This window comes from Fibrobacter sp. UWT3 (genome assembly GCF_900230125.1).
Taxonomy (GTDB): Bacteria; Fibrobacterota; Fibrobacteria; order Fibrobacterales; family Fibrobacteraceae; genus Fibrobacter.
The window spans coordinates 115,343-173,013 of record NZ_OCSS01000003.1; the positions used below are offsets into that span (position 1 = coordinate 115,343).

Here is a 57,671-nt window from a genome sequence, read left to right on the forward strand (position 1 = left end):
AGCGTGTTAGTGCATGGGCACCTGCGGTGCGATAAGACTAGGGAGGGGCGCTATGGGCGGCCCCTCCCTAAGACCCTCCCGACACGCACAAACACGCCAAGCACATATTAAACAGCAAGCCAGCGTGTTAGTGCATGGGCACCTGCGGTGCGACTCCGCGCAGTTTATTGCCAGCTATAAACGAAAAGCAGGCCGGCGAATGAGACTAGGGCGGGGCGCCACGGGCGTCCCTCCCTAAAACCCTCCCGACACGCACAAACACGCCAAGCACATATTAAACAGCAAGCCAGCGTGTTAGTGCATGGGCACCTGCGGTGCTATAACCCGCTATAAACGAAAAACAGGTCGGCGTTCCGACCTGTTTTTTTATTCCCTAAAATTTAAGGCTTAGCCGTGCAGTTGGACTGTCGGCTTTTCCATATCGAACAGGCGGCGCAGGAGTTCGGTCTTGGCCGGGTCGCGCTCGTCGGGGAGCGTGAGCGGCGCCATGTTGATGGCCACGAGAATCGAACCCGGGTAGTTGTTCGCGCACTTGATAAAGTCGCTCGAAGAAACCCCTTCGGTATAGAAATCCACAACAAACGTATCCCAGTCGTCGTTCTCGATCTGCTCCATGGCCTCGGCCTCGGTCTTCACCGCCTTGAAGAAAGCCCCGACAAGCACGTCGGAAAGCACTTCCAGGCACGCGTTGCGGCGGGCATCGTCTTCTTCCCAAATCAAGATGCGGCGTTCACTGTAGTCGCGGACAACGGGGGCAAGGCCTTCTTCCTCGGGGAAGAACTCCTTCGCTTCCTCGCTCATCTCGTCATCATTTTCAAATTCGTCTTGTTCTTTTGCCATAGTAGCCCAAATATAGTAAACCTGCATGCCAAACGTTGCCATTTCGAGCCATAATTTCTAAATTTGCGCGCAAAAATTACAAACACAGGCAGATTTTATGGATCAATCAAAAATCAGAAACGTTGCCATCATCGCCCACGTTGACCACGGCAAGACCACTCTGGTGGACCAGCTCCTCAAGCAGTGCGGAACCTTCCACGAAGGCGAAGAAGTCAACGAACGCGTGATGGACTCCGACAACCTGGAACGCGAACGCGGCATCACCATCCTCAGCAAGAACACGAGCGTCATGTACAAGGGCTACCGCGTGAACATCGTCGATACCCCGGGGCACGCCGACTTCGGTGGCCAGGTGGAGCGCGTTCTCGGTACGGTGGACGGCGTTCTTCTGGTGGTGGACGCATTTGAAGGCCCGATGGCCCAGACCCGCTTCGTGACGCAGAAGGCTCTCGAACTCGGGCTCATCCCCATCGTGGTGGTGAACAAGATTGACCGCGACGGCTGCAACCCGCACGGCGCCCTCGACAAGGTGTTCGACCTCTTCTGCGAGCTCGACGCCAACGAAGAACAGCTCGACTTCGACAAGGTGTTCGGCTCCGGCCGCAAGGGCATCTGCAAGGCCGAGATGGAAGACCCGGACGGCGACTTCAGCATCCTCATGGACAAGATTATCGAGCGCATTCCGGCCCCGAAGGGCGACCCCTCCGCCGAACCGCTCCTGCAGATTGCATCGCTCGAATACTCGACCTTCCTTGGCCGCTTGGCCGTGGGCCGCGTGCAGCAGGGCGTGCTCAAGCCGAACCAGACCTACGCGCAGTCCTTTACCGACGGCACCACGAAGACCATCCGCCCGCAGAAGATTCTGCGCTACGAAGGCCTCACCCCGAAGCCGGTCGACGAAGCCGGTCCGGGCGAAATCGTTCTTATCGCAGGCCTTGACACGTTCGATATCGGCGATACCATCAGCGCCGCGAACAACCCGAAGCACCTGCCGCGCATCCACATCGACCCGCCGACCATCTCCATGGTTTTCACCGTAAACACCTCGCCCCTCGCCGGCAAGTACGGTGGCAAGTTCATGACGGGTAACCAGCTCCAGGAACGTCTGGAACGCGCCCACATGGCAGACCCCGCCCTCCTCGTCGAGAAGGTCGACGGTGCCTCCACGTTCAAGGTATCGGGCCGTGGCATTCTGCACCTCACGATTCTCGTCGAGAACATGCGCCGCGAGCTCTACGAATTCACCATCGGCTCTCCGCAGGTGATTTTCCACAACGACGAGAACGGCAAGCTCCTCGAACCGGTCGAAGACTTCAAGGTCGAAGTCCCGAACGAGTTCAGCGGCGCCTGCATCCAGGAAATCCAGCAGCGCAAGGGCGAAATGGTGAACATGGTTACCGACGACAACGACCGCGTGACGCTCGAGTTCATCGTGCCGAGCCGTGGCCTCATCGGTATCCGTCCGCGCCTTCTCTCGCTCTCCAAGGGTTACGCCGTCACGCAGTCCTTCTTCAAGGAATACCAGCCGTACAAGGGCGAAATCCCGACACGCATCAACGGCGTGCTTATCGCGAAGGAACCGGGCGAAGCCGCCAGCTACGCGCTTTCGAACCTGGAAGACCGCGGCTACCTCATCATCGGACCGGGTGCGGAAGTTTATCCGGGCATGATCGTGGGCGAACACAACCGCGACGTCGATATCATCGTGAACGTCACGAAGGGCAAGCACCTCACCAACATGCGCTCCAAGTCCGCTGACGACATGATCCAGCTGACCCCGTACCGCCGCATGACCCTGGAAGAATGCGTCACCTTCATCAACGAAGACGAATGCATCGAAGTCACGCCGGAAATCCTCCGCCTTCGCAAGACCGAGCTCGACCCGATCAAGCGCAAGCAGATGTCCAAGAAGCCCGCTGAGGATGATGATTAATTGATGTCATCCCCGCGCAGGCGGGGATCTTCCATTCAAAAGCCCCGCACTGCGGGGCTTTTCTTGTAACTGCAAGTCCTACACCAAGAACCCGAGGCGGCCTTCCCCGCTCTGGAGAAATTCGTCCATGTAGTTCTTTGCTATCTGGCAGGCTTCCGGCAAGTCGTGCCCGAGCGCTACGTTCGCAAGGATTGCAGAACTGAGCACGCAGCCCGTGCCGTGCTTGCCCTTGCCGGGGAGCCGCGGGCTCCTGAACTTACACAGTTCATCCTTGTACCACAAAGTGTCAACGGATTCCTTGCCACGCGCGTGCCCGCCCTTCAGGAGCACCGCAAAGTCCTGCCCCATGTGGATTTCGCCGCGGGATTCCGCAAGTCCCAAACCCAAGTACGCAAACTCGTCCTGGTTCGGGGTCACAAGGTCAATCGACTTCATTACAGGAATAAACTTGTCAGTTTCGCGCATGAAGTGGAAACCCGCACTCGCCGAGGCAATCGGGTCCCAAATTATAAACGCGTCCGGGCTTTTCTCGCGCACGAATTCCACAATGCGCTTCAGGGTACGCGCCTTCTCCACAAGGCCTATCTTCACGTACTTGAAAGTATGCTTGCGGAAAAGCGTTTCAAGCTGCGCCTCGATGCGGTCCCAAATGACCCAGCCCGGGGCAACAAACTCATCTTCGTTCTGCTGCGTGAGCGCCGTACATACCGCCTGGCCGTACACGCCGAAATGCGCCATCGTCTTGATGTCGGCAAGCAGGCCTGCACCCGCACTTCCGTCGAAGCCGGCCACTGTAAGCGCATATGTCATTTTTTTACACGACATACTAACAAAATAAAAAAATTAAGTATCTTATGCTAATTCTTTTTTTAGAAAAACAACCTCGCTTATACGCCCCTCTCCCCAAACTCCCCTCATTACTGCACAAATTGTCACTCTTTGACAAAAAATTTTGCTATATTGGGGGCAAAGGGCGGACCGGAGCCGCGAGTCCGGGCAATTACCGCCAGAATTCTCGCGAAATTTCTTAAAATTGGCGAAAAAAGGCACTTTTTTAGTTTTGCAAAGGTAAGCAGACAGGTAGATAATGGCTGTAAAGTACGACAAGGACAGCATCAAGACTCTAGATTGGTACGAACACATTAGGCTCCGCCCCGGTATGTATATCGGCAAGCTGGGCGACGGACAGAGCCCCGACGACGGCATCTACGTGCTCGCGAAGGAAGTTATCGACAACTCCATCGACGAGTTCGCCATGGGCGCGGGCAAGAAGATTGAAATCGACATGGAAGACCACAGTTGCCGCGTGCGCGACTACGGCCGCGGCATCCCGCTCGAGAAGGTCATCGACTGCGTGTCGAAGATGAATACGGGCGGCAAGTACGATTCCGAAGCCTTCCAGAAGTCGGTAGGCATGAACGGCGTGGGTACCAAGGCGGTGAACGCGCTCTCTACAAAATTTATCGTACAAAGTTTCCGCGACGGCAAGGTCAAGCGCGCCGAGTTCAGCAAGGGCATCTTGGTGAAGGACTTCAAGATTACCTCCACCACCGAGAAAAACGGCACCGAAATCTACTTCGAGCCCGATAACGACCTGTTCAAGAACTTCCGGTTCCTCCCCGCCTACATGGAAGAGAAAATCTGGAACTACGCCTACCTGAACAACGGGCTCACGCTGGTGATGAACGGCAAGGATTACAACAGCCCGAACGGACTCTTGGACCTGCTCCACAGCCGCACCGACGACACCATCCGCTACCCGGTCATCCACTGCAAGGGCAAGGACATCGAGTTCGCCATCACCCACTCGAACCAGGAAGGCGAACACTACTTCAGCTTTGTGAACGGCCAGCACACCACCCAGGGCGGTACCCATCAGGCGGCATTCCGCGAGGGTCTCGTGAAGGGCGTGCGCGACCACTTCAAGAAGGAATACGACGCTTCCGACGTGCGCAACTGCATCGTGGGAGCCGTTTCCGTGCGCATCCAGGAACCGGTTTTCGAATCCCAGACCAAGACCAAGCTGGGTTCTACCACCACGGCCCCGAACGGCCCCGCGCTCCGTACCTGGATTGTGGACTTTGTGGCCCGCGAGCTGGACAATTACCTCCACAAGAACGAGGATACGGCCAAGAAGCTCCTGGAACGCATCAACCAGAACGAAAAGCTGCGCAAGGAACTGGCCGGTGTCAAGAAGCTCGCCAACGAGCGCGCCAAGAAGGCTAACCTCAACAACAAGAAGCTCCGCGACTGCAGCGTGCACCTCACCGATGCCAAAAACCCGCTCAAGAGCGAGACCATGATTTTCATTACCGAGGGTAATTCTGCTTCCGGTACCATCACCACGGCCAGGAACCCGAAAACCCAGGCGGTATTCAGCCTGCGCGGTAAGCCGAAGAACAGCTACGGACTCTCCAAGAAGATCGTGTACGAGAACGAGGAATGGAACCTGCTCCAGGCCGCCCTCAACATCGAAAACGGGCTCGAGGACCTGCGCTACGACAAGGTGATTATCGCGACCGATGCTGACGTGGACGGCATGCACATCCGCCTCCTGGTGATGACGTTCTTCTTGCAGTACTTCCCGGAACTCGTGCAGGAAAAACACCTCTACATATTGCAGGCGCCGCTCTTCCGCGTACGCAACCGCAAGGACAAGAAGAAAACCTTCTACTGCTACGACGAAGAGGAACGCGACAAGGCCGCGAAGGAAATCAACAAGAAGGATTTGGAAATCACTCGCTTCAAAGGTCTCGGTGAAATGGATTCCGAGGACTTCAAGCTGCTTATCGGCGAAAACATGCACCTGGAGACCGTCACCATGCCAAGCGACGCTTCGCTCGGCAAGCTGCTGGAATACTACATGGGCAAGAACACCCAGGCCCGCCAGGACTACATCGTCGAAAACCTGCGCACCGAGGCGGTAGAGGAATTGTAACTGGACGAGGATGTCATCCTGAGCGGAGCAACAACGTTGCGAAGTCGAAGGATCTAAACAAGAATAATTAGGATTAGATTCTTCGACTACGTGCTACGCACTTCGCTCAGAATGACAAAAGAAATTTGACTAAAGACTAAAAGCTAAGATTTATTATGGACGAAGAACAGAAAACTTTAGGACTTTCGAACGTAAACCACCTGGAAAAGCTCTACAACGGCTGGTTCCTGGACTACGCGAGCTACACGATTCTCGACCGCGCCGTGCCCTACTTCGAGGACGGCTTAAAGCCGGTGCAGCGCCGCATTCTGCATACCATGTACGAGATGAACGACGGGAGTTTCCACAAGGTGGCGGGCATCGTGGGCGATACCATGCACTACCACCCCCACGGGGACGCTTCCATCTACACGGCCCTCGTGAACATGGGCCAAAAGAACCTGCTTATCGAGCCGCAGGGTAACTGGGGTAACCCGCTTACGGGCGACGAGGCGGCCGCCCCGCGTTACATCGAAGGCAAGCTCAGCGACTTTGCGCTCGACGTGATGTTCAACCCCGAGACGACGGACTGGATCCCGAACTACGACGGGCGTTCCAAGGAACCGGTGACGCTCCCCGCGAAGTTCCCGATTCTATTGGCCCAGGGCGTAGACGGCATCGCGGTGGGCCTTTCCACCACCATCCTCCCCCACAACTTCAAGGAACTGTGCCAGGCGAGTATCGACTACCTGCGCGGCCGCAAGTTCACGCTGTACCCGGACTTCTACACGGGCGGCATCATCGACGTGAGCGAATACAATGACGGCCAGCGCGGCGGACGCCTCAAGGTCCGTGCAAAAATCGAGAAACTCGACAACAAGACGCTGGTCATCCGCGAAATTCCCTTCGGCACCACCACCGATAGCCTCATCGACTCCATCGTGGCGGCCAACGACAAGGGCAAAATCAAGATCAAGCAGATTGTGGACCACACCACCGAAAACGTGGAAATCCAGATCCACCTGCAGGCAGGTTCCGACCCGCAGGTCGTCATCGACGCACTCTACGCGTTTACCGACTGCCAGACGACTTTGGCCGCCAACAGCTGCGTAATTATCGACAAGAAGCCGAAATTCAGCAGCACCACCGAACTTTTGAAGCTCAGCACCGACCACACGGTGCACCTGCTGGACTGGGAGCTGGACAACGAGCTCAAGCACCTGCAGGACCAGTGGCACATGACGAGCCTCGAGAAAATCTTCATCGAGAAGGAAGTCTTCGAGGTCATCAAGAAGGCAAAGACCCACGACGAGATGGTCCAGCTGATTGACGAAGGCTTGAAGCCCTACGTGCGCAAACTCCGCCGGGAAGTGACCCGCGAAGAAATCCTCAAGCTCGCCGAAATTCCGGTCCGCCGCATCAGCCGTTTCGACCGCAAGAAAGCCGACGAATTCCTCGAAGAACTCGACAAGAAGATCGAGGAAGTGAACTACAACAAGGAACACCTCACCGACTACGCCGTGAACTACTTCAAGAACATTCTGAAGAAGTACGGCGAAGGTCGCGACCGCCGCACAGAAATCGCGGAATTCGGCCAGGTGAGCGCCGTGCACGTGGCTCTCGCGAACCAGAAACTCTACGTGAACCGCAAGGAAGGCTTCCTCGGCACGGGCATGAAGAAGGAAGAATACCTCTTCGACGTTTCCGAGTACGACGACCTCATCGTGTTCAAGGCCGACGGCAGCTTCAAGGTCGTGAAGGTCTCCGACAAGGACTTCGTGGGCAAGAATATCGTGCTCGTCGAGAAGTTCAACAAGGACGACGAACGCCATATCTACAACGTCATCCACCAGGACGGCAAGGAAGGCACGGCCTACATCAAGCGCTTCAACGTGGGCGGCGTGACCCGCGACAAGGACTACTTCATGGGCAAGAACAAGCCCGGTAGCCGCCTGCTTTACCTCTCCAGCAACATGAACGGCGAAGCCGAAGTCGTGGAAGTGACGCTCAAGCCGCGCCCGCGCACCAAGCTCAACTTCGAGGTGGATTTCAGCACCATCGAGGTGAAGGGCCGCGGCGCGATGGGCAACATCGTCACCAAGTACCCGGTCAAGAGCGTGAAGCGCATCCGCAAGGGCGTAAGCACCCTCGGGGCGCGCGTGCTCTACTTCGATGCCCCCAGCGGCCTCATCAGCACGCAGAAGAAGGGCGACCGCATCGGCGAATTCGGCGAAAAGGACAAGATCCTTATCGTGAAGGAGAACGGTACGGCCCGCGTGCACGACATGGCCGACCCGATTCTCGTGGGAACCGGCGTGAAATACGTCCACAAGTTCGACCCCGCGCAGGTATTTACCGTGCTCTACTTCGAGGGCGGGAACTTCAACTACATGGTGAAGCGCTTCAACCTGGAAGGCTGCCCCATGACGACGGAATTCAGCCTCATCAGCGACCACAAGGATTCGCAGATGATTGAATTCTTCGCCACCGAGGACGCTCGCCAGCTCATGGAATACCAGGTGGGCCGCGAAGTCCAGAAGGAAGAACTCGACCTCACGGAAGTCGCCGACATCAAGAGCTACAAGGCGCTCGGCAGCAAGTTCACCGCCAAGAAGGTCAAGCGCACGAGCCGCATCACTCCGCCGGATACTTTCGACGACGGCACGAGCGACGACGCAAGCGGCGAGCCCGAAGACCCGACGCTGTTCTAGGCCGGCGATAAACAGCGCTGACATTAAACAGCGCCGTCCCTGACGCAAATAGCAAAAGCCCGCGGTTCAAACCGCGGGCTTTTGTCAATGACTGTGCCGCCCCATGGCCTCGCAACAGCTATTACAGGCCGTAACGAGCGAAGGCATCTTCCTCGCCCACAATCTTGAAATCGACAATGTACTGCTTCTTCGAGACGGGATTGTTGTATTCAAAGACCTCGATAACCCAAGCGTTCTTTTCGCACTGGATGAGGAAGCCGGTGCGTTCAAGCGTTCCAACCGTCTTCGTACCGAGAATTTCGAAGCCCACAGGCTTGCCGTATTGCGCAGAGATATTCTGGAATACCGTTGCGTATTGCATCTTGAGGTTCGAAACGTTCACGTTGCCCTTGAGGAAGGGGCTATCGTCGAGCACGGCATCGAAGGCCTTGTCGTACTTATCTGCTTTCAGGTGATCGACCATCGCCTTGACGCATTCACTGGAATGCGGGCCCGCAAATGCAAAAGAGCAGAGCAACAGGGAAAAAAATATAGCCTTGATTTTCATTGTTTCTCCTTTATTTTTTATCATAATACTTGAATACGTCTTCCTCGGTCAACACGCGCAATTCGCTGAACTCGCTTTTTCCGTTTGGCGATACGTATTCCTTTATCACAATCAGCCACGCAGATTTTTCACAGTTGATCTGGTAAACAGTCTCGTCATAGGCCTTGGACAGGCGGCGCGTACGCAGTTTCGTATGGTTCAGCACCTTGCCATGCTGCTTGACAAATTTCTCGAAATACCCGGCGTACTGCGTAACTCCCACTACCTTTTGTTCGTCAGCCATGTTCAAGCCATAGTCCAACAGAGCCGTTGCGGCTTCCTTGTACTTGGACTTCTTAAGGAATTTTTCGACCTTATCCATCTGCTTGTCGGCAACCTCACCGGCATGGCACATGACTGCCATCAACAAGACATATAGCAACGCACGCAGGGTTTTCATATAACTGAATATAGTATTTTTTTTGCCGTTTAATATTAATCCCGATTTTCATGAAGCCCGTAGGGACTAACAGTCACAAGGGCTTCATAGCGCCATCTTCTAGCACGTCTCGCGATAAACCTTCCAATCCAGGACAATTTTCATGTTTTTTTGCGTAGAGGGGCACTTCGCAAAGTGAACACTGGAACGAAGTGTGAGTGTGAGCGTGCGGAGTGCACCTCGGAGCAAACATTCTCTATGAATATTCAGGATTATGCGAGGCGGGGCTTTCCCGTCCAGCCTAACTTTTCGCGGAGTGCGCCCACAAAACCGGTATGGCGCATGCGGATGAACGTCGTCACGGCCTTGCACTCGCTCAGCACGACCTTCTCGCCCACCTTCATTTCGTAGGCGGTACGGCCATCGAACACGAGGTCGAGCGGGCGCTCCACCGCAGAAACGATTTCAAGCTTCTTGTCGGTAAGCGAAAGCACGAGCGGGCGCACGGAGAGACTGCTAGGAGCGACGGGCGTGAGCACGACGGCAGGAGTGCTCGGGTGGATGATAGGGCCACCCGCCGCGAGGTTATAGGCGGTAGAACCCGTCGGCGTAGAAACCAGCAAGGAATCAGCCCAGTATTCGGTAAGGCACGTCCCGTTGTAGGCCACGTTCACGTTCACCATGCGGTCGGGCATGTGCGCGCGGACATGGACCTCGTTCAAGACCGTCTGTTTTGCGACCACCTTGCGACCGCGATAAACGACTGCGTCAATCATCATGCGTTCGCGGGTAGAAAAGTCACCCGCGAGCAAGTCATCGAGCGTCTTTGCAAGGCCTTCCACACGACTTTCGGCAAGGAACCCCACGCGACCCGCATTCACTCCGAGTATGGGAATATTGTGCCCGAGCGCGATATGCGCGGCAGAAAGCACGGTGCCGTCCCCGCCGATAGCAAGAAGCAGGTCCATGCGCGAAAGCCCGGATTCCTTGATCACGTGAATCGGCTTCTTGGCAAGCCCCTTCAGGGAATCAAGCGCAAAGAATTCCACTTTCGGGTGCGTCGCGGCCCAGGCCGCAATCTGGTCGAGAGCGTTCGCGAGGTCGGCACTCTTGTCCTTGAAACCGACGATTCCGATTTTCGAAAACTTCTTCATGTTCCTCCCCCTATTCCTTGCCCTCGTTCGCGGGAGCCTCGGCGACAAGCACCTGCTTCAGCTTTTCGACAACGCCCGGGAACATCGCCTCCACGGCGTCAACATTCTTGACGGGTTCATCGTTCTCGAGGGCAATAGAAAGCACACTAAGCGCAAGCCCCGCCTCGGGTGAATCTCCGCCGTCAAAGTCGCTCCCGTTCACGATGGTTTCCATCCCGCGAATAACGAGCCCGTCATCGTACACGCCGACTTCCACGCCGGTCTTCCGCAGGTTTTCTGCCAAGAAGTCGTTTGACACGCGCATCTCGGAGCGAATTTCCTTCGGGATTCGGAGGATGGTCTCGCCCTCGGCAAAGCATGCCGCCACCGCGAGGAACGCATAATCCGAAAGCGACGTCGCAATGGCGTCTTCGCCAAAGCGCCTGCCCTGTAGCCGTTTGCCCGCTTCCATCGGGTAAATTTCCACATCGCCGTACACGTCGCCGAACTTTTCCCTGCGGGTTACGGTCTCGATGTTTGCGCCCATGCGCTTGAAGCAAGTGAGCGCCCCCGCACGGGTGCTGTTCAGGTCCACGTTCAAAAGCTTTACCACATTGCCCTTGGGCACCTTGCCGATAGTCGTCAGCAAGGCAAATGCCGTCGCCTCGGTCGTATCGCCCGGCACGTAGTAATCGCGCCCGGTAATCACGCGGGTTTCCGCAAGTTCCGTCATCTGGGTGCGTTCAATTTTCTTGCCCTGCGCCATCATCAGGCGGCGTTCGAACTCGCTCAGTTGCTCCATGCCGCGCCCCTCGTAACGGAGGGGCACGCCAAAGTACATGAGCATCTTCGTCCACTGGTCATGAACGAGCGAGCGTTCCTCGAAGCTCACGTACTCGCCACGCACCAGCGTGCGGAGCAGCACCCTGTTGCGCATAATAAACGGCACGTTTCCGAGCGAATCCTTCTTGAGCGCGGGTTCTTCGGGCGCAAAGCGGAACACGAACTTCGCGGGAGCATCAGTTTCGACATTGACCTTGAAATACTTGAGGAGCATCGCCTTCACGGCGACAATCTTCTCGATGCCGTCCCTGTCGGGTTCGGCTGCAAGCGTATAGACCTGCTCGGAATCCTTGCTTGCGAGCGTCCACAAAAGGACGTTCTCCTGCTCCGGAAAATCATACGGAAGCATCGACGGGAGCGCATACTGGAAGCCCCTGCCGTCAAGCACCAGCTGGTGCCCGTGCAGTTCATAGCGGAGCCCGAATTCGGCGAGGGCCTGCGCAAAACGTTCCGACCCGCTGGCCCAGGCAAAATCGTCGAGCACGGTGCGCCCGTTTACCAACAGGCCCATCAAAAGCGTAAGGTCCATCCGTTCCCTGTCGGGATTCAACGCAAATTCCATTATCGTTCCTTAACTTCGTAACCCAGGTAACGGAGCAGCTTGACCGCGCGGGCGGCCTCGTCCTCGGTCTTGAAGGCAATCAGCAATGTGCCCGCTACGTTCTCGCGGACCTTCATGAGTTCAATGTCGCGGATGTTGAGTCCCTCTTCGGCGAGCGGATGCAACACGCTCAAAAGCGCGCCCGGTTTGTCCTTGAGCGGCACCGTAATCTCGAAGAATGCGGCAGCGGCGTTCCGGCCAGGAGCGAACAGGCTCGCACGGCCCTCGTTGCCCGCCTTGAAAATTTCTTCCAGCGAATCGGAACGGTCGGCGCATTTCCCACCGGCTACCGAACCGCGGGTCGCATCGAACGAACCACCCGCAGGCCTGCCGTCCTTTACCACGTCGAGTTTCTGCATCGCCTCGATTGTCGCGTTCACGCCATCGCGAACCTCGGTCAAGGCTCGCACCGTCTCGTCGCGATTGGTGACTGCGATATCGTGCCACATCGCCCACCCGCTTGCCGCAATGCGCGTCATGTCGCGGAATGCGCGACCCGCATAGTGCTGGTAGTTGTGTTCGAGCAGGCGGTCCGGAATGCTTGCCGCCAGAGTAGAACTGAGCATCTGGGGCATGTGCGAAACCCACGCCATGGTGCGGTCGTGGTGCTCCGGCGGGAAAACTACTGCGGAGGCGCCGAGGAACTTCACGAGTTCCAGGAGCGGCGCGTAAACGCTTTCGGCAGTTCCCTCGGGCGGGCACACGAACCAGTAGGCGTTCTCGAAAATAGCGGGGTCGTTGTATTCGCAGGTGCGCTTCTCGGAACCCGCCATCGGATGGCTGCCTACAAACTTGAACGGGGCCGGCAGTTTGGAACCTGCCCTGCAGATTTCGACCTTCGTGCTCCCGATATCGCTCACAAGGCACGCGGCGCCGTTTAATTTTGCGTCGATTGAATTCGCGCCGTTTAATTTCTCATTGGCCCACTTCACGTGCGAAAGCGCGTCAATCGTCTTCAAAATATGCAGAATCGGGCCACACAGCAAAATGAGGTCGCAGTCGCGGGACCATTCTTCCACCTGCGCGTATTCAAAAAACTCGTCCGCTAGTTCCAACTCGCGGGCGCGTGCAAGCGTCGCGGGCGAACTTACCGCGCGTATGACCGTCGGGCGCTTCGCCTGCTTGAGTGCAGAAGCGATAGAACCTGCCAGAAGTCCAAAACCCACCAAGGCAATCCGCTTCATCATTCCTCCACCTTGCGGGTCTCTTCCATAATCGTGCGGAAAATATTCACGATAGATTCCGGCGGGAGCGGTCCACCCGCCTTTACCGCCTTCTCGGCGACAGCGGCTAGCACCGCCTCTTCGCGGGCAGCGTCGAATACCGGCAGGCCCTTCTCTTTCTTGAGCTTGCCAATCTCGGTCGCGAATTCCGCCCGCCTGTTCAAAAGCGAGATAATCGTATCGGTAAGTTCATCGATGCGCTTGCGCCAATCGTCTATTTCCATGTGGGAATCCATGTGCCGAAAGATAGAAAAAAGAGGGTAATTTTATGCCTGCGCACGCTACACAGGGGCAATTTCACAAAAATTGGGGATTAAACGCCCCCTTTTTCGCACTTTTAGTACCCAATTTCTAGAACAAAGTAGCATAATTCCCCCGAAAAAGCCCTCGAAAGGATGGTATCTGGCTATTTCCAGGCCAAAAACATGCGTTTTACGCTCCGTTCTTTTATTACAAACTAATATTTTTAGCAAACAAACTAACAAAATGGGGACTAAACACCCCAAAAACACCCCATTTGGTATCCAATTTCGCCATTTTCGCGTTCCTCGCACCCCAAAAATGCCCAAAATCAGCCCAAAACATGCCCCAAACCTGCCCCGAACTCAGCACACTTGATACACTTTATTCATTTGCAACCTTCACACCATTGCGCACCCCACAAATCGAATCTATTTTACTTCTTGTGTATGGGCAGGAGATGATTATGAGCATTCTAAAAACACTCACCACTGGAACATTGGCGGTACTAGCCATGGCATCTACCCTCAGCGCAAAAGACTTCAGCGGTGCTGAACTCTACACCAATGAAGAATACACCTACGGGAAATTCGAAGCCCGCATGAAAATGGCCGCCGCATCCGGTACAGTCAGTTCCATGTTCCTCTACCAGAACGGCTCCGAACAGGCCAGCGCCCAGCGTTGGGTCGAAGTCGATATCGAAGTGCTCGGCAAGAACCCGAACAGTTTCCAGTCCAACATCATTACCGGCAAGGCCGGCGCACAGGTTACCAGCGAAAAGCATCACTCGGTAAGCCCGGCTGCCGACCAAGGTTTCCACACCTACGGCCTCGAATGGACCCCCGATTACGTCCGCTGGACCCTCGACGGGAAAGAAGTCCGCAGGACCAACAAGGGCGACAACAAGAACCAGGTCGAGAACCTTATCGGAACCCAGGGCCTCCGCTTCAACATCTGGTCTTCCGAAAGCGCCGAATGGGTCGGCAATTTTGACGAATCCAAGCTCCCGCTCTTCCAGTTCATCAACTGGGTCAAGGTCTACAAGTACACTCCGGGCCGGGGCGAAAACGGCAGCGACTTCACGCTCGACTGGACCGACAATTTCGACTCGTTCGATTCCGGCCGCTGGAGCAAGGGCAACTGGACCTTCGACGGCAACCGTGTCGACCTGACCCCGAACAACATCTACTCCAAGGACGGCATGCTGATTCTCGCCCTCACCCGCAAGGGTCAGGAAAACTTCAACGGGCAGGTTCCGCAAGACAACGAGCCCGCACCTGTTTCTTCGAGCAGCGTTACCCCGCCGCCGGAATCCTCCAGCAGCAGCGAGCCGTTCATTCCGCCGATGTCCTCCTCCAGCGAGCCCATTACGGCCATCCAGCAGGTTCGCACCCCGCAGATGCAGCCGAAGGAAGTCCGCGGCATAGTGAACGCGAAGGGCGCCCACGTGAAGGAAATCAACCGCTACCGCGTGAACTTCAAGTACTAGAAATTCTCCTAATCACTCCAAACAACAAAGGTCCGTGCAGCTTCGCGCCGCGCGGACTTTTGTTATTTTATGGGCATGCGCGAAGAACTGGCAAAGATAATCCAGGATATCCCCCACAACGACGGCGATCGGCTCCCGAGCGTACGCGAAATCATGAAGGCTTACGGCGTCTCCTCGAGCACCGTGCAGTCGGCGCTCAAGATGCTAGAGAAAGCATCGCAAATATGCCGCATCCAGGGCAAGGGATGCTTCTGGACATCGGGCGGAGTCGCTAAAATCTACGAGCGGCACCCCGCACCGCAGGCCAGGGAAAGCGCCTACGACAAGGTGGAACGCCTTTTTCGCGAGGACTGGGACCGCGGCACATTCCGCATCGACGAACCGCTCCCGCTCATGAAGGAACTCGCGCAGCGCTACAACGTTTCGCAGGCGATTCTCCGGAACTTCCTGAACGCGATGGTGCAAAAAGGCGCGCTGGCCCGTTCCGGAAGGCACTACAGCTTTATTCGCAATAGCAAAAACGAGCAGCCCGCATCGCTCAGCGAAATCATATTCGTAACGCGATGCAACAGCTGGGGCGGCTTTACCGCCGAAAGCGAACGCGAAATGGATTTCTTGCGCATGGTCTACAAGAAGGCGGGTGCAGACAACTACAAGCTCATATTGCTCGGCATGAACGAGAACAGCGGCAAGCTCATCGACCGTAGCGGCAAGACCCGCAAACTCGCAGACTACCCGAACGCCGTGGGAGCAATCCTCTCGACGCTCCTTATAATGCAGCCGCTAAAACTGATGCAGCAATTCGCGGGCATCCGCTACCCTATCGCCGTCTGGTGGGAGCAGCCCCTGCAAGATATCCCGCTCAGGTACCTGCAAAAAGAAAACTGGACTTTCTTCAATTCCACCTTCGGTACGGCCCCGGGGAAAGAAATGGGCAAGTTCCTTATCGCCCACGGGATAAACCAGGTGGCCTACTTTTCGCCCTACCACAACAGTTCATGGTCCATAGACCGCCTGCAGGGGCTACGCGACGCAGGGCTCTCCGTAATCGACTACACCGACAGCGAGTTTGCAAGCCCGTGGGACTACAAGCAGATTGCACGCAGCAAGGTGGAAAAATTCTCGGTCGAGGTCTACGCCCGCGAACTTTTGAAGCAGAAGATGGTTTTGCTCATGAAGAACCGCGATTACGAGCAGGTCGCAATCGTCTGCGTGAACGACGACGTGGCAAGCGCGCTTCTCGAAATGCAAGAAGAAGGCCGTATCGAAAAGCTCGGCCCGCTGTACGCCTTCGACAATTCCGCAGAAAGCTACATGTTGCGCCTTCCCTCCTACGATTTCAACACGCAGGCGCTTGTAGACCACATGTTCTACAGCATCGCAAACACCGATGCCTTCCGGATGCAGCGGAAGGTCCAGCAGATACTGGGCCAGGTCGTAGAGAAATAAATCAGTATAGATCCTCGCCTTGCTTCGACAAAACTCAGCACAAGCCGCGAGGATGACGAAGCAATTCGAACGCTAGTGGCGCTGGTAGAGTTCCAGCCCGAACTCCGGCAATGCCGCAATCAGGTGGTCCAGAATATCCGCCTGGATTCCCTCGAAATCTTCCCACACGGTCGTATTCGCGAAAGCATAAACTTCCAGCGGGAGGCCCAGCGGGGTCGGCTCCAGCAGGCGCGTCATGAGCGTCATGTCCTGCGCGACTGTCTTACGTGAACGCAGGTATGCCGTGCAGTAGGCGCGGAACGTGCCGATATTTGTGAGGTGTCGGGCATTGAGCATATCAGGGCTTCCAGAACCCTGAGCGATTCCCAACAGGCCCGCCTTGGACTCCTCGCCCACAATCTCGTGAATCTTAGCCTCCAGGTACGGAGCAAGAATCTTTATTTTAGATAAACTAGCAATTTCGTCCGGAGTAAGGAACCGGACCGTCTTCTGGTCAATATACATGGCCCGCTTGATGCGACGCACGCCGGAATCCTGCATCCCGCGCCAGTTGCGGAACGAATTCGTAATGAGGTCGTATGCGGGGATCACCGAGATGGTGTTGTCCCAATTGCGCACCTTCACCGAGGTAAGCGTAATATCCATGACCGTACCGTCGGCATTGTGGCGCTCAATTTCGATCCAGTCGCCCTTTCGCAGCAGGTCGGATAAGTTTATCTGTACTCCCGAAACTACACCCAGAATAGAATCCTTGAAAATGAGGATCAGGACCGTCGCCATAGCACCGAGAGCGGAGAAGATGATAACCGGGCTCTTGTCCGTCAACTGGCTCACGATGAATATCGCGGCAAGGCAGAACAGCGAGACCTTTATCGCCTGGAATATACCGTGCAGAGGGCGCTTCATCGTGCGTTCGTTTATGCCGTTAAAATGCTCAATCACGTCAAGAATCGAGCACGCAATCGCAAACGAAAGCAGCGTATACCAGATGTTCGCAATCCTCGAAGACACCTCGAAAAGCCACGTACTCGGGTCAAGAACATTCTGGACCGCGGCAGAGAACGCCGTCGCCGGGATAACCTGCAAAAGGCGCGAAGCCAGATGGCGTTCCACAAGAATCTTGTTCAACGCGCTCGGACTCTTTTTCGACCAGCGTTTCATTATCGGCATTACGAGGGCATAAATCGCGAGGAAAATAATCGCAATCGAAAGGACTACGATTCCGAAATGGAAGAACTCGCTGTCCATCTGAAGGTTTTCCACCTGCGTGGCAAAATCCTGCACTTTATTCATAGGCTACTTTCTCACTAAACGCATGATTCCCTGGCGGTTGAACTCGGGAGCATCCTTCGCGAAGGGGCTCTTTGTTTCTGCACGGAGCGTAAACACGCCAGCATCGCCCGCATCGACTTCCGTTCCCGACTTGGATGAGACCCCATCCACAAAAATCGAGTCCGCGACAACAGAAAGGATATTCTCCAATTCTTCCTGAGCCCCGTTCGTGCGCGAAATACACAAATCCGGCAGGCCAAACACCTCCAGCCCGAGCGTATAGAGCACGTCCGCACTTTCCATAAAGTTGATCCACGTGTCCATCGGGAATTCCGCATCACCGAGTTCCTCACGGAAGGCGGCCGCAGCCCACGCCGTACCCGACTGCTGCATATACACGCCGGTCGCCCCCGCGGCAAGCACCTTGAGGATGGCGGCATTCACCATGCGCAGTTCATCGGCACTCTTGAGCGAGCCCAGCAAAAACAGCAGCGACTTGTGCGAATCGATTGCACCCGCCTCTTCCGCAGAAATCTCGCGGTGTTCCTTGAAAATATCGGATAGACCAGCCGCAGGGGCATTACGAACAACGTCAAAACGCACATTGCAACCGGGCACGAGCAAGTTTTTCGCATCGGCACTCACCGATACTACGTCCGTTATCTTGAAGGGTTCTGCCACACCAACCGGAATCGGGAAAGCAAGTACAAACCTATTCATATCCATTCCTCTGCCCGAAGGGGCATCAACGTTTATCGCCTGTGCGAGATTTTATCGCCCACGCGCGAAAACAAGTCCTTTACCGCATTTTCGAGCACGCCTGCCTGCTGTGGCCGAGGGAGCGCGACATTCCCCTTGAAAGCATCGAGAAGCGATTCTACCGAAAGCCGATTCGCAGGAATACTTACCGCATAGCCTGCAGTGGCGAGGTCGCGCGCGAGTACCACCTGCTCGTACTGCCCCGGAGTCGGGACAAATATGCACTTTGCGCCCAGGTAGGCCATGTCCATTACGGTGCTATAGCCACCACGGCTAATCACCCAGTCAGCATCCCTTACCGCGCGGGCAAATTCAACTGTAGGCAGGTGCGTCACGAACTCGATATTCCCTTCGGTCCAGTGCCTGCGGGGGGCCTGCGGCTTCCCGAGAATCATCAGGTGGTTGCCCGGAACATCGCGCAGAATATCGCGCAGGCGGTTCTCGAACTGCGTGCGGGCAGGCTCAACACCCGAAATAACGGCAACAACCCGGTACTTGCCGGCATTTAAACTGCCAGCTTTTAAACCGCCCGCAGGCAACTCGTGCGCATTTAAACTGCCCGCGACCCGAGAGGCGCCGGAACAAGGCGCGTCAAATCGCGAGAGCGGGCCGACAAACCTGACCGCAGGCGCACCGCCCACCCCGAACGAGGCCCGCTCTCCGCGCGACGGCAAGTGCGAGAGCGCGCCCGCGTATCCAGGTGCAGTTTCCACATCGGGCACCCACACCTCGTCAAAATTCCTCATGCGGACACGGTGCCAGCGAATGCCGATACCCTCGAGCGCCACAAGCGCGGGCGGGAAAGCTGTCCGGCGCTGGTGCGTCATGTAAATGCTATAAGCCTTCTTCGAAAAGAACGCAAAACGGTTGTCCGAAAATAGCACATCGTAGCCGTGACGTTCCACCATCTCTTCGGCATAGCGATGCTCATAACGCATCACCGCATTCAGGTGCGCGCTGTTCTTCAGGAGCCACAGCGCCATGTTAAAGCCATATTTCGGGTACACGACGTTGTAGCCCGGCGCCACCCGCTGGCGTAGTTCCGGGAATACCTCGCGGAAGAATCCCGCATTCGCCTTCACGACGGCAAGTTCCACCTCGGCTCCTTGGGCCAGGAACTCCCGGATAACGGGCACGCAACGCGTCGCATGCCCCAAGCCCCAATCAAGAGGGGCTACCAGGATTTTCACCTAGCCTCCAGCCAGGCGTTCGCCCAGTCGCCATGGTCACAGTTCTTCTCGCCCGCCATGTCGATGCTCAGGTTCAGCTGACGCACGCCCTTCACGTCCACGTCAATCGCCTGCTTTTCCATCGAGTAGAGCCTCTTGGAGCGCAAGATTTCGCGGCCGTCGCCCGACACGATAAAGTACACGCCGTCACCGCAGGCGCTTTCGTCATCAAGCCCGATAACCGCATGCAGCACGTCGAACCCGCGGGGCAACGTGAAATCGATACTCGAATTCGCGTGGCTCCCGATACCGTAGCGGAACGGTTCGCCATCCAGCGTAAGCGTGTGGTGTTCTACCGACTCGTTCATCTGCGGGTCGCCCCACTCCTGCGAGAAACGGCCCATCTTGAGGCTCGAAAGCAGCACGACGTTCTCGCTCTCGCGGAAGAAGTCGCGGTAAACCACAGACGTATCGCCATCGGGCATCGAGCACACGAACATCGCTCGGTTCATACCCGGGTGAATCTTCGTTGAATCCATACGGAGCGAATCCGAAGGCACCGTCACGAGCATCTCGCCCTGCTTTTCGCCATTGAGCGAGTAGTCGCAGGCAATCGATTCCGGGAACCGCTTGTTCAGCACGATAATGCCTTCGCTCTCGTCCGAGACCATGAAGTTCTGCGCGTACTGCGAAACACCCTTCTTCGAAATTATCTTGTATATAACCAGCGGATAGCCAAAGCGCTTCGCATCCACCAAGATGCGCTCGTGCTTGTAGCTATCGAGAATCTTGTCAATCTGGTCGGTCGTCTTGAAGCCCACCACGCGGCTGTCACGGTTTACCTTGCCGTAGCCATCCTGCCCGCGCACCAGGTAGATGTTTCCGCCCGACTTTTGCATCCACGAGGCAAACACGTCGGTACTCCAGCCCTCGAAAGTGCGTTCGCTAAACGCGCTATGCCCCTGGGCAAGCATCTGCCAGGGTCTCGCATAGATGTAGATTGAATTTTCGGGCAACTTCGCGAGTTCCGTGTTCAAGAAGTCCTCTTCGCCCAGCAACTTGTTCTTGTAGTAGAGCATGTTGCTCTTGTAGCTGGGAGCATGGTAGAACATGAGCCCGAGCGAAAGGAGGCAGGCAAAAACCATCACGATTCCGGCGACGGCATCGCGCTGCATCTTGGACTTGAAGAGGCGCGAACCCGCAAAGAGGAGCGCGTCGTACAGGCCAAGCGCCATCAGGAGCGCAAACAGCGGGAGCGCCACCAGCACGTAGCGCTGGTTGATATCAATCGTGAACGTTCCCGACACGTTGAACATGATGACGAAAATCTGGAGGCAGAAGAAAATGCCCAAGATAAACCCGCGCACGTAACGGCGGAATACAACCATGCGGAGCAGGAGCCATACAGTCGCCACGAGCAAGATGACCGTGAACGTCGTGTAGAACGGGTTCACCATGATGCCGCCGAAAGCCGGGTCGACATCGAGGTTCATCATCGTCTGGATATTCGTCTTCAGGTTGAACCACAGGTTATCGAAGGAATGGGCCGCATGTTCCCCACCCTGGAAGTCGTAACCGCGATAGGCCGCCATGTTGTTCACGCTGGGCCAGCTCACCGCAATCACGGCGGCAACAAAGGCCGGCAGGCGGTAAGGCTTTTCGAGGAAGTAGCGGTAATAGTAGAGCGCAAACGGAATGAACGCAAACACGGTTTCCTGGCGGGTCTGCGCAAAGAACCCGAGCAGCGGGACCGTCAGCAAGAAATGCTTCCACGTTACCTTGTTCGCAGGCACAAAAGCATACCAGGCCATAAGGAAGGTCAGCAGGCAAATGTAGAGCACTTCCGTAGATGCAGAGCGCGACTGGAGCAGGTATATGGGCATGCCTCCCAGGAAGGCGACTGCAGCCAGTGCCAGTTTATCGCTCCTGAACCACTTCGACAGCGCGAGGAAGAACGCCAGCAGGCTCAACAGGTAGAACGGATAGTTCACCTTGAGCGCAGTATCGCGCGTCGGTTCCATGAAGTTGAACACGAGCGAGTAGACGAACCCGAGTGCCTTGCCCTTGAAGTTGTTCACCTCGCTCTTGCAATCAAGGACTCCATCCGTCCAAACGCCCTCGTTGCAGATGCCGCCCGTATGCTGGAAGTACATCTGCAGGCCCATTGATTCCCAGCTGGTCTCGTCGCTCAGTACACGGTGCGTATTGCTGATGTTCCCGAACACAAACACCGAGAAAATAATCATCAGGATGGCGAGCCCGCAAAAGGCCTTACCGCTCGGCAAAAACTCCCGGATATGCTTCGCGATAAACGGCACGTTCACCACCACGCCCGCAATGAACAGCACAAACGTCGAGAGGATGGCGTAGTAGCCCCAGTCGATGTCCCAGCGGCGCGCGTACGAAACGGAAAGGTTGTTGAATATGAGGAACGCGGCGACCAGCACGGCGACCGTGGTCGCAAGCATCACCGCCTGCGGCTTGCCCAGGCTGAGCGACGCCACCCACTCGCGCAGGGACGTGGTCACCGACTTCTGTTCAATCTTTTCTTCTACAGTAACAGTTTTCTCTTTCTTTTTCATAATAACTAGTTTGCTGAAATTCCAAGGCGTTCCATGGCAATTCTCTTGCCGGTCTGCACGTCACTCTTGCCGCTCCCGAGTTTCGGGAGTTCGTCCACCTTCACGACGGCACCCGGGAGCATGAGCGGCGGGAGGCCCACCTGCTTGAGCATGTCCTTCACCTCGTCTTCGGACTTATCGCCCGCATACACGAGCACAATCTTTTCGCCCTTGCTGCCATCCGGGACGGCAACCGCAAAGTGGTCAATCTCGTCGAACAGCGAGCATTCCGAAATCTTGAAGTCCACCGACCCGAGGCTCACCATCTCGCCACCAAGCTTTGCAAAGCGGCTGTAGCGGTCCACAATCGTGAGGTAGCCGTCCTCGTCCACGTGGCCCTTGTCACCCGTCTTGTACCAGCGCTTGCCGTTTATAACAGCAATCGCCTGTGCCGTACGTTCCGGGTCCTTCAGGTAGCCCTTCATAATCTGCGCACCGCCAATCAAAATCAGGCCATCCTCGCCCACGGCGAGTTCTTCCATGGTATCGGGGTCCACGATGCGGATTTGCGTTCCGGGCAGCGGAGCGCCCACGGTACCGGGCTTGTTGCCCTCGATAACCGTCTTGTAGTCGTCCATGAGCACGTCCTTCGTGTTCACCGCCGCCACCGGAGTCGTTTCCGTACAGCCGAACCCCTCGAAAATCTCGAGTTTGAACTTGTTGCGGTAAAGTTGGCGCACATCCTCGCGAATCTTCTCGGCGCCGGCGTAGATGCTACGCACATGCGAGAACATCAGCGGGTGCACCGCGCGGTTCAGGCCCCACATGCGCAGGAACGTGCCCGTGGCCACCATGATGCTCACCTTGAACTGGGCACACATGCGCGACACGAGCCTTGCATCCGTCGGGTCGGGGCAGGTCGCCACCGGCACGCCTTCCACAAGGCACAACATCGTCGTGATGGAGAACCCGAACGCATGGAACAGCGGGAGCGAACCCAGGAACACGTCTTCCGCAGTCGGCAACAGCACGCTTTCGCACTGCTTGATATTGCCAATCAGGTTCAGGTGCGTGAGTTCCACCCCCTTCGGGCGGCCCTCGGAACCGGAACTGAAGATGATGGTCGCCACGTCATCAAGGCTCACCTTCTTGAAGAAGCGAAGCTCCAGGTACCAGGCCGGCAAAAGCATCACGCGCAAGAAGTTCTTCACGAGCGTCGACTTGTGCAGTTGCCCCTTCAGGTCTTCCATGTAGTAGACCTTGTACTTGTCGAGCAACTTCTCCATCGGGAGGCCCTTCTGCTTGAGTTTCTCGACAAACACGCGGGCCGTAATAATCGTCTTCACTTCGGCCACGCCACAGCAGTAGTCCATCGTCTCGGGCGTGTTCGTGTAGTTCAGGTTGTAGACCGTCTTGCCCCTGATGAGGCAGGCCATGTTCACGATGATTCCCGGGCCGGAAGGCGGAATAAGCACGCCCACCTGCTTTTCGCCCTTCGTGAGTTTCTCGATCATGCCCGCAAACGAGAGCGCCGCCGTCGCAAGCGCGTTTGCCGAAAGGTGGTTGCCGTCGGGGCTATAAACGGAGGGTCCGCTGCCAATACGCTTCACCGTGCGAATCCAGGCAGATGCCACCGGGCGCAACTTGCGGATGTAACTCGTCCACGCAGTAATCGAGAGTTCCTGCACCGCGCGCTTCACCATCATCGGGTTGGAATCGAGCGGGAGTTCGTTGCCGAACGCGACAGAAATGATACGGCCACCGCTATGCACCATGTCCTTGAAGCCGGCATCAGCCATGGAGTAGCTACTCCCCCACAGCCCCTGCACATAGAACGGCAACAGTTTCAGGCGCGGCACATCCTTCACAACGGACGAGTAGTCCAGGCGGAAGCGGCTCATGTTGCCCGTCGAAGTCATCGCGTTTTCCGGGAACATCACCACGGCTTCGCCACGCAGCAAGGCCTTCTTCGCCTCCTCCATCGCGGGAGCAGGGTTCGAGATATCGAGGTCAATCGTTTCCATCTGCGAAAGCAACAGCTTCACGTACCACTTTTCAAAAGGCCTGCGCGTAATCACGAAACGCATCGGGCGCGGGCTCGCCATCTGGATAATCGCCCAGTCAATGTACGAAATGTGGTTACCCACCAGGAGCACCGGGCCTTCCCACGGAATGTTCTGCACGCCCGTCACCAAGAAGCGGTAGTGCATAGAGAGCACCGAGCGCAATAGCTGGCGCAAAAGCGTCTGCGGCATGGCCCACAGCGCCCACACCGTACCCACAAGGCAGACGATGCCGAGGATAAAGAACAGGCTCATCCGGTCGACAGCAAAGTAACGGATGGCGACAATCGCGAGGATATCGAAAACGAGAATGCTCAGGTTCTGCACCACGTTCGAAAGCGAGAGCACGTGGCCCGCGGAACGGGGCTTGGTATTGTAGAGCATCGTCGCGAACATCGGGAGCGCAAAGATGCCGCCACAGAACCCGAGAAGCGCGAACGCGATGGCGTTATACGGGCGCGGAATAAACGGGATAAGGAAAATCAGGACAGAAGCACCGGCCGTGCCCATCGGGATAAGCCCGCGCTCGATAAAGTTCCTCGACATGCGCATCGCAAACCAGAAGCCCGCGACAAGCCCGATGCCCGTACCGAAAATGGCATAGTTCGCAAGGGCATCCTGCGTAAACAGCGAGCCCGAGCTGAACTGGTCCTGGATGACGAACACCATCAGGAATATCATGACCCAGAAAATCGCCTGCCCGACAATCGACTGGCGGAGCGCCCGGTTCTTCCACGCCTTCGCCATCTTGCGGCGCGCGTACCTGAACGTAAGGAACTGCTTCCAGGGGAATTTCAGTGTTTCATCGTAGGCGCCGATAGACGGGAGCCGGATTGCAAAAATCACCCCCAGAACCTGCAGTGCGCCGAGCGAATAGAGCACGGGCTCGACCAGGTTCTCGCGAACGGCAAACGCAAGCGACACGCCCGCAAAGAACATCGCGCAGAACGTGACTATCATGAGAGTCCCGCTCCCGCTGGCAAGGAAGCGCACCCCTATCAGTTCCTTCATGTAGCCGTTCTTTGCCGGACTCTGGAACGCCTGCAGCACAAAGAAAAGCCCGACACCAGCAAACATCATGGGCAGGCAAGAATGGTACACACCGACACCGAACAACCCCAGCGGGAGAACCGAAAGCACCGTCGTCCACAGGAGCACCCGTTCCTTCGGGTGCTTGTCCGACATAAAACCCGCAGGCGTCAGCAGCAGCACGCAGGGCAACAGGAACAGCAGGTGCAGCACGTAGAACTGCCACGAACCCGTAGCCGTATACCCCATGCGGCTAAGGACGAGTTCCGTGTAGGCGATAATCGCGGTAGAGACCGCCACCTGCGTAAAAGCCAAACCAAAAAACGAGAAAAAGCCTTCGACCTTTTTCATCTTTATTCCTTTATATATCCAATCCGGCAAGGCCTGCGCCTGCCCTCAAGGTAAATATAGCAAAGGCCGAACAAATTTTTCCTATAATTAAAGAGGTATGCCCGTAGAAATCCTCTCCAACCATAGGAAATTCACTCCAAGCCGAGTTCTTGGAAACTCCGCAGGGCGTAACCAGAGTCAAGTAAAGAGACTTGCGAGTCTTCCCGAAATTCCAAGTTTTAGCTTAATTTGATCAACGTGGCCTAGGCAGACTTGCTCAAAAGCATAACCGCCCCACGCTCTGCGCCTTTACCCAGCGCGTCTTCGAAATACGCCTGCCCGTGCCGTCGTAGGCGACCGTCAGCCTGAACAAAGTATCACCGGATACTCCCGTAGGTTCTAGTCTAAATTCAACCGGCATACCTCCCCAATCATAGGAAATTTTCAAACCTTTGGAAGAGTCCGCAATCAAATATCCTTCGGAATTGTACTGATAAACATGTGCTTTGTAGATTAATGCCGAATCATTCTCTTAAAAAAATTGCATAATCAAAGGATTACATTTCATCTCTTGTCAAACACTTTCCTGTTCTATTATCTAAAAAGGATTTCAATCTCATAAACACTTTTTTATCACCTTCATACATAGATTGAGATAGTAAGGCATTCAATTTTTTTTTCAGGGCGTAGTAATCATCGTTGCATGATATTTCATTGCCCCATTCACCTAAATATATGCCATCTAACATTTTACTGGAATAATATGATATAAAATAAAAGGTCAATCGATCATCTTGGGGCAACCGTTTTACTAGATGAAATGAAGAATCCCTTAATTCCAATCCTTTTTCTTCATGTCCCTTCATTAATTCGAACTCAGACAAAAAGTAAAAACCTATTGCATCGTCTAGCATTTCACTTCGCGAATATGAAAACGAGGAGCAAAAAATAACGATAAGAAACGTGGATTTGTAGGTTTTTTAATAGTGGGTTCATGAACAACCATATTCATTACCGGTTAAGTTAAAATATATCCTTTTTTCTTGTTAAGTGGTATACCCTTGTGGTCTAGGCAGCCTGTTTTGACAGCCTATATTCCACCGGTGTCATGTAACCGAGCGAACTATGGAGCCGTTTCCGGTTGTAGAACAGCTCGATGTACCTGAAAACGGCCTCCCGCACGTCTTCGATGTCCTTGAAGTCTCGCCTGTAGGCCATCTCCTTCTTGAAGCTTGCGAAGAAGCTTTCCATGCAGGCGTTGTCGTAGGGGCAGCCCGGGGCGCTCATCGAGGGCGTTATCCCATTCTCCGAGAGCATCGTGCGGTAGCCCATGCTGCTGTACTGCACGCCACGGTCGGAATGGAAGATTAGTCCGTCGTGATGGCCGCGTTGCATGATGGCATTGGACAACGCGCGCTTGACAAGTTCCGTGTCGATGTTCTTGCTCACGGCATAACCCACCGCCTCCTTGTTGCATAGGTCAAGTACCACGGCAAGGTACACCCAGCCAAGCGTAGTCTTGACGTAGGTGATGTCGCCGGCCCAGACGGCGTTCAGACTGTCGGGATCGAACTTCCGCTGCACCAGGTTCTCGCTGTACATGGAGTCACATTTGCCCTTGCGGTAGGGTTTCCATTTCTTGAGCGTGACCGGATAGAGACCGTTCTCGCGCATGATGCGGCGCAGTTTCCACACCTTTACCTCGTCACCCTTGTCATGGAGTGCCGCCTGCATCTTCGGGCAACCGTACACGCGGTGGTTTTCTTCGAAGGTGTCGCGGACCTTCTGGACAAGCCGTTCTTCGCGGGCCTTCTTCTCGGCACGTTTTTCCTGCTGGCGCGACCACTGGTAGTAGGAACACTGCGGTATTCCTAGGGCTCTGCACATCTTCCTGACTGAGTATTTCTTGCGGTTCACGTGTATCGCCTCGCATTTCAGTCGTGTGGTCGCATAAAGATGTGCAGGGATTTTTTAGGATCTCTACCGTCTCCTTCTCGTCCGCAAGCTCCTTTTCACGCTTCTTCAGGAGTTTTTCCAGTTCCCTGTTCTTGGCGGCGAGTTCCTCGACGGACACCTTGCGGATTCGCCGTTCCTCGCGGTAGCTCGGCAGGTTGTGTTCCTTGCGGTACTCGTTTACCCACCGACCGACTGTATTGGGCCCGATTCCGAGTTCCTTGGCTATTTGGTTTGCTGACTTTTCGCCTTTCAGGACCAGCTTGATGACCTGTTCCCTTGTCTCGGAGCTATAGTTGATTTTTGCCATTGTTTTACCTTTTGGGGGTTGCGCAATGAATATAGTAGCTTATGCTACCCTCTTATTAAACTCCTGCATGGTCCATTATAACCTGTGCATTTTTTTCAACAGATCCTATAAAACCTACATTATCTTTTTTTTCATCCTTAAAAACCAAGCCTCGAATCACATGTCCCTGACCGTCAAAGACGCCATTAAATTTTTCAATTGGAATCCAAGGAACAACGTTTCCAGCATTTAAATTCTCATTTACATTGAGATCAGCAGTTAAAACGCCACATATTGGTGTTTTATCATTTAGTTTCACACGACTATTAGCAAATAACGCGAATTTCCAAAGCTCATCAGACGTTCCGATTTTATAGCAATCGTCTAACGAATGAACAGTCTCTGAGATTGCGTTCGATGATACCAACATTAAAAAAAGATAAAACACCAAATGCATAAATCTAATCAATCGTTTCAACAGGTTCTGAGGGTGGAGTTCCTATTACTTCAATAGAACCATAATCAATACGTTCATTTCCCTCCGAATCCTTCATAATTCCAGTCTCTGTACCCTGAATCCATTCAAACAATTTATTATAATCATCCTCACTTATATGTTTGAAATGAAAATCATCATCAGGGTCATCTACTTTCTCCACGACACTCAAACAACCATTTGTTCCTCTATGATACCTATGCAATCTAAAAGTTCCACGAGTATCGGCGCCTTTTTCAGGTTTAAACGTATCATGATATTTTCCATCACTGCCTTCAAATAATAACGAGAACCAATTTTTCCCTGAACGTTCAAAGATTTCATATTTTCCTGCTGGAATTATGCCTCCTTTTTTATTTGGATTATTATGATATCCAGAGACAGCATAAAAAGTACGAGACCCACGAGCAGGATTGTCATCTGTCAAAACAACTTGATTTGTACTTCTATCATAAGTTCCATGAACTTTACTCCCATCCGGATCAAATCCATTCACAGGATTATATCCATTCCCAACATACAGATACGGGCTATCAAATTGTCTTGCTGGATCCACGCTTATCCACATTCCGAGCATCGGGTCGAGATAACGAGCGCCGAAGTAGTTGAGCTTGATTTCGTCATCTCTTTCTTTGCCCGTAAAGTTCTCGGTAACCTTATCTAAGTCGTGCGGTCTCAGCTCAATCTGTTCACCGAACGCGCGGTAATCGTACGCGGCCTTGGTCTCGCCGATATCGGCATTGTTCGGATCGGTGGATGCCACTGTACCATACACGAGCATCGTCGAACCGAGATGGTTCTTCAGGTACCATTCGAACGTCCTGGACGCGTTATCATCGGCAGGTTGTGAAGCGTCCGCGACCTTGTAACGGCCGAGACCCTGCGGCATATTAACGACGACACTGACCCTTTCGCGGGAACCATTGTGGAACTCCTCGCGGATTTCCGTGCCGATGCCCGTGTAGTGCGTTACCTTGACCGTATCCCAGGTTGCCGCGGTCGCAGGCTTCGTCAGGAGCGTCTTGGAGATGCGCCTGCCCGACCCGTCGTACATCATCGCGAGACGGGTGCTGTCACTGGAATTTTCCTCATCCTGGAGCTTGAATTCGACCGGCATGCCTCTCCAATCATAGGAAATTTTCATGCGCTTGGACTTGTCCTCGACAAGGTTTCCTTCGGAATCATAGACGAAATTAGCCGTGTCGCTCATGTTGCGTTCATCAGCCGTTGTACCGCCCATGCCTTCCGCTACGGATTTCAGTCTGTTCGTACTGTCATAGTAAGCATATTCGCCACCTTGTGCGCTATCGGCCCTATGGGCACGGCGCTGTACGGTAATTCGGCCCTGCGCATCATATTCAAAGAAGTCATCAAAATAATCCTGGCTCAAGTCATCAGTCTTTGTCAATCGGTTTAGCAGGTCGTAATAATACGCCACTTCACGGTTCTGCACGAAATCCCGATTGCTATGCGCTATTCTCTGCGCCATGTAGCTGATGTTGCCGTTGTACTGAGGCGTACATTCTTCGTCACCGCAATCTTCGTAATGGAGCATCTCGGAATACCATTCGGCACCGTTCGCGGTCGTAACCCTCGCCGTCCTTAACGCACCGCTGATGTGGTAGGTATAGACAATAGTAAGAATATTGCCCATGTGAACCGACTTTACACTTCCGGTCGGATAGTACTCATAACGGGCGAGCAAAGTCTCGTCACCACCTCCGTTCTTCGAGAACAAACTGTCTATGCGGCCAAGGCGGTCGTAGGTATACCGTTCCACAATTTTTCGACTTGCCCCGCCACCATCCACTCCGTAGGGGTATTTTGTCGTCCTCGTCACCTTGCCTCCCAAATCGTATTCCGTCTCCACGGCGAGCATTTTCAGGCTGTCCGCAGGTGCTGTCGGGTCGTAGGCGTAGGTCGCCGTGACACGACCGTACTTGTCATAGGTATTTGCAGTCGAGACGCGAATCACATTCCCAGCACTATCGGCGGACACATCAGATACCACCGCCACCACGCGGGTCTTGCCGTACTTGAAGGCGTCAGTTTGGACCGACGCCGGATAAAGTTCAACGCCCAGGGTGTCCCTTGCGGGCATACGGTCGTAGAATGTACGGGTTATGGTGCCTGGAGTTAGTTCGGCGATAGTCGGGCTGTTCCTGTTCTGCACATCTCTAAAATGCACCCTTGCAGTCCCGCTGTCAAGCGACGATTTCCATTCGCCTGTATAGATTGCCCTGTCCAGGTTGTCGTAGCCGACAACGGAATACGCACCGGTGGCAAGTTTTAAAGAGGACATACCTCTTTTGAATATATATTTTTCAAAGCCATTCGCAACAAAGAAAGATGTTCGAACTCAAAAAAAAAGACCGGCACCTTTGCGGATGCCGGCCCAAATGTGCTTTACCGTCCTAAATTACTTCACTTCGAAGTAGTAGGTCTGGAGAGTCTTGCCTTCCTGGGAAAGCTGGATAATCTGCTTGCCCTTCGGGAGGTCGCCAGAAATCTTGTAGAGGTTTTCGGCAACGTAGGTCACCTGGAGGTCGGTAGCCTTGCTCTTATCCGGGAAGATACCCTTCACGTCGGTCTCGGTGAAGCCCTTGCAGTCCTTGTGGTTTGCAACTTTGTCTTCAACGGCAGCGAAGGTCTTCGCGACGAGCGGAGCGGTCACGGAGCTAGCATTCACGTAGAGCACGTTGAGCTTGCCGTCCACGACGAGCGGTGCGGAAAGCGCAATCATCTTGGAAGCCGGAGCAGCGGCCGGAGCGGCAGCCTTCTTGGCCTTCTTACCCTTCTTGCTCTTGGCCTTCTTGTCGGCCTTGGGTGCCGGAGGAAGCTTGGCGGTTTCGGAAGCGGCAGGCATCTCGAGGCGGTAGCCAGCGATGGATTCGGTGCACTGCGTGGAGAACAGCACCCATTCGTTGTTGATCTTGGTCGGGGTCTTCTCGCCCGTCTTGTACAGGCCCGGGTTCACCTGGTCACTGTAGATGTAGAGCTTGACCTTGAGGTTCGGTTCGGCCTCGGTGGTCTGGATGGGGTTACGGCTCTTCACGTACTTGGAGCGGCCGGCGAGGATGCGGTAGCTGCCAACGGGAACCTTATTGAACTTGAACTCGCCCTTCTGGAGTTCTTCCTTGTAGGGGTACTTTTCCTTGGTCGTTGTGTAGATAGTGGAGTCCATCCACACGGTCGGCATCGGGACAGGCTGTTCAGTGAACGGATCGAGCACGACACCTTCAATGGTACCAGTCTTGTCGCAAGCGGTCATGCCCATGGCGATGAGAGCGGCGGCACAAGCAGTCATAAGTTGTTTCTTCATCGTTTTTTCCTTGTGTTATAAAAACGGAATTGAATTTAAAAAAAAATGCCCCCCGCAAAGTGGAGGGCACAGAAAAGAGCCTAAAATTAAGCTTCTTCTTCGGCCTTGGCGGGTGCAGCCTTGCGGGTCTTGCGCTTTGCGCCCGTGATGTTGCCAGCGAAACGCTTGTTGAAGCGGTCGATACGGCCAGCCGTATCCACGCGATGCTGCTTGCCCGTCCAGAACGGATGGGTATCAGCCGTGATTTCCAGGGAAATCACGCTATGTTCAACACCATCGATAGTCTTCTTTTCGGCGGAAGACTTCGTGGAGCGGGTGATGTATTCTTTACCCGTATTCGCATCGACGAACACGACCGGTTGATAGTTAGGGTGGATACCTTCTTTCATTTTTAAACTTCCTATTGAAGTGATTAATTGGAGTTCCAAATTTAGCAGATTTTGGCGAATTTGGCAAGATACGGGCTCTTTTTTTGTATTTTTTAGGGTATGAGAACGCTCAAGAGTTTAATTGCCGTGCCCGTTTTGGCCGGTTTTGCGCTTTACCTTGCCGCCTGCAACGACGAACGCCCCGTGGCAAAAGTCATCGTGGTAGACCAGAAAATGCCGCTCATCGAGTGGCCCGACAGCATTTACGTGAACTCGCTCGACTCCATTTTGGCACTCGAGCCCGTCAAGAAGTCCGCAAACGAGAAGAAAGACGTGAACCTCACGTTCAATTCCAAGAGCGCGCCCGTATTTAAGCTGCCGAGTTCCGTAACCGGGCAAAAAGGCGGGCCAAAGCAGCCCAGTACCGCAGAAATGCTCAAGAAAATCGCCGCCGAAAAACAGGCGCGCGAATCGGGCAAGACCGCCCCGCAAGGCCGGAGCGACGACATTTCCGGCAAGAAGGCGGAGGCCTTCAGCGACAAGTTCGTGAACGCGATGAGCGCGCTGCAGTCCGACCCGAACAACGCGAGCCTCTACAAGATGGTGACCGCAAACGACGAGGATTTGAGCAAGCTTTTGCGCCGGACCTACGGTGCAGGTTCACAGACCCTCCCGCTGTTCTTTGCAAAGTCCGCACTGCAGACAGTAAACCCCGGCATCAATCTGGATAACCTGAATGCCGGGGATAAAGTGAAAGTCCCGAGGATTTAATTAAAGCACGCCCTTGCTGCTGGGAACGCCCTTCACGTTACGGCTCGGGGCAACGGCCATGGCCATCGCGCGGGCAAACGCCTTGAAGATGCTTTCGAGGCAGTGGTGGTTGTCGTTTCCGTAGAAGAGTTCCACGTGCAGGTTCATGCGGGCATTCTCGCACAGACTCTTGAAGAAGTGCTCGAACATGCTGGCCTCGATGCCACCTGCCATGGCAGCAGGCAGGTTCACGTTCCACACGAAGCCTATGCGGTTGCTGAAATCGAGGCAAACGCGGCTCAGGGCCTCGTCCATCGGAACAAAGTAAAAGCCGTAGCGTTCGATTCCCTTCTTGTCTCCAAGGCATTCCACAATCGCCTGACCGAGCACAATCGCGATGTCTTCCATGCTGTGGTGCATATCGACAGCGGTATCGCCCTTGCAGGTGAGGTTGAGCGTAAAGCCGCCATGCACCTGGAACAGGTCGAGCATGTGGTCGAGAAACGCGTTGCCGGAATTGACGACCCCGCGGGAAGCCTCGTCCAGGTTCAGCGAGAGTTCGATATCGGTTTCGCCGGTCTTTCTCTTGATGTTCGCGGTACGCATTAGCGGCCTCCCTTCGTCTTCACGATTTCGCCACCGAACACGCGGAACTTGGCCACACGGCCGTACTTCGATTCGGGGATCTTCGTTTCCTTGCCGTTCAGGAGCATCTTGGAAATTGCACGCGGCTCGCCAATGATTACATACAACGTATCAGAAGTTTCGTAAATCATGCGGGCGTTCTTTTCGGCAATATTCGCTTCCTTCACGAATGCTCCGTCTTCCTCATGGCGCTTGAGGCCCACCCACGAACGCATAGCGCCCGAGCCCAAAAGTTCCATGTGAGTCTTGCCCGAGGCGGCTTCCGCATTTTCGGAAGTCTTCGAGGCAGAAGAAATGAAGATGGTAGCCGATGCCGGGAGGTCGGACTTCTTCACGGCCTCGTCAACAACAGCCTGCGTCACGGTCTCGTCGGCCTTCTTCGCGGTATCAGTTTTGGCCTTCGCCGCAGAATCTTTAACGACAGAATCTGTCACAGCCGTATCAGGAGCAACAGCTTCGGCACCTTCGGGCATCTCGGTGATATCTTCAACCGGAGCAGGCGGTTCGTTCGCTTCGACAGAAGCCGTTTGCGGGGCCTGCGCAGCTGCCTCGCTCTCGCCCATTTCATTCAAGAAATGAGAGCCGACCACAAATGCCAGTACGAGCAAGACGATAACAATAGGCACTGCCTTGCTACGCGGTTTCTTTTCCTCATCGGTCATCGGGGAAACCTTCACGGGTTTCTCGGGTACCGGAGAAAGCAGGCTCGAGAACTTCTTGCCCGATTCCATGTAGTAAAAGTCGAGAATCCTCTTGGATTCAAGCCCAAGCTTTTCGCAAAGGGAATTGAGGTAGCCACGGACGTAGGCTTCCACCGGGAAGGCCTTCCAATCGCCACTTTCAATCAAGGTTATGTTTTTTACTGTGAGTTTCGTCACAGTGGCGAGTTCCTCTATGGACATTCCCTTGGCCTCGCGCACGCGGGTAAGGTATGCCCCAAGGCGTTCGTCGGGGCGCTTGTCTTCAATAGGGTTCATACTCATACATCTACCTTCTGCCTTGCAAGCATTTCGAGCGTCAGGGCCACGGGCAAGCCCACGACGTTGTAATAGCAACCTGAAATCGATTTGATAAGGCGGGCTCCGCGGGTCTGGATTCCGTATGCCCCCGCTTTATCCATCGGGTCCTTAGAATTTACATAATCTTTCAGCTCTTGTAATGTGTTCTCCCGGAAAACCACCTCTGTTTCTTCTCGTTGAGTATCAACGACTTGCGAATCTTTTGCAAGTGCGACTCCGGTAATAACTTTGTGAGATTTTCCGTTCAATTTTTGTAGCATTTCAAGGGCTTCTTCGGAGGTTTTCGGCTTCCCGAGGGGCTTCCCGTCCAAAAAAACTAGCGTATCGTACCCGAGCACATACTCTCCGGGCCTCATTTTCGAAACGGCGAGCGCCTTCGCGGCGGCATTCTCGCCAGGGAAATCGAGCGGGTCTGCGCTCCTGGGGCGTTCCTCCTCGTTCGAGACAACCACCTCGAAATTCACCCCAATCTGGGTGAGGATTTCACGGCGCCTCGGCGAACCGCTCGCCAAAATTACTTTATTTGTAACAATATCACTCATTGAACACTCCACATTTCACATCACACATTTATCAGTTCGTATCCGTGCTACCTGCGTTAAGCTTGATATCGGGCAAGTCCCTCACGTAAATCGAGAAGCTCCAGCCTGCAGCGGGGCCCGTGGGAGTCCACGTAAAGTCGAGTTGCCAGCAGTGCAACACCCTGTTGAACGTAAACCGGTGCGTCACGAACTTGCCCTCGTTGTAATCGTACTGCGTGCTGTAAGAAACTTCCCAGTTTACCGTCGGCTGGAAACTTGCCGAAATCGAAGTCGAGTGGCTCACGTTATCCTGGAACAGGTCCTTCCCTACTCGCGTACTCGAGAACGAATAGCGGTAGTTGAGCCCGAGCGACCACTTCTTCATCTCGTACTTGTTCATCTGCGAAGGCAGGCCCACGTTGAACGTTCCACTCCAGTTAAAGCTGCGGCTCAGTTCATAGCCCCAGTACGTGAGTTCCGGGAACCTTACCTTGTTCGGGTCGTCCGAATACTTGTGGTACAGGCTGTGGCGCGTAGTCACGGTAAACATGTAGTCGGGCAGAATCTGCAGGCCGAACGTAGAATTGATGTCCGAAAAATTCAGGGAATCTGCCGCAAAGTTGTACGAAACGCTATGGCGCGTAGTAAGCAGTCGACGGTTGCCGTACTGGTCCTCGACCGCCTTCGCCGTATCGCCCTTCGTGGTATCGGGCTTGTGGCCCACCACCTTCAGGTACTTGATATCGAAGTCATTGCCGAGCGAAAGACCTACGGTCTGCTGTTTCTTCTGGAAAGGCGACTGGCCAAGTAACGGGTGCGGGGCAAAGTACTTCGCCGTATCGATTTCGGGCGCGTACGTGTACGACACGCTCGGCGAAAGGATATGCCTCACGCCCGTAAAGCGCCCAATTTCAGGCACCCAGATGCCGTACAGTTTGGTATCGGCGGTAAGGCTGTAGTTGTGGTTGTACGCAAACTCTCCGTAACTATCGTGCTCCGGGTCGAGGCTTGTACGGCGCTTCCAGTACTTGCTCGAATCCTCCGGGTTTATCCACGACTGTCCGGTCCAGTACCCGCTCCAGGTGGCCCGCGGGGTAAGGTTAATCACGTTGAACAGTGAGCCCGAGTAATCCAAAGAGTAGGTGCCGGAATAACCCACGTACTTCGCAAGCGTATCTACATCGAGCGTGGTGTCGCGGCCCTCGCGCGTGTGGTAGTTGAAGCGGTTCGTAAAGCTGTAGTTGAGCTTTTCGAGGTATTTCCAGAACGAGTTGTCGTCGATGGCAACGCCGTCGTCACCGCTATCGAAATTGAACAGCGGTCCGTTCATGCGGAACTGCACGTCGGGCAACTGGCGTTCCACGTAACCCGTCTGCAGGTTGTTGGTCTGGCTCGCCTTCACCGTAAGGCTCTTGTTGGTACCGAACCTTCCCGAATACGTGAGGTACGCGTTCGCCTGCTGGTTGAGGATTGTCTCGGCATCAAGCGCCTCGCGGCGTACGCTCTGGTCACTCACGAACGAACCGGTACCCGTCAAGGTGTGCTTGCCATCGGGCGTCAGGTTCTGGTTGTGCGAGAAGTTGATGTCGTAGCCGCTGTTGTCGAAGTTGAATTCCCGGAGATACGCCTTGTACGACACGTTACCGTCGAGCACATAGCGCTTCTTGTAACGCACCTGGCCCGTGATAGTCGACTTCTCGAAGCGAGCCTCCTCGCCTTCAACAATATCGCCCGAAAGTGTCGCATCCCAGTAGTCGTTCGGCGCATAGTAGAAACCGAGGTTACTCAGGTAGTAGCCCTGCACCTGGTCGCCACCGAACTTGGGAGTGAGCAGGCCCGACTTGCGCCCGCTCTTCAAGGGAGCGACGATCATCGGGAGCACCGCCACCGGCACGTCGGCGATGTTCAGCACCACAGGCCGTGCCGTAATTGTCTCCTTGGGCTTGACCACCATGCGGCGACCGTAGAAGTAGAAATGCTGGTGCGTAGAATCGTTACAGGTACTAAAGTCGCCACGCGCAATCTGGATGCGAGAATCCGGGAGCCTGCGCACCTCCATGCCGTTCAGCTGCTGGTTATCCTGGTAGGTAGTCGCGTAGTAGATTTCGCCGATGCGGCTGTTCATGTTGTACTTGAGTCGCATGCCCGAAAGCGAAGGGTTCTTGGTTTCGCGGAGCACGGGCTCGCCCGCCGCCGCAAGCACGGAATTCTTCTGGTCGAACCAGATGGTATCGGCATCGAGTGTCGCCGTGCGGTACTTGAGCTGCGCGTTGTTGTTCAGGTTGAACGTTTCCTTCTCTACATCGTAAATGAGGTCTACCGCGCGGTACTCAATCGTGTCCGTCCCCGTCGTGTCGTTCATCCAGTCCACCTCGGTGGTGTCCTCGACCGGCTGCTCGCGTTCCTCAAGTTCAAAGCGCGTCATGTCCTGGCCGAATGCGGCAGGAGCAATGAAGGCCGCTAGCAAAAACAGCAAAACGGCCCACAGCAGACTATGGGTTCTAGACAAAATCACGTTGCGGCAAATATAGGAATTAGTTATTGGTCTTTGGTCATTAGTTATTGGTTGTTGGTCGTTAGTTGTTAGAAAAATATGGCCGCGAGACGTTTATTGCGAAAGGCCCGAGCCCTCAATTAACTTGTTCAAAAAAAAGAACCCCCGGCGCGAACCGGGGGAACAACAAGCGACCTTTAATTAAAGGCTACTTCAACACGGCGAACTTGCCAGACACGCCGAAGGACTGCTCAATGCTCACCATGTAGCGGCCGCTCGGGAGGTTATCCCCATTCCAAGACACGGAGTTGAAGCCAGCCGGAGCGTTATCCACGCGCACGGAAGCGACTTCTTCGCCGTTCGGGCCAGAAACCTTCACGACAGTCGTACCTTCGGTCTTGAGCGTAAACGCGATGGTGTTGCGGTTAAAGGACTTGAGCGAAGCGCCGTTGGACTTCGCCTTCTTGTTGGGCGCAGCCTTCGGGCCAAATTCATCTTCCTTCTGCACGAACACGCCGTTCAGGTGCTTTGCAGAAACGCCCTTCGCATCGCCCGCCACCACGGTACCGCGGCTGAGGACGGCAAGCAACTTCTTGTTGGCTTCGGTACCGCTTGCAAACGTCTCGAGTTCGGCGCCGTTGAATTCCTTCTTGTCGCCGTACCAGGCGCTCACGGATTCCTCGTCAAAATCCTTCACGAGCATGGAAGCACGACGCACCACCACGGAAGCCGTATCGCCGTTGCTCACGTAGGTGAGTTCGACCGGTTTGTTCACCTGGCCGCGAATCTGGCCCTTGGAGAACTCGATGTTCTGGCCCTTCAGGGAAACGCCATCGACAGCGACAATCACGTCACCGGTAGCAATCTTGGTATCGGCAGCAGGGCCACCGGGAATCACTTCGGCAACGTAGACACCAGCCGGGACCTGGTAGATGGTAACGCCAATACCGCCGAAATCTTCGTCGGCCATGACAGGGGCTGCGGCAAGGGCAGCCATCAGGGAAAACTTAGCAAGCTTGTTCATAAGATCTCCTTACAATTTATCCTTCATAAATATACAATAAATAATCGTACCGGCAACAGAAAATGTCAAATATTTGCCCCAGAGCGGGCTTTTTTACACAACTACTTCGCAAGACCAAAGCGTAGCGGGCGTTCGCCCTTCACGCGGAGCACGTACACACCACGTTCAAGGGTTTCAAAGCCGACAACCTCACCCTGCGACACGCGACCGTTCATGACAGTACGGCCACGCAGGTCCATAACGGCATACGGCAGGTTCGAGCCCGACGCAACGGTAAAGTTCATGTTGCCCTCGCCCATGCGCACCTGCGACGGGCGGGCCGTAGCAACAGCAAGAACCTTCGTAGAGGCAGGCTTCTGGGTCAGGCCGTAAAGGAAAGAGAAAACCTTCTCGCGTACCTTCACGCCGTAGCCGTCCTCGTCATAGAACTCATGCGGCATGTCGTCGACAAAATACGTCTCGTGTTCCACGTCCTTCGCCTTGAGCACGGAATCCACAACAAAACTCCCGTAAAGCGTGGGCGTATTGATGCTTATGGAGTTGATTCCCGCAAGCTTGAGCATCATCATATTCACGCCCAGCGTATTCGCGAGATTCCCGAGAGGCCGGCCCGTCTTGAACAGCACGGTGCTGTCGGCAGTCCCATGAACGAGAAGGACCGGAGATGCAGTTTCTCCGATAATGGAGGGGTCGTGAACGCCACCCCACAAGGCAACAGCCGCATTCGCCTGCGAACTTTCACCCTGCACGCCGTAATTGTCTAGTTCGCCCAGGTCCGGAGCGTCGTGTGCAACGGCAGGAACCTCGGAAGGCTTGTCCATGTAGATGTTCTCGAGGGCAAGAATCGCTCCCGCGCTGTTGCCCAGCAGGTAAATGCGGTCCTTGTCAATCCCCAAGTCAGAAGCCTTGGAACGCACGTAGCGGACTGCCGCACGTACATCCTGGATTCCACGATAAACGGTACGCGAGAAGTTCAGACTATCGATGGTGAGCACCTTTTCTTCGAGCGTAGCCGTAATGCCCAGGCGGTACTGCACCGCAATGGCGACAAACCCGCGAGCGGCAAGCGAATCGCAGTACGTCACCGACTGCTGTTCCATATCGTCCTTGGAACCGGCGGCAAACGCGCCCCCGTGCATCACGAGCACCGCGGCGCGCTTCTTTTCGGTATCGCCCTTGGGGGTATAGATATCCATGTGCAGGTCGATAGGCGCCATGTCCGTCTCACTTTCGTACAGGTAAACGCTGCGCCCCTGCCCCATAAGCGCAGTCATCGCCGTAGAAAGCGGGCTAAGCAAACTCAGGTGGTTCACGTCCGTCGCATAAACGACGTCGCTTTCCACATTGACATCGAACATGCGGTCCTTGTAACGTTCCGCACCATACGAAGCAGAAACAGCAAGCCCCAGGGCTAGAATAGCGGATAGAACTTTCATGGAATATCCTTATTAAAGCGTTCTACCCGCAATAATAATAAATTATTGGGCTCCGCTATCGGTCCGGATAATCCATGCATTATCCGCATCGGCGAAATCGACGCTGTACTCGTAATCGGGCTTGTAGCCGAGAGCATCGCCATCAACGGACTTGCCACCCGCCGTGAACAGGTTATCCTTCATCGCGACAAAGCCGACCGTCGAATCTACCGGAGAGTCGTCCTCGTTATACCAGCGGTAAAGCGTCACGGCCATCTCGTTATTGAAAACGTTGGATTCGACAAGGCAGCGTGCAGAATCAGAACAGACCACACCAGACAACTCGACACCATCGAAGAAGTTGCTGTAGGCATGGAGCACACCGCCATGCGATAGAACGCCATCTCGGCTCAGGCCCGCAAAGTAGCTGTGATGCACTGTCAGGCTCTGCGCGGTATCCTTGATGATATCGCCCGAAAGTCCAAAGAGCACTCCCGTCTGCGCATTTTCGAAGCGCGACCAGGATATGGTCACGTTGTGCGAGCCGCGTTTCACGTCGAGTTCCACAAGCGGGTATTCCTCGAAGGTGCAGTGGTCCACCCACACGTGATGCGAACGGTTGTGAATCGAGAGCGCCCTGCGCGAGCTGGTATCGAGCACGGTTATCGCGGGAGCCGTAAACGTGATGTTTTCGAAAATCAGGTTGCTCGATGTTTCGGTAAGGATTCCCATGCCAGCAAAGCGCACGTCGCGCCCGCGGCCATCAAAGGTCTTGTCGTTCTTGAGGCGGAGCGGAGACTGCAAGTTATACGTACCGCTCTTCTCGAAAAGAATCCACGTGGGGCCTTCGCGATAGGCACAGTCACGGAGAGAACCCGGAGCGATTACGGCCGAAGTTTTCGCATTGCCCGCAGAATCCACCTCCGTCGTGTCCTCGACAATCAGGTAATCTTCCGTCGTGGTGACGATGCAGATTTCGCCTTCCGCCCTAGAGATGTTGCCCAGGGTATCGGTAATGCCCGCAGCACCCAGAGTACCGACAGCATAGCCCTCCATCTGGGCTAGCAGCGCATCGTGTTCGCTCCAGTCCTTCTCGGGATACTTGCTCGCTACCGGTTCACGATTCTTGAACACCTTTATTTCGGATTCGGGATCCGTGCAATCTACATACAAAGTATCGCCCGGCACAAAACTGAGCGTAGCCGAATTCTTTTCGGCAGCATCGGTCACATGCACATCGAATGCCCCCACCGGGAGCGAGTCGATCACGAAATGCCCGGTACTATCGGGAACCACGTAACGGTCAAGCCCCATCACGCGAATCACGGGAGATTCTTCCCCGAGGAAAACGTACCCCTCGATTGTCGAAAGTTCACCCAGCTTGACTGTTTCCGACCGAGCCACGTTCGTATCGAGCGTGAGATTCATGACAGCACCCGAGGCCCTGGAATCGCGCACGTTGCGGACTTCCAGCGCATACTTTCCCGGTTCGGCCACAATTTCCACAAAGCCAGCCTCGTCCGATTCCACCCATGCCGCACCAGAGGCGCCATCGCTCAGGTAATCGTTCGGGAGCATGCGCACGCGCGAATGACCCGCAGGCGACCCGTCTGCAAGTTGCACCTGCAGGGCGATTGTCGATTCCGCCTCGGTACCGCCGGCAACCTTGCCGTCGTTGCTGCACGCCGTAAAGGCGAGCAGCGCAGCCGCCGCAACGGGCATGCACCATTTCATTCCACACACCTTACTCATTGTTCACCCTCCCCAGATTTTTCCGCAGAAGGCTCCACACCCTCGTTCATCTCGAGCCCGCGTATGCGGCGCTTGCGCCCTCGGCGCTGCGGCGGCGGATACGGGTCCGAAAGCGGGAACAGCTGCATCCCCAGCTGGAACACGCGATTGGGCTTTTCGCACTGCGCCACCTTCGCAAGGATTTCCCTGCGGAAGCGGCGAACCATCTCGACCAATTCCTTGTAGGTATCCTCGTTGCACGCAAAGGCGAGCGTCGAAAGGTTGCGTTCGCCGCGGTCAAAGCGGTCCATCGCATCTTGCGCCACGTTCAGGTTCTGCTGGATATACGAATTCACCGCCGTGCTGTAAGATTCCGAACCGCTCGAAATCAGGCCCTGCGTCTGCTCGTAGAAACCCGTCTCGGGATTCTTCTTGATCATCGAGAGGCGTTCGAGAAGCGCAATGGAGGAACGCACCTGCGAACCCGTAATCGGCGGGCGCACCATGAGCCCAAGGGCGGCATCGTCGCCCACGTACGGGTAGAAAGTCACAAGTTCGCGGACAACCGCGTGGTACCAGTTGTCGAAGTATTCGAACTGGTCTTTCGCCACGTTCTCGACCTTGCATTCCTTGGTGGCGACAAGCTTTTCAAGATACTGCCTGCTTTCGGTGTGGGTCTTCGCCTGGTTGAAGGCGACCATGTCGGCAAAATACGCCTTTTCGCGTTCGTCGTTACAGAAAATATCGGCAAAAACAGAAACAAGCCGGGCAGTCAGGTTGCGCTTGCCCTGCAAAATCTTGTTGAACATCGACGCGTCGAAACCGGCACGCTCTGCAATATAGCGGTGGCTAAAGCGCCAATCACCCGCATGGCGTTCCTCGTAAGCGTCGCGCAAAAATTCGCGATAGTTCAGATACTCAAAAAGATTAATCATTTCACCCTAAATATAGCAAAAAGTCCACACTTCACAGCATAAAAAAGTCAACAATCTATAAAAGTGTGAGCAGGCGCAAAGATTGCACCGGCCCACCCAATATCAGCGTTCGAAGTAACGACCCTTCGGGAGCCTGGAATGCGTTTTTTCGCCGGGAACCACACGCCCGAGGGCGTTGTAAGTATTCTTCACGGCAGGCTGCATGGTCACGGCACGTACCGGCACAATGCGGGTCGTCGAAGAGTCCGCAGGACTATCATTTTTCACCTTCGCGGGGCTGCATCCGGTGCGATATACGCCCTTGATGTCGAAGGCAATCATGTCGATATTCGGTCCGCCGTCTGCCGAGGCAGAAGCCAGTTTCACCTTAAAGTCAAGAGCATCCACCCACACGTCCTCGACATAGGCGGTATCCCACTTGTCCCAGCTTCCGGTCGACTTGAACGTCACGTCGTACTCACCGTTATCAACAGTCACCTTCATGTCTCGATCAGAATTACCTACGAACGAGTAGCGAATCATTACGCGGGCGTTCGACGCGGACTGGTCCGATGTCACATTGTAAGTTGCCGTACTGTAGGCGGAGTTGTCAAAATTGAAGAATCCCTGGCCCGTATAGCCTTCGTGGTTCGCCTCGGTCCAGCCATCACCCACTTCGGGGTTAGCCATGTCAATCGGAGAAGGCCAGGCTTCGTCGGCAACACCGTCAAAACAAATTTTCGGGTCAAACGAACTCGACGATTCAGGCCCAGCGGAGCTGGAAGAGGTCGGGCTATCGCCAGAATTTTCTTCGCCGTGCGAAGTCGGCTGGCAAGCGGGCCCTCCGTCAAAGACAGCCGTATAGGTCGCAGCGCGGTAGAGGGTCTTTTTCCCGTAGTAGTTCGAATCGGCAGAAAGCTTATTGCAGTCGTCATCGTACCAGCCAACGAACTTCTTGCCAAAGCTGCCGGGGCTCACATGCAAAGTAAGCGGAACGTCGCCAGGGAGTTGCTGGTTATGCGTAATGAGGCCCTTGCTGTTCGAAATATTCGCCTTGACCGTAAATGCGTAGCGCGGCTTGAGGGCAGACACGAGCTGTGTCAAATTCGCCTTGTTGTCGGCAGAGATGTACGATTCATTTTTCAGGGCACTTTCAAGTTCCTCGGCAATCCACTGGCAATGTGCAATGGAACCCGATTCCTGGAAGTGCGTCGTTCCGTCGTTGGTGACACCATCCGGGTAATTCGGGTATTCTCCCTTTAGGAACATCTTGAACTGGTAGCGGGAAACATACGCCGGGTCCCAGCTCTTGCTGTAGGCGTTGTAGGATTTGGCATTCAGGTTCACATAGACAGCGCCGTTTTTCTTGGCGAGTTCTTCCATCTTGCCGACAACGTTGTATTCAGTAAAGATATTGCGGCCATTCGCCCCCATGTTCATGTTCATCGGGGTCACATATACCAGGGTAACGCCCGCACCTTTAGCCACATCGGCATACTGCTGTAGCCAGTAGCCAAGCGAATCAAAGGGGACCTCACGAGGTTTGCTTCCAAAATAGCGGTCGTTATGCCCGAACTGAACCATCATGACATCGCCCTTCTGGAGATTCTTCTTCACTTCGTCCAGGCGGCCTTCCTGCACGAACGTTTTGGAACTGCGACCGCCGATAGCGTAGTTCACTACCTGGACGCGGGAACCGTCAAAGAAACTCCCCAGAATCTGCCCCCAACCCGTTTGCGGGTAGGCATTGTCCTTGTAGTTGCAAACCGTGGAGTCGCCAATCACGTGGACCTTAAAGCTCGTAGAATCGCTCACGGCGACACCCGCAAACACGGCAGCGGCGATGAGGAATTTAAACACTCCCTTCATATCTACCTCACCTTGACCCAGTTTGCGTTAAACTTTTCACTACCCGAGCGGACAACGACGCGGTAAAGACCCGCCGTGCGCACAGTTTCGGACAAGTTCATTTCACCCGCAGAAGCGGTCTTGCGCATTACCAGGCGGCCACGCATGTCAAATACGCTCACGTCGGCATCACGCACCAGAGAGAGCACGCTGCCACGGAGTTGTACTCCCGCTTTTGCGGCCACGCCGCGCAGAGCTGTCGTCGACGTATCAGTCGTATCCTTAGTTGAATCCTGAACTTCGGGGCAACCCTCGCTCACGCGGCACACGCCTGCAAGGCTGAAACCGAAGGCATCAATGTTCGGCGCGCCGTCACTCGTAAGCGACATAATCTTGAGTTCCGTTTCACCCTGCGGGGCATCCATCACCACGTAGGCCGTATCCCACTTGTCCCAGGCACCCGTAGGCGGTGCACTCACGAGGTAGTCGTGGTCCAGATAGGCATTGAACATGCGGTCAGAACTTCCGCCATTGGCGTAGCGCACGGCAAGCGTCACGTAGCCCGCCGCCGGGAACTTGACCTTGTAAGAAGCGAAAGACGTCTGCGAGTTTTCAAGATTGAAGAAGCCATCGCCCATAAAGCCGGTCCAGTTGTTTTCCTTGTAGCCGACGCCCGTATCGGGGCTATAGGCATCGAAGAACTTCTTGATGTTCTTGTCGACCTCGACATCAATCTGCTCGGTACCTTCAATCGGAGTAAACGGAACGAACGTCACATCGGCAAGGCTCTTCGGAGTCGTCGTCGGGAATGCCGTCAACGCCTTGCCGTCACCGGTATACTTCTGCGCCGTACCGCCCTCATAAACCGCAGTATATTGCGTTGCGGCAGAGCCCATCACGAACGTATGGATGTAGGGAGACTTCACATTGGAGCGGCTCGGGGCACCCACCTTGTTGCCGTTGCCGTCGTACCAGCCGAGGAACTTCTTGCCGCTCTTCGGCATGGTCTTGAGCATCACGGTCATTCCCTGCGGGTAATACGCACCGAGGGACGTCGCATCGGCAGCACCTTCGGGGCTCACCTTGACATCCACCTGGTACATGGGCGCCATGTAGTCGCCGAGCTTTTTCACAATCGGGTCCGTATGCGCACGCATCTGTTCGGTAATGATACGCCCGAAGGCGTTCGCACCGTTCATCTGCAAGTGCACCTGGTCCGTCTGGTCACTGCCAAGATTGCTGTATTCAGCCTTGGTCGCATAGTTGAAGATGAACTGAGCCGCATACTGCTCGCCCACCGAAATCATGTAGTTCGCGACCATCTCGCTCATGTCGATAAACGGCACGTTGAGTTCTTCGGCGAGGCTCTTGTTGAGCGCCGGATAACCGCGGTAGCTGTTATGAATCTGCGTCGGGGAATCGTAATACAGGCGGCGAATCGGGCTCATGATAATCGGGTATGCCCCCTTCGCGCGGACATCGCTCACCATCTTCTTCATGTTGGAAGCGAAGAAATCCTCGGTACTGTAGTTCACGTCATTGATTCCGAACTGGATTACGACGTAATCGCCCGCCTGAAGCTTTTCGGCAATGCAGTTACCGGCAGAACAGCCCTTCTTGAAGAACATATCGTAATAACCGACAGCAGTGCTGCCATCCTTGGCCTTACCACCGCCACCGAGCGACATGCCACCCTGACCACGGTTCACTACCGCCGCCTTGGTCGGGTCGAACCAGTAATGGAAATCCTGACCCTGACCCTGCTTGGGATAGTAGCCCTCGTTCCAGTCCTGCATGGTGGAGTCGCCACACATGTAGATGGTCACCTTCGCAAGCGCCACGGGAGCAGCAAGCATCGAGGCAATCACGGCACCCTGCCAGAATTTAGAGAAAGCACCCATTACTTCACCATCCTCGTTGCGGCGACAAGCTTGCCGTCGAGTTTCACCTTCACCACGTACATGCCCTTCGGGAGCAGTTCGCTATTCAACGAGATACCGTTCGCGCCAGCGGAAACACTTGTCGTCACTGCCAGACGCATATTGCCCGACATGTCGTACAGGTAGACCTCGGCAAAGCCAGCCTTCGGGGTAAAGAGCACGCCCGTCGAGGGGTTGAAGGAAACACCGCCCTTGAACGGAACAATCGATGCGGTCGTCGTAGAATCGTCAAGTTTCTGCGTACCGTCGTAAAGTTCCACGCCATCAATGCCGAAGGTGAACATGTCAAAGTTCGGGCCGCCATCACTCGTCATCGAGGTAAACGTAATCGTGTTCACGCCAGCGGCAATTTTCACGTCAATCTTCGCCTCGGAATACGTCGTCCAGGAGGCATCCGTCGAGGGGAAGCTAATCGTGCCGGCAGAAGCGCCGTTCACGGTAACCGCCATATTGCGGGAGGTACTCCCACCGTTCGTGAAGCGCACCGTAAGCGTAGTCTTCGCCTCGGTCTTCGAGAAGATTTCCCAGGTACCGTAGCTCGAAAGCGCATTGTCAAAGTTATAATAGCCGTTCTTGAGGAAGCCCTCGTTGGTCGTTTCCGTCCAGCCTTTGCCATCCTTCGGGGTAGAGGCATCCAGTTCGGACTTTCCGTTGTTCACCACCGGAGTCGTGTCGGCAGGTGCCGGGTCCTCACCCACCACGAAGATGCTCGGCTGCTTGAGCGACTTCGCCATATCGGGCAAGAAGTATCCCGGATGAGGCGGCTGGTTGTAGGCCGTATTTTCAGAAGCGACAGCAGTGCGGTAGGTAGCATCGTGCATCAGCGTGTAGAGGCGGTACGGAGACGTCACCGGAGTCGAGACAATGTATATCGTGGTCGGGTCCTTTTCGCTACGCACCACCAGTTCTTCGCGCCAGTCGCCGAAGAGATCGGCCACGAGGCTCGGCGTATTCTTGGAGCCGTTGCAACCCGTAGCACCGAGAGCGGCAGGCCCGTCAAAATAGACTTCGGACTTGATATCCTTAGAATTGAATTTGGTCACGTAGGCGCCATCCAGAAGTTCATCCTGCAGGTCGCCGTCAAAGTAGATGCGGAAGTTCTGGGAAACAGAAGGCGTACCGATTTTTTCGTGCTTTACGGTAAACATTCCACCGCCCTTCGCAGACCACATCTCGTAACCGCGATGGGTCGAATCCACATCGGCAGCCATGCCACGGCCGTTGTCTACGCCAGGATTCGGCTGAGCCGTCCCCCAAATAATCGTTCCATCGTTTGCACGAAGTTCATCGGTATACTTGGCGTCCGTATGTTCGTGCACGTCCCAGGATTCAAGGCCCGGACGGTCCGGATCAAGGTCACCGATATGGTGCGCATCGCCATGGCCAAGTCCCGTGCGGTAACGCAGCGTGCCGTCGTGGTTCAGGGCCGCAGCACCGAAGAACACTTCATCGTAACCGTCGCCATCGAGGTCAGCCGCCTGGAGGCTGTGGTTTCCTTCGCCGTAAAGCCCCTTGTCCGGGTCTTCGGACTTGTGGAGCCAACGCAGCTTCAAGTCCTTTCCATCGAAATCGTAGGCAGCCACGTAGGCAGAGCTATAATAGCCGCGAGCGAAAATAGCGCTCGGATGCACGCCATCCAGGTAGCCCGTCGCCGCCAGGTAGCGTTCGCAGCGGTTGCCGTAATTGTCGCCCCACTTGCCCTTAGCCTGGGGCGAAGCATGGCTCAAGATATTGCGGCTCGGTTCGTACGTAACAGTCGAAATCGCCGCACCGTCAACACCGCGGAACACCGTCAAGTATTCGGGACCATCAAGAATCGTTCCGCCCGAACTGCGGTAATCCTTCGACTTGTCGCCAATCGCCTTGCCAGTACCGTCAATCGTGCCGTCGGCGGTCTTCACAATCATTTCGGCCTTGCCGTCGCCATCGTAGTCAAAGACCTGGAACTGCGTGTAGTGAGCTCCCGCGCGGATGTTCTTGCCGAGGTCAATACGCCAAAGGCGCGTGCCGTCGAGCTTGTAGGCATCGATGAACACCGTGCCCGTGTAACCCGTCTGGGAGTTGTCGTGGGCGTTGCTCGGGTCCCACTTCAAGATAAGTTCGTATTCGCCGTCACCGTCGAGATCGGCAGCGCTCATGTCGTTCGGAACGTAGGTGCACTTTTCGCCATCGGGCATCGTCTGCGCCGCAGGGACTTCCAGCTTGATGGTCTTGTACGGGAAGCCCTTCCCGCTGTTGGAGACCGTCTTGTCGAGCACTACGGAAACAGCCTGCTTGGCACCTTCCTTGCCGTTCACCACAGCGGCAACCGTGTACATGGAAGTAGTCTTGCCGGCGGCGTCCAGGTAGTTCGTGCCACCGGTCTTCCCGATAGAGGCCACCTTCTCGCCATCGCGGTAGAGGTTGAATTCCGTCGCGGGGTCATCTGTACCCAAGAGGCGCCAGCTCACGAGCATTCCCTTGCCCGTGTTCGTGACCGCAAGGCCACGCGAAAGATTTTCCATCTGGCGCTGAGCCGCGAAGGAGGGAACGGAGAGCCCAAAAGCAAGCACCCCGGCCAACATCACAGAAGTTTTCGTTCCAATACCCATAACAACTCCATTTCTTGCGTTGTCTTTTATAAATATACACCCATACACCCCAAAAGGGCACACGGCACCACCGTTAAATATATATTAAAAATTTTTAAAAGTCTACATAATTTTATAAAATTTTCAATTTTTAACACATTTTTAGATTACACGCAGTTTAAAAAGTCTACATTTTTGTGTAAAAACGTGGACAAAGGAGCCGTTTTTTGCCGATTTTCCGCACCAGCCCTTTCATTTTCTATAATTGGGGGCATGCCGGATTGGTGGAAGAATTTTTCTTGGGAGAGGCTTTTCGACTCTATTGCAGAGCGTTCCCCCTCCTTTGTAAAGGTCATGGTCGTGACCGGGAAGTCGTTCCTGTACTACCACGGAATGACCCGCGCGGCAAGCCTCACCTACACCACCCTGGTGGCTGTCGTCCCCCTGCTCATATTGCTCACCTCCATTACCCTCGCCGTCGGATTTGGCGGGTTCGTGTCGGACTACCTGCCGATATTGCTCGACATGCTCAACCTGGACTGGCCCACCGAGCAGGTCCAGAACATCGTCGAGAACGCGGAACATATCCCCATCGGAAAGCTCGGGTTTATCGGCGCCCTCGGTCTCTTCGTGACGTTCATCCTCGCCTTCGGGAGCCTCGAGACGAACTTCAACGTGGTGTGGGAGGTCAAGACCTCGCGCACCGTCATCCGGCAAATCCAGGTCTACACCCCCTTCCTGCTTATATTCGCAGGCTTTATCGGGATGTTCGCGGGATTCGTGAACCACGTGCAGGACGTGCTCACCATGATTATCGTGGACGGTTTCCACTTTTCGCCCCAGCTGCTCAAGATTCTCATCACGGCGTTCTGGTACATCGCGTTCCACACCGCGGCGATGCTCCTCATATTCCTGATGCTCTACGCCCTGCCCGCAAGGAGCCTGCGGCAGCGCGAAACCGGCAAGGCGCCCCCCTACCGCAAGCGCAAGCTGTTCGGCTACTCGCTCATGACGACCATCATCGCATGGATTTGCATCAATATCTACGTGAAGATCCTCATGCTCATCCAGACCGCGATGGTCACCCGCATGTCCATCTTCTACGGCTCGCTCGCCTTTATCCCGCTGTTCCTGTTCCTGCTCTTTGGCGTGTGGTCGATCATCCTGTGCGGCAACAGCCTCGTGTGGACCATCTGCTACTGGCCGGAATCGTCCGAAAAGAAATGGAACTGGAACGCAACCCTGGAGGACATCCACAATGCTCAACGGAACGAAGAAAAGAAGTAGATTCACGGCGAAATTCGCCTTCGCGCTTGCGCTGGTGCTTTCGCTCTCGGGAACAAGCTTTGCCGAACTGGCGGGCATGGGCGATTCGAACGCCCCCACCGAGGAAAAGTCCGAAAGAGGCATCAAGGCCCTCATCGGCATCGGCGGCGGAAACTCCATGATCACCGACGACGGGACTATCTTCATGGCACTCCGCATAGGCCTTGACTTCGGCAAGTTGCTCTCGGCCGGCATGTGGTACGTAACTACCATCAGCGACGTGCGCAACTACAACGTGCCCCAGAAGCAGCTCGTGAACTACAACTCGTTCGGCGCGTTCGTGGAACTCTTCCCGCTCCGCTTCAATGAACAGATGTCTGTTTCCGTGCCCATCAGGGTCGGTGGCGGCGCCGTGAACTCGCTCGAGAACGGCGACGAGGGCTTCGAATCCGAGGACTACTTCTTCGTGGCCGACATGGCGGCACACTTCAACTACCGCATCACCAAGATGCTCGAGGTGTCTATCGGTGGCGGTTACCGCATGTTCGCTGGCATCGAGGAGAACAACCTCGAGAACATGGACTTCTGCACGCCGTTCGGGGAACTGAGATTCACCATACGTGAATAATTGATAATTGATGATGGATAATGTAACTCGTGGCTGATTCAAGTTTCATATCCATACGCGGGTGCAGGCTGCACAACCTGAAGAACGTGGACGCCCAGTTCCCGCTGGGGAGCATCACCGTCGTTTGCGGCCCCTCGGGGTGCGGGAAGTCGACCCTCGTACTTGATACCCTGCACGGGGAATCCAAGCGGCGCTACCTGGAGACGCTCTCCCCGTTTGCGGCGGAATTGCTCGGCGGGAGGCGGATAATCCCGCTAGACAGTGCCGAAGGGCTACCCGCGAGCCTTGCCGTAGGGCCAAGCCACGGAGAGACGCCCGCAAAGGCTTACGCGCTGAGCATCTCGGAATGCGATTCCACGTTGCGCGCCCTGTTTGCGGCATACGCAAAGCCCGCCTGCCCTATTTGCGGGAAGCCCATGGAAAGCATGAGCCGCGAAGGCATTATCCGCGAAATCGCGGGCTTGCCCCAGGGGAGCAAGTTGCAGTTCCTCGCGCGAATCGAAAAAGAGAGTCCTGCGCAAGGCGGAGACAGCAACGACGGGAAAGAACTGCGCGGCAAGTCGCGAAAGACAACGCTTGACAAGCTATCGGCGGTGTTCCTGGCGCAGGGGTTCACCCGTGCACTGGCCGACGGAGTAAGCTATTCGCTTGCAGACCTGACCGAATCCGAACGCAGAATTGCCCCTGAAGAATTCTTCATCGTGGTGGACCGCGTGATTGTCCGCGAGAACACGCGCACCCGTATAGCCGAGGCCGTCGACGGGGTCCTGAAGCTCACGCACGGGGAACTCACGCTCGATAATGGCGGGGAGCGCAGGGTCTACAGCACGCAACCCAGATGCCCTGACCACGGGGCTGGGCTCATGAGACCGCTTTTGCCCGAAGACTTTTCGCCCTATAGCCGCACGAGCGCCTGCCCCGAATGCAACGGCACCGGGAGCATCGAAAGCAAATCCGCAGATGCAGGCCCAGGGATTGCGCGGGCCACCGAAGGCGGCGAGGAATGCCCGAAATGTCACGGGCTCCGGCTGAACAAGAGTATATTGAACGCCAGCATTGAAGCCACTACCTGGCAGGACATTTTAAGCACGCCTTTCGCGGAACTCGAAAGCCGACTGCACGCCCTGCTCGACACGCGACTCACCGCAAAACAGATGCCCGCGTTCCGCACGCTTACCGACCGCATACAGGCGGTGGTTGACCTCGGGATTGGTTACCTTACGGCAGGGCGTGCAGGGGCCACCCTCTCGGGTGGCGAAGTCCAGAGACTTCGGCTTTCGAGCCTCAGCACCGGGCACCTGAACAACCTGCTGATTGTCCTCGACGAGCCCGCAAGCGGATTGCACCAGAGCGATGTCGACGCCCTCTGGAAAGTCCTCAAGAAGGTGCAATCCCGCGGGAACACGCTCGTGCTTATAGACCACAACCCCGCCCTCATCAGACGCGCCGACTGGATAATAGAAATGGGGCCCGGCGCCGGAGAAAAAGGCGGCGAAATTCTGCTGCAAGGGAAGGCGAAAGATGTGCTGGAGAACCCGCAGTCGCCTACGGGAGCGTGGATTAAAGGTTTAGACGAAAGACGAAAGACGAAAGACGATAGACGAAAGACGATAGACGAAAGTGACAAGCGCAAAAAAAGGAATCCGGTCGAAAAAGCCGCGAGCATCGATATCGAGAAATTCGCGATGTTCGATATGAAGCCAGTCACCGCGCACTTCCCGGTACAAAAGTTCAGCGTCATCACGGGCCAAAGCGGTAGCGGCAAGTCCACGCTGTTCTTCAGGAACCTGGTCCCGCGCGCCAGCCGGGGCGAATTCGACAACCTCGGCATACAGGCGCTCTCCGTACTTTCTACGGGCGACTTCCACGGGAACCGCCGCAGCACCGTCGCCTCGGCAATCAACCTGAACACGATTCTGCGCGACCTGTTCGCGAAACTCCCCGAAAGCAAGGTGCGCGGCTACACCGCAAGCAAGTTCGCGACGCACGCCCCCGGCGGCCGCTGCGAAAACTGCAAGGGAGAAGGTGTAATTCTCGACCCCGCTGGCTACGAGGAATCGCAGTGCCCCGTATGCCTCGGCAGGCGTTTCAAGGACGAAATTCTCGAGGTTCGCTTCAAGTCGCTTTCTATAGCCGACATCCTCGACCTGGAAGTCGGCGACGCCTACAGGCTATTCACGAACCTGAAGCCTTTTGCAGATAAATTAAAGCCACTCGTGGATACCGGGCTCGACTACCTGAAACTCGGGCAGACCACGACGCACCTTTCCGGAGGGGAACGCGCCCGCTTGCGCCTTTCCATTGCGCTTGCACGTGCAAAAGCCCCAAACACGCTGTTCCTTTTCGACGAACCCGCACGCGGACTCCATCAAAAGGATATCCAGCACCTGCTCAACCTTATCCATGGCCTCACCGAAGCGGGCCATACCGTCATTGCCATCGAGCACGCACAGGATTTCGTGAACGCCGCCGACTACGTGGTGGAACTCAGCAGAAATTAAAGCGTCTTGGTAATCGCAAGTTCGTTGTGGTCGCCGTTCCTGCGGTAGCATACGCTATCCATCGTCTTCTTGACAATGAAAATCCCGAGGCCGCCAATCTCGCGGTCTTCCGCGGAAAGCGACACGTCGGGATCCGCCTGCTTGAGCGGATCGAAGGGCGAACCGTTATCGATAAACGTGAGCCTTGCCTCGAGCGTCGCCTTGCGGATTTCGACAATCAGGGTCACTTCCGTCGCGCCCGAGAACTTCACGATATTGCTGTAGATTTCGTCAATCGCGATGTTAATCTGCATCTGCGACTTCATGGACGGGTCCATCGGGGCAAGGATACCCTCGACGAACGTGGTAAGCACTTCCTGGTTCTCGGGAATCACGTCCACAATCTTCTCGTAACGCTGCCAGGCATCGCGCATCTGCATCTTCTTCTCGCCATCCATCGGCGTGAGGATTCCTTCCACGAACGACTTGAGTTCGCCGCGCTTTCCGTCACCAACGTTAACGGTCTTCTCGTAGCGTTCCCACACGGGCTCGTCGTTACCGACAAACTTCACGGCAAGCATCGTGATATCGTCGAACTGCGGGGCGCCCTGCACAAAGGTATCGATTTCCTTCTTGACAAATCCGCAAATCTTGGAGGTTCCCAAATCGCCACCCTTCTTCACGGAACTCAACAGGCGCTGGTCACCAAAAAGTTCATCATTGTTGTTTGTCGCCTCGGTCACGCCATCAGTGTACATGAACAAGGTGTCGCCCGACTTGAGTTCAAAGGTCTGCGCCTCGTAAACCGTATGTTCCATGGCAGCCATGACAAGCCCGGACTTGCTCGGGACAAACTCAACAGAACCGTCGCTGTGGCGGACAACCGGCGGGTTATGCCCGGCAGACGCAAACTCGATGCGGCCCGTGCGCAGGTCAATAATGCCCATCCAGACGGTCACGAACATGTTCAGCCTGTTGCGCCTTGCAAGCGCGAAGTTTGCGGCACTGAACGTCTTTTGCACATCCTTCAGGTTCTTCGCCATAATGCGGAGCATGATTCGGGAAACCATCATGAACAGCGAAGCTGGCACGCCCTTGCCGGACACGTCGCCCACCACAACGCAAAGGTGGTCGTTATCTATCTTGAAGTAGTCATAGAAGTCACCGCCAACTTCCTTCGCCGGCTGCAGGAACTGCGAAAGCTCGTGGCGGTCGTCATCGGAATTCTCTTCGCGTTCTTCGCCCGGGAGCATCGACAACTGAATATTGCGCGCCAGGTCAAGTTCGCGCTCGATGCGCTTCACGTCCTTCTCCGCCTCGACGTAGTTCTTGAGCGAATCAAGCATGTTCTTGAACGCACCCGCGAATTCGGACACCTCGTCGTGCCCAGAAATCTTGGGAATCTCTACATTGAAATCGCCCTTGCCGAGCCGCTTCGCCGCCAACGCGAGATCCTTGAGCGGCTTGGTCACCCTGAACGAGATGAGCAGCATAAAGAAAAGCAGTATGGCATAGCCCGCAACAGCAAGCCCAATGAAAAGCTTAAACAACGCCTGACGATCCTCGTACCACTGCTGTACAGGCCAGGCAACCAGGAACGTCCAGTCGTTCGACTTCATCGTGGTGTAGTAAATGGCGGCATCCATCCCCGCGACATTGCCTAGAATAAGGCCTTTTGCCTTCTTGATGCTCCTATCGAAATCTGCAAGATCGCCACCGACAAGTTCCCTGACCTTCATTTCGTCTGCGGTTCTCTCCCCGGCAACAGCCTTCGGGTAGGCAACCGGGACATTCTTCGACGAAAGAATCATGGCAAAACCCGAATTGGATACCGGAATCGAGGAAACCGTTCCCTTGAGGAAATCAATCGAGATATCAATGGCAAGGACACCGACCAAAACATCCTCGCCCGCCTTATCCTTGCGGAATATGGGAACCGTATATACAGCGATCGGCTCCGGGACAAATTCACCGATAAACGGTTCCTGCCAGCGGGCAGTCTTGGTATCCCTCGTGCTCTTGTACCATTCATGAACATCGTAGTTGGCACCGGCGACAAGCTTGCTCTCGTTATTGACGAAATAGGCCAGCTTCATGTAGTCGCCCTTCTTGGTTTCAGGGCCCTTGCCGGGTTCCCACGCCGTGACCACCGCAATAATCTGGGGGACAGAATTCCTCGCGACATCCAAGGAGCGCAGAAGGTAGTTGTCGAGTTCTTCGCGCGTCATTTCTTGCGAGCCCAGCCTCGCGGCAATTTCCTCGCCGATTGTCTTGGCGGCATCGAAAATCGAGTTGATATAGGTTACACTCGCTTCGCTAGTCTGCTCGCCATTATCTATCGTCATCTGTTCGAGTTTTCCGTTCATCTTCGACGTCATGATGCCGAAAATCGTGCCGACGACAACCGTGACGACTATAAGAATCATCATGGTCTGTTTGAACGCGAGTCCGCGGAAGTAGAATCCCATAGAAACCTGCCCTTTACGTTTTTAAGAAATATATGTAAAAAGAGGCGGATTGTCGCCGCCACCCTAGAAATTATCGTTACTATATGCTATCCCATAGATTTTTTCGCATTTTCAAGCGTCTCGACAACCTTGTCGCACCAGGCATCAAATTCGGGATCCTCTTTCTGGAATTCCAGATGTGCGAGCACATTTGCGATGGTACGGCGGATTCCCTCGTCAAAGCGGACCTCAGTACGGAAATTCGGTACGGCGCGCTTGAGTTTGGAATTGTCGAACACCACGGAATTCGCCTTGTCGCCGATGAGGCTCCCGAGCAGGTCGTAGTCGCTCACATCCGCAAGGAACTGCGATGACACGTAGTACGGTTTGAGTTCCACGCCGAGAGCGTCGGCAACGGCCTTGTAAATCTGGTTCCAGGTGAGCGTCTCGTCGCTTGTAATCTGGAACGATTCACCGATGGCGTGAACGTTCCCCATCAAGCCCACAAAACCGCGGGCAAAGTCGGTGTTGAAAGTCATGGTCCAGAGGCTCGTGCCGTCACCGTGAATAATGACGGGCTTGCCCTCGAGCATGCGTTTCGCGACCTGCCAGCTGCCGTTCTTGCCGTGGACGCCCAGCGGAATGCTGCGCTCGTCGTAGGTGTGGCTCGGGCGCACGATCGTGATGGGGAAACCTTCCTCGCGGTACTTACGCATCAGGAATTCCTCCCCCGCAATCTTGTTGCGGGAGTATTCCCAGTACGGGTTCGCAAGAGGCGTGCCCTCGGTAATGCGGTAGTCCGAAAGCGGCTTCTGGTAGGCGCTCGCGGAACTGATGTACATGAACTGCTTGGTTTTACCCTTAAACAGACGGTAATCGCGTTCAAGCGCACTCGGGTGGAACACGATGAAATCGCAGACCACATCGAACTGCATGCCCTTGAGTTTTTCGGCAACGGCAGATTCATCGTAGATGTCGGCGTTGATGAGTTCAACACCTTCGGGAATGTCTTCTGCGGGGCGGTTCCCGCGATTGAGCAGGTAGAGTTTCCAGCCCTGGGATGCAGCAAGGCGCGTGATGGCCATGCTGATGGTTCCCGTACCGCCGATGAAAAGAGCGTTCATATGCTAGACCATAAAAGATCCCCGCCTTGGTTCGACTTCGCTCACCACAGGTCGCGGGGATGACGTTGAAGAATGCGGGTCAATCAAGAGAGGCGTGGGCGGCAATGGTGTAAATCGCGGTCACGTCCTTCGCCTTGAGCGGAACAAAACCCCAGCCGTCGCCCGGATTGAGCTTTTCGACCAGCTTCGGGATGTCCTCTTCCTTCGCGCCGAGTTCTGCAAAGTTGATGGGCATGCCGATGGAATGCAGGAAACGGCGGAAGGCCTTGATGCCCTCGAGGGCGGTGGCCTTCGGGTTCTCGAAATTCATCTCGCAGCCGAACACGCGCGTCGCCATCTGGGCAAAGCGCATCACGTTGTGGTCCACCACGTATTCCATCCAAGCGGGCATGATGACTGCAAGGCCCGCGCCATGGGCGCAGTCGTAAAGCGCCGAAAGTTCATGCTCGATGGCGTGGCTGTTCCAGTCCTGACTGCGCCCGCAGCCCACGACGCCGTTGTGGGCTACCGTCCCCGCCCACATGATGTTTGCTCGCACCTGGTAGTTGGCGGGGTCGGCAATGGCGCGCGGGCCCTCCTTCACCATCGTAAGGAGAACCGCTTCGCACAGGCGGTCGGTAATTTCCACTTCCAGCGTGTTCGTGAAGTAGCGTTCAAAAACGTGGGCCATGATGTCGGTAATTCCACAGGCCGTCTGGTAGGCAGGCAACGTGCAAAGGAGCGCCGGATTCTGCACCGCGAATTTCGGACGAATGTGCTCGCTGCTCGCGCCGCGCTTGAGCATGCCATCTTCCTTGGTCACCACGGAGTCGCCGCTGCCCTCGGAACCGGCAGCCGCAATCGTCTGCACCACGCCAATCGGGAGCGCTGCCGCCGCCGAGGCCTTGCCCTCGTAAAAGT

The 57,671-nt window shown here is 55.3% G+C and carries 43 protein-coding genes and 1 pseudogene (1 of these 44 cut by a window edge); 9 read left to right on the forward strand and 35 right to left on the reverse strand.

Annotation, left to right across the window (positions count from 1 at the left end; genetic code table 11):
- Positions 1 to 387 precede the first annotated feature (387 nt).
- Positions 388 to 840 carry a hypothetical protein gene (locus tag CRO08_RS12085; protein WP_139258709.1) on the reverse strand — a complete coding sequence of 151 codons (453 nt, stop codon included), beginning with the start codon at positions 838 to 840 and terminating at the stop codon, positions 388 to 390.
- Positions 841 to 937: 97 nt separating this feature from the next.
- Between CRO08_RS12085 and typA the strand changes: the two genes are divergently transcribed.
- A complete protein-coding gene (gene typA, locus CRO08_RS12090) occupies positions 938 to 2,773 on the forward strand; it encodes a translational GTPase TypA (protein WP_097036407.1) in 1,836 nt (611 codons plus the stop codon).
- Between the two features lie 78 nt (positions 2,774 to 2,851).
- On the opposite strand, the gene CRO08_RS12095 is transcribed toward typA, so the two are convergent.
- Positions 2,852 to 3,598, reverse strand: coding sequence for a hydroxymethylpyrimidine/phosphomethylpyrimidine kinase (locus tag CRO08_RS12095; RefSeq protein ID WP_255252353.1), 747 nt, complete (start codon positions 3,596 to 3,598; stop codon positions 2,852 to 2,854).
- Positions 3,599 to 3,860: 262 nt separating this feature from the next.
- Here CRO08_RS12095 and CRO08_RS12100 point away from each other — a divergent pair, with 262 nt between their 5' ends.
- Positions 3,861 to 5,711 carry a DNA topoisomerase IV subunit B gene (locus tag CRO08_RS12100; RefSeq protein WP_072811200.1) on the forward strand — a complete coding sequence of 617 codons (1,851 nt, stop codon included), beginning with the start codon at positions 3,861 to 3,863 and terminating at the stop codon, positions 5,709 to 5,711.
- Between the two features lie 155 nt (positions 5,712 to 5,866).
- Positions 5,867 to 8,401, forward strand: coding sequence for a DNA gyrase/topoisomerase IV subunit A (locus CRO08_RS12105; protein ID WP_097036409.1), 2,535 nt, complete (start codon positions 5,867 to 5,869; stop codon positions 8,399 to 8,401).
- Positions 8,402 to 8,522: 121 nt separating this feature from the next.
- Here the strand turns inward: CRO08_RS12105 and CRO08_RS12110 are convergent, their stop codons facing one another.
- The 6 genes from CRO08_RS12110 to CRO08_RS12135 all read right to left on the reverse strand — a co-directional run bounded on the left by CRO08_RS12110 (position 8,523) and on the right by CRO08_RS12135 (position 13,402).
- Positions 8,523 to 8,948, reverse strand: a complete 426-nt coding sequence (locus CRO08_RS12110) for a hypothetical protein (protein WP_097036410.1) — start codon at positions 8,946 to 8,948, stop codon at positions 8,523 to 8,525.
- A gap of 10 nt (positions 8,949 to 8,958) precedes the next feature.
- Positions 8,959 to 9,351, reverse strand: a complete 393-nt coding sequence (locus CRO08_RS12115) for a hypothetical protein (RefSeq protein WP_141398361.1) — start codon at positions 9,349 to 9,351, stop codon at positions 8,959 to 8,961.
- A 287-nt stretch (positions 9,352 to 9,638) separates the two neighbouring features.
- Positions 9,639 to 10,520, reverse strand: coding sequence for an NAD(+)/NADH kinase (locus CRO08_RS12120; protein WP_097036412.1), 882 nt, complete (start codon positions 10,518 to 10,520; stop codon positions 9,639 to 9,641).
- 10 nt (positions 10,521 to 10,530) lie between these two features.
- Complete coding sequence (locus tag CRO08_RS12125) at positions 10,531 to 11,904, reverse strand: 3-phosphoshikimate 1-carboxyvinyltransferase (RefSeq protein WP_097036413.1); 1,374 nt, start codon at positions 11,902 to 11,904, stop codon at positions 10,531 to 10,533.
- Positions 11,904 to 13,130, reverse strand: coding sequence for a prephenate dehydrogenase/arogenate dehydrogenase family protein (locus tag CRO08_RS12130; RefSeq protein WP_097036414.1), 1,227 nt, complete (start codon positions 13,128 to 13,130; stop codon positions 11,904 to 11,906). The genes CRO08_RS12125 and CRO08_RS12130 overlap by 1 nt, the downstream gene beginning before the upstream one ends.
- The gene (locus CRO08_RS12135) at positions 13,127 to 13,402 is read right to left on the reverse strand and encodes a chorismate mutase (protein WP_255252354.1); all 276 of its coding nucleotides are present in this window, start codon (positions 13,400 to 13,402) and stop codon (positions 13,127 to 13,129) included. The genes CRO08_RS12130 and CRO08_RS12135 overlap by 4 nt, the downstream gene beginning before the upstream one ends.
- A 470-nt stretch (positions 13,403 to 13,872) precedes the next feature.
- Here CRO08_RS12135 and CRO08_RS12140 point away from each other — a divergent pair, with 470 nt between their 5' ends.
- Together CRO08_RS12140 and CRO08_RS12145 are read left to right on the forward strand one after the other, a co-directional pair.
- Positions 13,873 to 14,895 (forward strand): family 16 glycosylhydrolase, encoded by a 1,023-nt coding sequence (locus CRO08_RS12140; protein ID WP_097036937.1) that lies wholly within the window; start codon positions 13,873 to 13,875, stop codon positions 14,893 to 14,895.
- 75 nt (positions 14,896 to 14,970) lie between these two features.
- Entirely contained in the window at positions 14,971 to 16,344 is a 1,374-nt protein-coding gene (locus CRO08_RS12145; RefSeq protein ID WP_097036938.1) for a GntR family transcriptional regulator, read from the forward strand.
- A 72-nt stretch (positions 16,345 to 16,416) separates the two neighbouring features.
- Here the strand turns inward: CRO08_RS12145 and CRO08_RS12150 are convergent, their stop codons facing one another.
- The 13 genes and pseudogenes from CRO08_RS12150 to CRO08_RS12205 all read right to left on the reverse strand — a co-directional run bounded on the left by CRO08_RS12150 (position 16,417) and on the right by CRO08_RS12205 (position 31,976).
- A complete protein-coding gene (locus CRO08_RS12150) occupies positions 16,417 to 17,637 on the reverse strand; it encodes a mechanosensitive ion channel family protein (RefSeq protein ID WP_255252355.1) in 1,221 nt (406 codons plus the stop codon).
- Positions 17,638 to 17,640: 3 nt separating this feature from the next.
- A complete protein-coding gene (locus tag CRO08_RS12155) occupies positions 17,641 to 18,336 on the reverse strand; it encodes a hypothetical protein (RefSeq protein WP_097036940.1) in 696 nt (231 codons plus the stop codon).
- Positions 18,337 to 18,368: 32 nt separating this feature from the next.
- A complete protein-coding gene (locus CRO08_RS12160; RefSeq protein ID WP_097036415.1) occupies positions 18,369 to 19,565 on the reverse strand; it encodes a glycosyltransferase in 1,197 nt (398 codons plus the stop codon).
- Positions 19,562 to 22,126 carry an NPCBM/NEW2 domain-containing protein gene (locus tag CRO08_RS12165; RefSeq protein WP_097036416.1) on the reverse strand — a complete coding sequence of 855 codons (2,565 nt, stop codon included), beginning with the start codon at positions 22,124 to 22,126 and terminating at the stop codon, positions 19,562 to 19,564. The genes CRO08_RS12160 and CRO08_RS12165 overlap by 4 nt, the downstream gene beginning before the upstream one ends.
- Before the next feature lie 5 nt (positions 22,127 to 22,131).
- Positions 22,132 to 25,548: an MFS transporter gene (locus CRO08_RS12170; protein WP_141398362.1), complete on the reverse strand. Its 3,417-nt coding sequence runs from the start codon at positions 25,546 to 25,548 to the stop codon at positions 22,132 to 22,134.
- 256 nt (positions 25,549 to 25,804) lie between these two features.
- On the reverse strand, positions 25,805 to 25,948 hold the full coding sequence (locus CRO08_RS17050; RefSeq protein ID WP_176495146.1) for a hypothetical protein: 144 nt from the start codon (positions 25,946 to 25,948) through the stop codon (positions 25,805 to 25,807).
- Positions 25,949 to 26,084: 136 nt separating this feature from the next.
- The gene (locus CRO08_RS12175; protein ID WP_097036418.1) at positions 26,085 to 26,441 is read right to left on the reverse strand and encodes a hypothetical protein; all 357 of its coding nucleotides are present in this window, start codon (positions 26,439 to 26,441) and stop codon (positions 26,085 to 26,087) included.
- 154 nt (positions 26,442 to 26,595) lie between these two features.
- Positions 26,596 to 27,444: an IS3 family transposase gene (locus CRO08_RS12180; protein ID WP_176495013.1), complete on the reverse strand. Its 849-nt coding sequence runs from the start codon at positions 27,442 to 27,444 to the stop codon at positions 26,596 to 26,598.
- 118 nt (positions 27,445 to 27,562) lie between these two features.
- Positions 27,563 to 27,790 (reverse strand): annotated as a pseudogene (locus tag CRO08_RS17395) (transposase); the annotation flags it as partial.
- A 55-nt stretch (positions 27,791 to 27,845) separates the two neighbouring features.
- Complete coding sequence (locus tag CRO08_RS12190) at positions 27,846 to 28,199, reverse strand: hypothetical protein (RefSeq protein WP_141398363.1); 354 nt, start codon at positions 28,197 to 28,199, stop codon at positions 27,846 to 27,848.
- A gap of 31 nt (positions 28,200 to 28,230) precedes the next feature.
- Entirely contained in the window at positions 28,231 to 30,567 is a 2,337-nt protein-coding gene (locus tag CRO08_RS12195; protein WP_097036420.1) for an RHS repeat-associated core domain-containing protein, read from the reverse strand.
- A 117-nt stretch (positions 30,568 to 30,684) separates the two neighbouring features.
- A complete protein-coding gene (locus CRO08_RS12200; protein ID WP_097036421.1) occupies positions 30,685 to 31,587 on the reverse strand; it encodes a hypothetical protein in 903 nt (300 codons plus the stop codon).
- Positions 31,588 to 31,673: 86 nt separating this feature from the next.
- Positions 31,674 to 31,976: a type B 50S ribosomal protein L31 gene (locus CRO08_RS12205; RefSeq protein ID WP_072811229.1), complete on the reverse strand. Its 303-nt coding sequence runs from the start codon at positions 31,974 to 31,976 to the stop codon at positions 31,674 to 31,676.
- Positions 31,977 to 32,075: 99 nt separating this feature from the next.
- Here CRO08_RS12205 and CRO08_RS12210 point away from each other — a divergent pair, with 99 nt between their 5' ends.
- Positions 32,076 to 32,726 carry a hypothetical protein gene (locus tag CRO08_RS12210; protein ID WP_097036422.1) on the forward strand — a complete coding sequence of 217 codons (651 nt, stop codon included), beginning with the start codon at positions 32,076 to 32,078 and terminating at the stop codon, positions 32,724 to 32,726.
- Here the strand turns inward: CRO08_RS12210 and hisB are convergent, their stop codons facing one another.
- The 11 genes from hisB to CRO08_RS12265 form a co-directional block, all read right to left on the reverse strand.
- Positions 32,727 to 33,311, reverse strand: coding sequence for an imidazoleglycerol-phosphate dehydratase HisB (gene hisB, locus CRO08_RS12215; RefSeq protein WP_072811234.1), 585 nt, complete (start codon positions 33,309 to 33,311; stop codon positions 32,727 to 32,729).
- Positions 33,311 to 34,333 carry a RodZ family helix-turn-helix domain-containing protein gene (locus CRO08_RS12220; protein ID WP_255252356.1) on the reverse strand — a complete coding sequence of 341 codons (1,023 nt, stop codon included), beginning with the start codon at positions 34,331 to 34,333 and terminating at the stop codon, positions 33,311 to 33,313. The genes hisB and CRO08_RS12220 overlap by 1 nt, the downstream gene beginning before the upstream one ends.
- A complete protein-coding gene (locus CRO08_RS12225) occupies positions 34,330 to 34,911 on the reverse strand; it encodes a nucleoside triphosphate pyrophosphatase (protein ID WP_097036424.1) in 582 nt (193 codons plus the stop codon). Before CRO08_RS12225 ends, CRO08_RS12220 begins: the two co-directional genes overlap by 4 nt.
- Positions 34,912 to 34,942: 31 nt before the next feature.
- Positions 34,943 to 37,405, reverse strand: coding sequence for a putative LPS assembly protein LptD (locus CRO08_RS12230; protein WP_255252357.1), 2,463 nt, complete (start codon positions 37,403 to 37,405; stop codon positions 34,943 to 34,945).
- 187 nt (positions 37,406 to 37,592) lie between these two features.
- Entirely contained in the window at positions 37,593 to 38,408 is an 816-nt protein-coding gene (locus CRO08_RS12235) for a PDZ domain-containing protein (protein WP_072811239.1), read from the reverse strand.
- Positions 38,409 to 38,509: 101 nt separating this feature from the next.
- Positions 38,510 to 39,844, reverse strand: coding sequence for an alpha/beta hydrolase (locus tag CRO08_RS12240; RefSeq protein WP_097036425.1), 1,335 nt, complete (start codon positions 39,842 to 39,844; stop codon positions 38,510 to 38,512).
- Positions 39,845 to 39,886: 42 nt separating this feature from the next.
- Complete coding sequence (locus CRO08_RS12245; RefSeq protein ID WP_176495147.1) at positions 39,887 to 41,557, reverse strand: right-handed parallel beta-helix repeat-containing protein; 1,671 nt, start codon at positions 41,555 to 41,557, stop codon at positions 39,887 to 39,889.
- 14 nt (positions 41,558 to 41,571) lie between these two features.
- On the reverse strand, positions 41,572 to 42,489 hold the full coding sequence (locus CRO08_RS12250) for a TIGR02147 family protein (RefSeq protein ID WP_097036427.1): 918 nt from the start codon (positions 42,487 to 42,489) through the stop codon (positions 41,572 to 41,574).
- A 102-nt stretch (positions 42,490 to 42,591) separates the two neighbouring features.
- Positions 42,592 to 44,337, reverse strand: coding sequence for an SGNH/GDSL hydrolase family protein (locus tag CRO08_RS12255; RefSeq protein ID WP_097036428.1), 1,746 nt, complete (start codon positions 44,335 to 44,337; stop codon positions 42,592 to 42,594).
- A 2-nt stretch (positions 44,338 to 44,339) separates the two neighbouring features.
- The gene (locus tag CRO08_RS12260) at positions 44,340 to 46,217 is read right to left on the reverse strand and encodes a GDSL-type esterase/lipase family protein (protein ID WP_097036429.1); all 1,878 of its coding nucleotides are present in this window, start codon (positions 46,215 to 46,217) and stop codon (positions 44,340 to 44,342) included.
- Positions 46,217 to 48,847 carry a T9SS type A sorting domain-containing protein gene (locus CRO08_RS12265; protein WP_097036430.1) on the reverse strand — a complete coding sequence of 877 codons (2,631 nt, stop codon included), beginning with the start codon at positions 48,845 to 48,847 and terminating at the stop codon, positions 46,217 to 46,219. The genes CRO08_RS12260 and CRO08_RS12265 overlap by 1 nt, the downstream gene beginning before the upstream one ends.
- 252 nt (positions 48,848 to 49,099) lie before the next feature.
- Here CRO08_RS12265 and CRO08_RS12270 point away from each other — a divergent pair, with 252 nt between their 5' ends.
- The 3 genes from CRO08_RS12270 to CRO08_RS12280 are packed head-to-tail and all read left to right on the forward strand — an operon-like array spanning position 49,100 to position 53,221.
- Entirely contained in the window at positions 49,100 to 50,113 is a 1,014-nt protein-coding gene (locus CRO08_RS12270) for a YihY/virulence factor BrkB family protein (protein ID WP_072811254.1), read from the forward strand.
- Positions 50,085 to 50,720 carry a hypothetical protein gene (locus CRO08_RS12275; protein WP_097036431.1) on the forward strand — a complete coding sequence of 212 codons (636 nt, stop codon included), beginning with the start codon at positions 50,085 to 50,087 and terminating at the stop codon, positions 50,718 to 50,720. The genes CRO08_RS12270 and CRO08_RS12275 overlap by 29 nt, the downstream gene beginning before the upstream one ends.
- Positions 50,721 to 50,749: 29 nt before the next feature.
- On the forward strand, positions 50,750 to 53,221 hold the full coding sequence (locus CRO08_RS12280; protein WP_097036432.1) for an ABC transporter: 2,472 nt from the start codon (positions 50,750 to 50,752) through the stop codon (positions 53,219 to 53,221).
- On the opposite strand, the gene CRO08_RS12285 is transcribed toward CRO08_RS12280, so the two are convergent.
- From CRO08_RS12285 to CRO08_RS12295, 3 genes are all read right to left on the reverse strand, one after another.
- Complete coding sequence (locus CRO08_RS12285; RefSeq protein ID WP_097036433.1) at positions 53,218 to 55,668, reverse strand: SpoIIE family protein phosphatase; 2,451 nt, start codon at positions 55,666 to 55,668, stop codon at positions 53,218 to 53,220. The genes CRO08_RS12280 and CRO08_RS12285 overlap by 4 nt on opposite strands.
- 86 nt (positions 55,669 to 55,754) lie before the next feature.
- A complete protein-coding gene (locus tag CRO08_RS12290; RefSeq protein WP_097036434.1) occupies positions 55,755 to 56,771 on the reverse strand; it encodes an SDR family oxidoreductase in 1,017 nt (338 codons plus the stop codon).
- Between the two features lie 79 nt (positions 56,772 to 56,850).
- Positions 56,851 to 57,671, reverse strand: the 3' portion of a protein-coding gene (locus CRO08_RS12295; protein ID WP_097036435.1) for an iron-containing alcohol dehydrogenase. Its footprint extends 358 nt past the window's final position; only the last 821 of its 1,179 coding nucleotides appear in the window; its start codon lies beyond the right edge, outside the window — the gene reads right to left on this strand; its stop codon occupies positions 56,851 to 56,853.

Bases quoted from the DNA above. Each gene is read 5' to 3' on its own strand.
- CRO08_RS12265 (WP_097036430.1), bottom strand. From the start codon at position 48,847: ATGGGTATTGGAACGAAAACTTCTGTGATGTTGGCCGGGGTGCTTGCT.
- CRO08_RS12110 (WP_097036410.1), bottom strand. From the start codon at position 8,948: ATGAAAATCAAGGCTATATTTTTTTCCCTGTTGCTCTGCTCTTTTGCA.
- CRO08_RS12125 (WP_097036413.1), bottom strand. From the start codon at position 11,904: ATGGAATTTGCGTTGAATCCCGACAGGGAACGGATGGACCTTACGCTT.
- CRO08_RS12205 (WP_072811229.1), bottom strand. From the start codon at position 31,976: ATGAAAGAAGGTATCCACCCTAACTATCAACCGGTCGTGTTCGTCGAT.
- CRO08_RS12175 (WP_097036418.1), bottom strand. From the start codon at position 26,441: ATGCTAGACGATGCAATAGGTTTTTACTTTTTGTCTGAGTTCGAATTA.
- CRO08_RS12140 (WP_097036937.1), top strand. From the start codon at position 13,873: ATGAGCATTCTAAAAACACTCACCACTGGAACATTGGCGGTACTAGCC.
- CRO08_RS12165 (WP_097036416.1), bottom strand. From the start codon at position 22,126: ATGAAAAAGAAAGAGAAAACTGTTACTGTAGAAGAAAAGATTGAACAG.
- CRO08_RS12220 (WP_255252356.1), bottom strand. From the start codon at position 34,333: ATGAGTATGAACCCTATTGAAGACAAGCGCCCCGACGAACGCCTTGGG.
- CRO08_RS12260 (WP_097036429.1), bottom strand. From the start codon at position 46,217: ATGGGTGCTTTCTCTAAATTCTGGCAGGGTGCCGTGATTGCCTCGATG.
- CRO08_RS12095 (WP_255252353.1), bottom strand. From the start codon at position 3,598: ATGTCGTGTAAAAAAATGACATATGCGCTTACAGTGGCCGGCTTCGAC.
- CRO08_RS12210 (WP_097036422.1), top strand. From the start codon at position 32,076: ATGAGAACGCTCAAGAGTTTAATTGCCGTGCCCGTTTTGGCCGGTTTT.
- CRO08_RS12200 (WP_097036421.1), bottom strand. From the start codon at position 31,587: ATGAAGAAACAACTTATGACTGCTTGTGCCGCCGCTCTCATCGCCATG.
- hisB (WP_072811234.1), bottom strand. From the start codon at position 33,311: ATGCGTACCGCGAACATCAAGAGAAAGACCGGCGAAACCGATATCGAA.
- CRO08_RS12245 (WP_176495147.1), bottom strand. From the start codon at position 41,557: ATGAAATGGTGCATGCCCGTTGCGGCGGCTGCGCTGCTCGCCTTTACG.
- CRO08_RS12105 (WP_097036409.1), top strand. From the start codon at position 5,867: ATGGACGAAGAACAGAAAACTTTAGGACTTTCGAACGTAAACCACCTG.
- CRO08_RS12120 (WP_097036412.1), bottom strand. From the start codon at position 10,520: ATGAAGAAGTTTTCGAAAATCGGAATCGTCGGTTTCAAGGACAAGAGT.
- CRO08_RS12190 (WP_141398363.1), bottom strand. From the start codon at position 28,199: ATGTTGGTATCATCGAACGCAATCTCAGAGACTGTTCATTCGTTAGAC.
- CRO08_RS12240 (WP_097036425.1), bottom strand. From the start codon at position 39,844: ATGAAAGTTCTATCCGCTATTCTAGCCCTGGGGCTTGCTGTTTCTGCT.
- CRO08_RS12130 (WP_097036414.1), bottom strand. From the start codon at position 13,130: ATGATGAAGCGGATTGCCTTGGTGGGTTTTGGACTTCTGGCAGGTTCT.
- CRO08_RS12195 (WP_097036420.1), bottom strand. From the start codon at position 30,567: ATGTCCTCTTTAAAACTTGCCACCGGTGCGTATTCCGTTGTCGGCTAC.
- CRO08_RS17050 (WP_176495146.1), bottom strand. From the start codon at position 25,948: ATGCCGGTTGAATTTAGACTAGAACCTACGGGAGTATCCGGTGATACT.
- CRO08_RS12275 (WP_097036431.1), top strand. From the start codon at position 50,085: ATGCTCAACGGAACGAAGAAAAGAAGTAGATTCACGGCGAAATTCGCC.
- CRO08_RS12290 (WP_097036434.1), bottom strand. From the start codon at position 56,771: ATGAACGCTCTTTTCATCGGCGGTACGGGAACCATCAGCATGGCCATC.
- CRO08_RS12170 (WP_141398362.1), bottom strand. From the start codon at position 25,548: ATGAAAAAGGTCGAAGGCTTTTTCTCGTTTTTTGGTTTGGCTTTTACG.
- CRO08_RS12255 (WP_097036428.1), bottom strand. From the start codon at position 44,337: ATGAAGGGAGTGTTTAAATTCCTCATCGCCGCTGCCGTGTTTGCGGGT.
- CRO08_RS12285 (WP_097036433.1), bottom strand. From the start codon at position 55,668: ATGGGATTCTACTTCCGCGGACTCGCGTTCAAACAGACCATGATGATT.
- CRO08_RS12225 (WP_097036424.1), bottom strand. From the start codon at position 34,911: ATGAGTGATATTGTTACAAATAAAGTAATTTTGGCGAGCGGTTCGCCG.
- CRO08_RS12135 (WP_255252354.1), bottom strand. From the start codon at position 13,402: ATGGATTCCCACATGGAAATAGACGATTGGCGCAAGCGCATCGATGAA.
- CRO08_RS12235 (WP_072811239.1), bottom strand. From the start codon at position 38,408: ATGAACAAGCTTGCTAAGTTTTCCCTGATGGCTGCCCTTGCCGCAGCC.
- CRO08_RS12085 (WP_139258709.1), bottom strand. From the start codon at position 840: ATGGCAAAAGAACAAGACGAATTTGAAAATGATGACGAGATGAGCGAG.
- CRO08_RS12100 (WP_072811200.1), top strand. From the start codon at position 3,861: ATGGCTGTAAAGTACGACAAGGACAGCATCAAGACTCTAGATTGGTAC.
- CRO08_RS12270 (WP_072811254.1), top strand. From the start codon at position 49,100: ATGCCGGATTGGTGGAAGAATTTTTCTTGGGAGAGGCTTTTCGACTCT.
- CRO08_RS12145 (WP_097036938.1), top strand. From the start codon at position 14,971: ATGCGCGAAGAACTGGCAAAGATAATCCAGGATATCCCCCACAACGAC.
- typA (WP_097036407.1), top strand. From the start codon at position 938: ATGGATCAATCAAAAATCAGAAACGTTGCCATCATCGCCCACGTTGAC.
- CRO08_RS12250 (WP_097036427.1), bottom strand. From the start codon at position 42,489: ATGATTAATCTTTTTGAGTATCTGAACTATCGCGAATTTTTGCGCGAC.
- CRO08_RS12155 (WP_097036940.1), bottom strand. From the start codon at position 18,336: ATGAATAGGTTTGTACTTGCTTTCCCGATTCCGGTTGGTGTGGCAGAA.
- CRO08_RS12115 (WP_141398361.1), bottom strand. From the start codon at position 9,351: ATGGCAGTCATGTGCCATGCCGGTGAGGTTGCCGACAAGCAGATGGAT.
- CRO08_RS12150 (WP_255252355.1), bottom strand. From the start codon at position 17,637: ATGAATAAAGTGCAGGATTTTGCCACGCAGGTGGAAAACCTTCAGATG.